The organism is Tepidicella baoligensis, assembly GCF_013432195.1.
Lineage (GTDB): Bacteria > Pseudomonadota > Gammaproteobacteria > Burkholderiales > Burkholderiaceae_C > Tepidicella > Tepidicella baoligensis.
Map to the genome: position 1 here is coordinate 1 of NZ_JACCDB010000006.1, position 54945 is coordinate 54945.

Here is a 54945-nt window from a genome sequence, read left to right on the forward strand (position 1 = left end):
GACGAGGCCACCATTTCTTGATCGTTCAGAGCAAGTACCAGGCCAGCAATCGCTGGCCTTTTTTCCTACTACCTTTACAACAACCAAAGAGGATGAACCCATGAGCTTCAGCCGACGTGAATTCCTACAGGTCCTGGCGGTGGCCAGCGCCTCCGGCATGGCCATCGGCCACCGGGACGTTCTGGCCGGCCACCACGGTGCTGCCCAGCGCCTCTATGACCTGCCCAAGTTTGGCAACGTCAGCTTCATGCATTTCACCGACTGCCACGCGCAGTTGATGCCGATCTACTTCCGGGAGCCCAACGTCAACCTGGGGGTCGGGGAAGCCGTGGGGCGACCGCCTCACATCGTGGGCGAAAACCTGCTCAAATTCTTCGGTATCCCGCCCGGTACCCCTGAGGCCCACGCCTTTACCTACCTCGACTTCGACCGGGCCGCCCGGACCTATGGCAAGGTGGGGGGATTCGCGCACCTGGCCACACTGGTCAAGCGCATCAAGGCTGAACGCCCGCATGCACTGCTGCTCGACGGGGGCGACACCTGGCAGGGCTCGGCCACCTCGCTCTGGACCCATGCCCAGGACATGGTCGATGCCTGCAAGTTGCTGGGCGTCAACATCATGACCCCGCACTGGGAATTCACCTTTGGCGCCCAGCGGGTGAAGGAGATCATCGAGAAAGACTTCAAAGGCCAGATCGACTTCGTGGCCCACAACGTCAAGACCACCGACTTTGAAGACCTTGTCTTCGAGCCCTACACCTTCAAGGAACAAAACGGCGTCAAGATCGCCGTCATCGGCCAGGCCTTTCCCTACACCCCCATCGCCAACCCACGCCACTTCGTGCCCGACTGGACCTTCGGCATCCAGGAAGACCACATGCAGAAGATGGTGGACGAGTGCCGCGCCAAGGGCGCACAGGTGGTGGTGGTGCTGTCGCACAATGGCATGGACGTGGACATCAAGATGGCCTCGCGCGTGCGCGGTATCGACGCCATTCTGGGCGGACACACCCATGACGGTATGCCGGCTCCGGTGGTGGTCCGCAATGCCGGTGGGCAGACGCTGGTCACCAACGCCGGCTCCAACGGCAAGTTCCTGGCCGTGCTGGACTTCGATGTGCGCGGTGGCAAGATCCAGGACTACCGCTACAAACTCATGCCGGTGTTCTCCAACTTCCTGCCCGCCGACCGCGAGATGCAGGCACTGATCGACAAGGTGCGTGCCCCCTACAAGGACAAACTGGAGGAAAAGCTGGCTGTCACCGAAGGCACGCTGTACCGTCGAGGCAATTTCAACGGTTCCTGGGACCAGTTGATCTGCGATGCGTTGATGGAGGTGCGTGGCGCCGAGATCGCCTTCTCCCCCGGCGTGCGCTGGGGCACCAGCCTGCTGGCCGGTGACACCATCACCTACGAGCGCATGATGGACCAGATGGCCTTGACCTACCCGGCCACCACGCTCAACGAGTTCACCGGCGCCGAGATCAAGACCATTCTGGAAGACGTGGCCGACAACATCTTCAACCCCGACCCCTACTTCCAGCAGGGTGGGGACATGGTCCGTGTCGGCGGCCTGGAGTACACCTGTTCACCGAAAGCCCCCATGGGTCAGCGCATCAACAACATGATGCTCAAGGGCAAGCCCATCGAGGCGGACAAGAAGTACAAGGTGGCCGGCTGGGCCTCGGTCCAGGAAGGGGTACAAGGCACGCCCATTTGGGATGTGGTCAGCGGCTACCTGCGCGACAAAAAGGTGATCAAGCCCTTGAAGATCAACACGCCCAAGCTCATCGACATGGCAGGGGATCCGGGCATCTCGATTTGACCCGTCCGCCCAGGGTTCAGGCCGTCGGGAAGGTGCCCGGCAGCAGAATGCTGCGGTCCACCCTGTTGATGTCGGTGTGCCCGGTGAAGGCCATGGTGATGTCCAACTCCTTGTGGATGATCTCCAGGGCCTTGGTCACACCGGCTTCGCCCATGGCACCGAGGCCGTACAAAAAAGCCCGGCCGATGTAGGTGCCCTGGGCGCCGAGCGCCCGGGCCTTGAGCACGTCTTGCCCGGAACGGATGCCTCCGTCCATGTGGATTTCGATCTTGCCGCCGACCTCGGCGACGATCTTGGGCAGCGCGCGAATGCTGCTTTCGGCTCCATCGAGCTGGCGTCCCCCGTGGTTGCTCACGATCAGCGCGTCCGCGCCGGATTCGACCGCCAGCCGGGCATCCACCTCGTCCTGGATGCCTTTGAGGATCAACTTGCCGCCCCAGCGTTTTTTGATCCATTCCACATCGCCCCAGTTCAGGCGCGGATCGAACTGCTGCGCCGTCCAGGCCGAGAGGCTGCCCATGTTGTCCACGCCCTTGACGTGTCCGACGATGTTGCCGAACTGTCGGCGCGGCGTGCCCAGCATGCCCAGCGCCCAGCGCGGTTTGGTGGCGATGTCGATCAGGTTGGCCAGCGTGAGCTTGGGCGGGGCCGAGAGGCCGTTTTTCAAATCCTTGTGGCGTTGGCCGAGGATTTGCAGGTCCAGCGTCAGCACCAGGGCCGAGCAGTGTGCCGCCTTGGCGCGGTCGATCAGCCGCTCGATGAAGTCGCGATCCCGCATCACGTAGAGCTGGAACCAGAAACCTTCGCCGGCGTGCTGGGCCACGTCTTCGATGGAGCAGATGCTCATCGTGGACAGGGTGAAGGGAATGCCGAACTTCCTGGCTGCGCGGGCGGCGAGGATTTCTCCGTCGGCGTGCTGCATCCCGGTCAGGCCGGTGGGTGCGATGGCCACCGGCATGGCGACCTCCTGCCCGACCATGGTGGTGCGCGTGGTGCGGCCTTCCATGTTCACCGCCACGCGCTGGCGCAGTTTGATGCACTGGAAGTCGGCCTCATTGGCACGGTAGGTGCTTTCCGTCCACGAGCCGCTGTCAACATAGTCGTAGAACATGCGCGGCACGCGCTTGCGCGCCAGTTGTCGCAGGTCTTCGATGTGGGTGATCACGGGCATGCGTCTTTTCTCCTCGGGACAGATCGACCGTGATCGTAGCTTCCAACCTCCCGGCCTGTCATGTGAAAGCGTGACAGGCCGGTGTGAAATAAATTGGGAGCAACCTCAGCTGCAGGTGACGCTGCCGCATCCGCTCATGCTGGCCGGGCGTACCCGTGAGGGGTCGGGTAGGGTTTCGGTGCGGGTGTCGAATCCCAGCGATCGCATGTGTTGCGCCAGGCCGGCGTCCATGCTGCGGGCGTGCATGGGGAACCATTCGGCCAGCGCATCTGCCATGCGGCCGATGATCTCGGTGTCACCTTGCAGGTAGTGTGCCTCGACGGCCTTCAGCGTATCGAGGATGCTTCGGTGTTGTAAGGTGTGGCAGTTGTCGGCGGTAAAGCCCGTGGCCAGCATCCAGCGGTCCTCTTGCTCGAAGTGCTCGACGGTGTGTGCGGTCAGTTCGCGAAACAGCGGCAGTTGATCTTCGGGGGGGAGGGCGCGCAGTTCAGCCAACATCTGCACGAATGCTTCATGCGTGGCATCCATGCGAGCATCGCCGGTCTGCAGGTCGGCCGTCCATACCAAGTCGGGGACGGGAGGGTATTCGGTAGTGGCTTCAGGCATGGCAGGCAGGATAAGGTCTTGTCGCCCGATGGGGTTTGACCTGTGTCAAACCCCATGGACCATGAACGATGGCCGGTTCGCGATCAGGCCTCGAAGGGCAGTTTCATGGTGCGCAGGTCACGACGGGTTTCCACCAGCACCAGTGGGCCGTCATCCAGCACGGGCACCGGCTTGGGTTCGCGCGGCACCCGGATGGGAGGCGGTTCTGCCGCCATCGCCGCCTGGGTTTGCGCCACCTTGCCGGCATCGGATTGGACCCACTGAAGGCCGGCCGCCTGAGCCACCTGTGTCAATCCTTCGACGTCCAGCACATAGGGAGCGGGTGGCTGCACCGGGGTGATGGCGCGCTCGCCAGTGGCCGCTGGCTGTATGGGCGCTTCCACGGCAGGGGCTGGTGGCGGGGGCGCGTCAGTTGCTTCGGCGGGATGAACCACAGTCAAGGCCGGCGTCACCGCAGGCTCGTCCTGGGGCATGGCCACCGGCATGGTGAAGTAGGAACGCACCGGCGCTTCATCGGTCGCGGTTGGCACCTGCGTCGCTGGCTCGGCGGGCGCGATCTCCATGGTGGCTTCGCTGGCGGTTGCGGTTTCTTCGCTGCGCTGACGGCGGTCGCGGCCATAGCGGTCGCGGCTGCGGCGGCCATGGCGGCTTGGGGTGGTCTCGTCGGTGGCCGAGGTCTCGCTTGCCGGTTCGTCCAAGGGCATGGACGGGGTGTCGAGCGTGGTGTTGGCCAGTGCGGAGGTGGTGTCGGCCGCCTCTTCCAGTGCTCGCCGGTTCTCGCCACGACCCCGGCGGCGGCCTTCACCTCGCTCGCGCCGTGGTGGCTCGGCCGCCACGGCGTCGGTGCCGGTGGCTTCGGTCACAGCGGTGGCTTCCACCGCAGCGCCTTCGCGGGCGGCCTCTTTGCGGCTGTCACGCTCAGACCGCTGACCACGCCGCTGCTCGGGGCGCTCCTGACGGGCTTCGCCACCCGTCTGGCGCTCCTCACGGGCCGCGCGCTCACCACGACGCGCCTCCCCATTGCGGGCCGGTTCGGTGGTTTCGCTGCGCAGGCCCTGCCGTTCGCTGCCACGGCCACGGCCGCCACGGCCTGAAGCGCTTCGCGTGTCGGTGCGAGCGGGTGCAGCGGCAGGGGAGGCGCTGGCCGGTGCAGGGGGTGTGGAGGGCGTGGGTGTGGCAGCGGGTGTCATGCCGAACAGCCGTTTGAGCCAAGCCATGAAGCCGGTTTCGACGGCGGTTTCGACGGCGGTCGTGGCGGAGGGCTGAGGCGTGGCCGCCACCGTGGCGACAGGTGTCGTGTCCGGCTTGGGGGCCGCCACCGGTGCTGGGCTGTCGGGCAGCACGCCTTTGATCACCGGCTCCTGCTTGTTCGCTCGTTCCTGGTTGCGGCGGGTGAAGGTGGCGACATCGTCCACTTCTTCAGCCAGTTTGTAGCTGGCGTCCAGGTTGTCCAGGCGCGGGTCGTCGTGCTTGATGCGCTCCAGCTTGTAGTGTGGCGTCTCCAGTGACTTGTTGGGCACCAGCAGCACGTTGATGCGCTGCTTGAGCTCGATCTTGGTGATCTCGGTGCGCTTCTCGTTCAGCAGGAAGCTGGCCACTTCCACCGGCACCTGCACGAACACGGCGGCGGTGCTGTCCTTTAGCGACTCTTCCTGGATCACGCGCAGGATCTGCAGAGCCGACGATTCGGTGTCGCGGATATGCCCGGAGCCACCACAGCGCGGGCAGGGGATGGAGGCCCCTTCGGCGAGTGTGGGGCGCAGGCGCTGGCGACTCATCTCCAGCAGGCCGAACTTGCTGATCGAGCTGAATTGCACGCGGGCGCGGTCCTGGCGCAAGGCGTCGCGCAGGCGGTTCTCCACCTCGCGGCGGTTCTTGCTCTCCTCCATGTCGATGAAGTCGATCACGATCAGGCCGCCCAGATCGCGCAGGCGCGCCTGGCGCGCCACCTCGTCGGCGGCTTCCAGGTTGGTGCGCAAGGCGGTTTCCTCGATGTCCCCGCCCTTGATGGCGCGTGCCGAGTTCACGTCCACCGCCACCAGTGCCTCGGTCTGGTCGATCACGATGGCGCCGCCGCTGGGCAGTTGCACGGTGCGGCTGTAGGCGGTCTCGATCTGGTGCTCGATCTGGAAGCGGCTGAACAGCGGCGCGTCGTCGCGGTAGCGCTTGACGCGCTGCCGGTGTTCGGGCATCACGTGGCTCATGAACTGATGCGCCTGCTCATAGATGTCATCGGTGTCGATGAGGATCTCGCCGATGTCGCTGTTGAAGTAGTCGCGGATGGCCCGGATGACGAGGCTGGACTCCTGGTAGATCAGGAAGGCCCCTTTGCCTGCCTTGGCGGCCCCGTCGATCGCGTTCCAGAGCTTGAGCAGGTAGTTCAAGTCCCACTGCAGTTCTGCCGCATCACGGCCGATGCCGGCAGTCCGCGCGATGATGCTCATGCCGTTGGGGTATTCGAGCTGGTCCAGCGTCGCCTTCAGCTCCGCGCGGTCTTCTCCCTCGATGCGGCGGCTCACGCCACCGCCACGCGGGTTGTTGGGCATCAGCACCACATAGCGCCCCGCCAGGCTGACGAAGGTGGTGAGCGCTGCGCCCTTGTTGCCGCGCTCCTCTTTCTCGACCTGAACCAGCAGCTCCTGGCCTTCCTTGATGACGTCCTGGATGCGTGCTTGCGACGGCGACACATTGCCCTGGAAGTACTGACGCGAGATTTCCTTGAACGGCAGGAAGCCGTGGCGTTCCTCGCCATAGTCCACAAAGCAGGCCTCCAGCGACGGCTCCACGCGGGTGACCACGGCCTTGTAGATGTTGCCCTTGCGCTGTTCGCGCCCCTCGATTTCGATTTCGTAGTCGAGCAGTTTCTGCCCGTCCACGATGGCCAGGCGGCGCTCTTCGGCTTGCGTGGCATTGATCAACATGCGCTTCATGTCTTGGTTTTCCTCATCACGATCACAACGGCCCGTCATCGGGCATACAGCCACGAACCGCCGTGGAGGTTGCGAACGAGGAGGAATTGCCGGAGAGTCCTGGGCGTTTGAGGGCTGCGGTGCGCGAAGCGCAACCGTGCAGGCTCAGGCCCGCCTGGACATAGGCGCGCGGAGTCGGGTGATCAAAGGGGGCAAGTCGGTGTCGGACACGGCGTTTGCCTGGGCTTCTTTGAGTTCACTTGAGTCCACGCCCAGCCCCGCCTGCTTCTGGCCGGCGGCTGGGCGTAAGGGGTATTCCGTATCGGGTTCGCTGAACGACAACGTCGGTATGACCCCGGCGCCACCCGTGCCGATCCATCGGCACACAAAGGCGGCTGCCAGGGCGGGCTACCAGATCCAGGCCGACTGTCACTCGTGCGTGCCTTAAACTTGAAGGCCAATCAAACACTTGCCAATCGCGACTGGATGCCCTCATTATAGGGTTTCGGCGGGGCAGACGTCATTTTCTTTTCACACCACAAACCGTGTTCGCACCGGTTTCAACTGTTCGCATGGCAACCCACGCGCCTGTTTCCCCCCCTGCTGTCCAGCATCTGACGGTGGATTCCGACTCCGATGGTCAGCGGCTGGACAATTTCCTGTTGCGCGAGCTCAAGGGGGTGCCCAAGACGCATGTGTACCGCATCATTCGCTCTGGTGAGGTGCGCCTCAACAAAGGGCGGGCGCAGGCGGATGCCCGGGTGCGCGCTGGAGATGTGCTGCGCATTCCGCCGCTGCGCCTGCCGCAGCGATCTGCCACCGTGGCCCCGCCGGTGCCCGCCCGGGAATTTCCGGTTTTGTTTGAAGATGCGGCACTGCTGGCGGTGGACAAGCCGGCGGGCGTGGCGGTGCACGGCGGCAGCGGGGTGTCGTTTGGGGTGATCGAGCAGTTGCGCCAGGCTCGCCCGCAGGTCCAAACGCTCGAATTGGTGCATCGTCTGGACCGGGAAACCAGCGGTATTTTGTTGGTGGCCAAGAAAAAAAGCGCGCTGCGCGACTTGCAAAACCAGTTTCGCGAGCGTTCCACCGGGAAAACCTATCTCGCGCTGGTCAAGGGCCACTGGCCGGTCAGCCGCAAGGTGGTGGATATGCCATTGCACAAATACCTGCTGCCCGATGGCGAACGCCGGGTTCGGGTCACTGCCCCGGACGATCCAGAGGGCATGCGCTCAATCAGTCTGGTCAAGGTGTTGAGCAGGGTGAACCCACCTCCCGGTTGGCCTTCCGACGCCGAACAGCGGTTCACCCTGCTGGCGGTGACGATCAAGACGGGGCGCACGCATCAGATTCGAGTGCATCTGGCCCATGGCGGACACCCGATTGCGGGGGATGACAAATACGGCGACTTCGAACTGAACCGGCAGTTGCAGCGGTCTGGTCTGAAACGCATGTTCCTCCATGCATGGCAATTGGGCTTCCGCCATCCCGTGGAAGGCACACAGATCCAATTGCAGGCCGAGCTGCCGCCGGAATTGCGCAGCTGGGGCAATGTGGCGGATTTTTGGGATCAGCGAGATTGATCAATGCCCGTGCGCCACGGCCTCGCCGGCCTTGAGCCGGTACACCGTGCCGCAATACGGGCAGCGGGCCTCCCCGGTCTTGGCCACGTCCAGGTACACCTTGGGATGGCTGTTCCAGAGTTTCATGTGGGCCAGCGGGCTGGGGCAAAACACGCCGCCGTGGGCGTTGAGGTCCTTGGCGGTCACTTCAATGGTGGCGGGAGCTTGGCTCATGGCAATCAAACCTGGGTCAGCCAGTGGGCATACTTGGGGTTGCGGCCGTTGACGATGTCAAAGAACGCCGCCTGTATTTTTGCGGTGATCGGGCCGCGGCTGCCAGCGCCGATCTCGATGCGATCCAGTTCGCGGATGGGCGTGACTTCAGCCGCCGTGCCGGTGAAGAACGCCTCGTCGGCAATGTACACCTCGTCGCGGGTGATGCGCTTCTGCACGATGTCCAGGCCCAGATCCTTGGCGATATGGAACACCGTGTTGCGAGTGATGCCGTTGAGCGCGCCCGCCGACAGGTCGGGGGTGTAGATCACGCCGTTTTTGATCAGGAAGATGTTTTCGCCTGCACCCTCGGAAACAAAGCCCGCCGCATCCAGCAGCAGCGCCTCGTCGTAGCCTTCCTCGGTGGCTTCCATGTTGGCCAGGATGGAGTTGGTGTAGTTGCTCACCGCTTTTGCCTGCGTCATGGTGATGTTGACGTGGTGGCGGGTATAGCTGCTGGTCTTGACGCGGATGCCGCGCTTGAGACCTTCTTCACCGAGGTAGGCGCCCCAGGCCCAGGCCGCCACCATCAGGTGAACGGTGTTGCCTTTGGGGCTGACGCCCAGTTTTTTGTCGCCGATCCAGGTCAGCGGGCGGATGTAGCCGCTGTCCAGCCCGTTTTCGCGAATCACGGATTTCTGTGCTTCATTCACCTCTTCCTGGGTGAACGGGATCTTCATGCGCAAAATTTTGGCGCTGTTGAACAGGCGCTCGGTGTGTTCCTGCAGGCGAAAGATGGCCGGTCCGTTGACGGTGTTGTAGGCACGCAGCCCTTCGAACGCCCCGCAGCCATAGTGGAGGGTGTGGGTCAGCACGTGGATCTTGGCGTCGCGCCAGTCCACCAACTGGCCATCCATCCAGATTTTGCCGTCGCGGTCGGACATGGAAGGGGTCACGGTCATGGTTTGCCTCGGGGAAAAAACGGGTGAAAAGAGATAGAAGTCGGGCGCTGTTCGCCGTGCCAAGATTTTACGGCTTGGCGTAAGGTAAAAAATTTTTCTCGATTTCCTAAAGTTGGGTACAGAATGGCCGATAAGGAGAGAAAAGCGGGAATCCCGTCTGCAGGTTGCTCTGCTGAGGAGTTTGTCATGTTGACCATTTCATCTGTGGCTGTTTCGCCGGTGCCGCCTCAGGCGCCGACGGTTTCGCGTGTGCAGCCCGCCACGCCTGCCAAAGCCAGCGACCTTGTGACTCCTGAGAACCAGGGGGTGGTGGCTCCGGTGGCACCGGCAGGCGAAGGTTCGCGCGCCCAGGTGGTGTATGCCCCGTCGTCCTTGCCGCCGGTCAACCCGACCGGCGAGGCCCTGCGCGTCAACAACTTCAACAATGCCGCCGCACCAGAGCGCACCGGCGACATACCTCAGGGCAGCGCGGCGTCGGTCCGTGGCCGAGACGACGCCACCGAAGCTCGCGAGCCCTCCACGGCACAGGAGCCCACAGCCCGGCCTCCTGCCGATACCGAACAGCCAGACGCAGCGCAGCGGGCGGGACCAGGCCCGCAATTCCAGCAGCAGGTACCAGAAGCGCAGCGGCAGCGCGAGGAACAGGCGCAACAGGCCCGCGAGGCCAACAATCCGGCGCTGGAGGCCATGGACACCCAGATCAAGGAACTGCTGCCGAACATGTGGAAAGCCAGCCGCGCCGCGGTGGACATGCTGATTGGCGAAGAGGCTCGTGCAGCAGCGGCGGCTCGCGCTGACATGCTGTTTCCGCCCAGGCCGGCCCTCCTGTCTGAACGGGCGGCCGAAGCCACCGAAAACTACACGCGAACCTCTGCGGTATCCGAAAAAGGCACGCAAGGCGTCAATCTCGACCGGCTGGTCTGATGGCTTTTCCCGCCCAGCGTTTCAGATGCGATGGCGCACGCCTCCCGCGCTGTTGACGCGCTCCATCAAGGCCTTGGCGATGCTCTTAAGGGGTAACACTTCATGCACCGCCCCGGCTTGGATCGCCATTTTGGGCATGCCAAACACGACGCAGCTGGCTTCGTCCTGAGCATAGTTGTAGCTGCCGGCGTCGCGCATTTCTTTCATGGCGGTGGCGCCATCGGCTCCCATGCCGGTCAGCATCACACCGATCGCGTTGGGGCCCAGCACCCGGGCGCAGGATTTGAACAGCACCTCTACCGATGGCTTGTGCCGGTTAACTGGCGGCGAGTCATCGACCGCCGCCACATAGTTGGCGCCGCTGCGTTCAATATGGAACTGTCGGCCGCCCGGGGCAATGTAGGCGTGGCCGGGCAGGATGCGCTGTCCGTCCACCGCTTCGGACACGCGGATCTTGCACAGAGAATCCAGCCGTGCCGCGAAACTGGTGGTGAACCCGGCGGGCATGTGTTGGGTAATCACGATGGCGGGTGAGTCGGCCGGCAACTCGGTCAGGATTTCCTTGATCGCCTCGGTACCCCCGGTGGAAGCGCCGATGCAGATGACCTTTTCGGTGGACAGCAGGCGCGTCGTACCCAACGGCCTGGATACCGAAGCCCCCTCTTCACGGGGAATGGTCGGTGGCGCCGGTGGCGCCACATGCCTCGATACCCGGGCTTTGCTGGCAATGCGGATTTTCTCGACGATCTCGTCGCCCAGCGCCGACAAGCCGCTGGCCACCCCGATACGGGGCTTCGCCACAAAGTCCACCGCCCCCATCTCGAGCGCGCGCAGGGTTGTGTCCGCCCCTTGTTCGGTCAGGGTGGACACCATGACGACCGGCATCGGCCGCAGGCGCATCAGCCGAGACAGGAACTCCAGCCCATCCATCTTGGGCATTTCGACGTCGAGCGTGATCACGTCCGGGTTCAGTTCACGGATCATCTCTCGGGCCTGCAGCGGGTCGTTGGCGGCACCGATGCACACCATGTCGGGCTGCTTGTTGATGATCTCGGTCAACAGGCTGCGCACCAGCGCCGAGTCGTCAACCACCACCACCTTGATTTTTTGCATGGGTTATGGGTCAGATTCAGAACAGATCGATGGAGCCGCCAGCGGTGGACTGCACCACACGGGTGGCCACGCCCTGGCGTTCCTGGGATTCGAGGGTTTCCGGGTGGGCGTGGGCGAGTCGTTTGACCATGGCCTTGCCCGTCACCGGGAAGAACACCACCTTGCGCGGGTAGATGTCGAGCACGTCCTTGGAGACGACCGGAATCCGCTCCGTGGCCAGGTAGTCCATGACGAATTTGGTGTTGCGCTCCCCCACATTCATGCTGGTGAAACCGGAGATGACCGCCCCGCCCCCGAACACTTTGGCCTGCATGTACTCCCTGGAAGAGCCCATTTTGATGAGTTCATTGATCAGCAGTTCCATGGCGTAGGAGCCGTAGCGCCCGGAGGTGTCGGCCCCGCCGTCCGGCAGCATGAAGTGGTTCATGCCGCCGATGCGCAGCCGGGAGTCCCAGATGCAGGCGGCAATGCAGGAGCCCAACACGGTCATGATGATGACGTCCTCGCTGGCGACGAAGTATTCTCCGGGCAGGACTTTGGCGGCGTTGTACTTGAAATGCTGGTCGTGAAAGAAAAAGGACGCCTCACCCGGCTTGCGGGGCCGGGACTTGAGCTGGTGCAGGTATTCGATGCTTCGGTGCATGGGGCTCAGACTTTTTCGTAAACGGTCTTGCCACGCAGGGCAAACAGGTTGCGGGCATCGCTGAAGTTTTCAGCGTGCCCGACGAACAGGGTGCCCTTGGGCTTCATCAGTCGGTGGATGCGCGCCAGTACCTGCCGTTGGGTGGGGTTGTCGAAATAGATCATGACGTTGCGACAGAAGACCACGTCGAACGTCTCTTTCAGGCTCCAATGGTCCTCGATCAGGTTGAGGGTGAAGAACTGGATGTGTTTTTGCAACTCGGGCCGCACCCGGGCCAGCCCGGTGTTGGCGCCCTTGCCCTTGAGGAAGTATTTCTGGAGTTGAGCGTTGCTGAGGTTTTTCAGGCCCTCGAGCTTGTAGATGCCGCGCGAAGCGGTGGCCAGCACCTTGGTGTCGATGTCACTGGCCCAGATCTGGAAACGGCCGTTGAGGCCGAGCGCATCGGCCATGGTGATGGCAATGGAGTAGGGTTCCTCACCGGTCGAGGCGGCACAGCACCAGATCTTCCAGTCGTGGCTCGGGTCGGCTCGGACCAGTCGGTCCAATTCGATGAAGTGGTGGTTTTCGCGGAAAAAGGACGTGAGGTTGGTGGTGAGGGCGTTCACGAACTCCTGCCACTCGTCCCCTTCTCCCTGGCGTTCCAGCCAGTCGAGGTACTCCCGGAAGCTCTGGTGGCCCGTCTCGCGCAGACGCCGGGCGATGCGGCTGTACACCATGGCCTGTTTGCCCTCATGCAGGCTGATGCCCGCATGCCGGTAGATCAGCTCCTTGATGCGATGAAAGTCAGCCGCGGTCCAGGCGAACTCCCGATTCTGCAGCGCGATCTCGTCAGACATGATCGTGAAATCGCCACCTTCAGAGGCGAGCGCGCCGAACCAGGGCAGAGGTGTCGAGGATCAGCGAGACACTGCCATCACCCAGGATGGTGGCACCGGAGACGTTGGGAACCTTCTTGTAGTTGGATTCGAGATTCTTGATCACCACCTGCTGCTGTCCGAGCAGTTCGTCCACCATGAGGGCGACCCGTGAGCCGTCGGATTCGATGACGACCATGATGCTGTTGGCTGAAGGGTCGTCCGCGGGGCGCGGCACATCGAAAGTTTTGTCGATTTCGATCACCGGCATGTACTCGTCGCGGACCTTCACCAACTGGGCATTCTGCGCCACGGTGTTGATGGAGGTGGCCTCCACCTGGAAGGACTCGACCACCGATGACAGGGGCAGGATATAGACCTCGTTGCCGACGCGCACCGTCATGCCGTCCATGATGGCCAGTGTCAGCGGCAGCCGCACCTTCACGCTCATACCGAAGCCTTCGGAGGAGTCGATTTCCACCGTTCCACCCAGCGAGGCGATGTTTTTCTTCACCACGTCCATGCCCACGCCTCGGCCGGAGACGTCGGTGACGACCTCGGCCGTGGAAAAGCCCGGTGCAAAGATGAGCTGCCACACCTCCTGGTCAGGCATGTCATCAGAGACGTCCATGCCTTTGGAGCGGGCCTTGTCGATCAGTTTTTGCCGGTTCAGGCCCTTGCCGTCGTCGCGCACCTCGATGAGGATGGAGCCGCCTTGATGGGCTGCCGACAAGGTGATCGTGCCGACTTCCGGCTTGCCGTTGGCGATGCGCACATCGGGCAGTTCGATGCCGTGGTCGCAGCTGTTGCGAATCAGGTGGGTGAGGGGGTCGGTGATCTTTTCGATCAGCCCCTTGTCCAGCTCGGTGGCCTCGCCGTGGGTGATCAGCTCCACCTTTTTGCCCAGTTTGCCAGCCAGGTCGCGCAGCATGCGCGGGAAGCGGCTGAACACCACCGACATCGGGATCATGCGTATCGACATGACCGATTCCTGGAGGTCCCGCGTGTTGCGCTCCAGATCGGCAAGGCCCGCCAGCAGTTGCTGGTTGAGCGTGGCATCCAGGGTGCGGCTGTACTGGGCCAGCATGGCCTGGGTGATTACCAGTTCGCCCACCTGGTTGATGAGCTGGTCGATTTTGCTGACCGACACCCGCAGGGTGGTGGTTTCCATCTGCGCCGTGGAAGCGGTACGGGATGCTTTGGCGGCTTCGCGGGCCTTGGTCTCGGCCGGCGCGGTGGCCGCGCTCGTGCCGGTTGCTGCCAGCGACTGCGATTCGGCCAGCAGGCTTTCGGCGTGTTCGCGTGGCGTCAGCGGGTTGCCCGGCGCGCCAGGGAAGAGCCCGTAGCCCTGAACCCAATCCTGGGCCGGGACGGTGGCGCCGCTTTGGGACGTGACGGTGGAGGCGACCGGGCTGCCGGGTGCTCCGGCGAACAGGCCATAGCCTTGTTCGATGATGTCGTGGCTGTGTTCGGCGCCCGTGTCTGCGGCGGGTGCAGCGGCCACGGGGGGGGTGCTCGCGCCCGCCGGCAACAGCTGGATTTTTTCCTTGGCCACGTGGAAGGCAAACAGGTCGAGCAGCTCGTCGTCGGAGCTCTGGGTGGTGATCTCGTACACCCGGCAACCGTTGTCGGTTCGCTCGCCGGTGATGGTGCCCAGCCCGGCGATGTCGCGGAACAATTCCCGGATCGGATCGGCCAGGCTGAGGTCGTCGAGCGGACCGATCACCGCCAGCAACTGGCGGGTGGCACCGGGCAGTGCGGCGGCGGGCATGCCACCTACAGTCGGAGCCGATGCAGGCGCAGGGGGCGCTGGTGGAGGTGGAGCTGGAGGGGGTTGGACGGCGGGTGCCGAAGGCGCGCCTGCGCTGGCGAGCACGCGGATGCGCTGCACCAAGCCCGAGGTCTCAGGGGGCTCGCCGCCAAGGCCTTGGTGGCGAGCCAGCAGACCCTTGAGGGCGTCGGTCGATTCGAGCAGCACGTCCACCATGGGCATGGTGGGCGTGAGCTCATGGCGCCTGAGCTTGTCGAGCAACGACTCCATCTGGTGGGTCAGTTCGGCCACGTCCTCAAAACCGAAGGTGGCTGCGCCGCCCTTGATGGAGTGGGCACAACGGAAGATCGCATTGAGCTCTTCGTCATCGACCGTCTCGAGATCCAGATTGAGCAGTTGCTGTTCCATCTGCTCCAGGTTCTCACCAGCCTCCTCGAAGAAGATCTGGTAGAACTGGGTCAGGTCGAATCCGTCGTTCTTGTCGTCTGCCATGGGCGGTTCTCGGTTGTGGTTATGGGCGTGTCCTGGGGCTCAGCGGATGACCTTGTGGATCACTTCGATCAGACGGTTGGGGTCGAAGGGTTTGACCAGCCAACCCGTTGCCCCGGCGGCACGGCCGGCCTGTTTCATGTGGTCACTGGATTCCGTGGTCAGGATCAGAATAGGGGTGGTTTTGAACTTGGGGTGTTCGCGCAGCTTGCGTGTGAGCCCGATGCCATCGAGCCGTGGCATGTTCTGGTCGGTCAGCACCAGGTCGAAGTGCTGTTTCTCCGCTTTTTCGAAGGCGTCCACGCCATCCACGGCTTCCACCACCTTGAAGCCGGCGCCGACGAGGGTGAAGGACACCATCTTGCGCATGGAGGCCGAGTCGTCAACGGCGAGTATCGAGTGCATGTGATTACCTTGTTTCTTGGGAACGGTTGATGTCGGTGGCTCAGAACAGCTCAATCGAGCCGGCGTCCATTTCGCTTTGGGTGACCGGGTTGGGGTTCTTGGGCAGGTGCGTGACCACCACGCCCACTTCTTCCTCGTCCGGCTCCATGGCCTGATCGGCCAGAATATACGCGCAGCCCTTGAGCACTTTGCCTATGTGTACCAGCAGCTGGGTGGCCATGTCGTGGAACTGCAACTCCGTGACCGCCAGCTGCAAAGCCTCGCGCAACTCGTTGAAGCGCGGATCGTCCGGCAGCTCTCCGGTGACCTGGATGGCGCGGTTGAAACGGTCCAGCAGGTTGCTGGTGGCGTGGTCGAGCAGACCTTCCAGCCGTTTGAGGTCGTTCATCGCGACGAGCAGCGAGTCCTGGAGATCGGCGACCACCGATACTTCCATTTCCACGGCCGGCTCATCAGAGCGCTGGGCAATGGGCTCCACGGTGGTGTATTCCTCGCGTGGCCAGCGGCGTTTGGAGTTCGGTGGATCGATGGATTCTGGCATGGGCGGCGCGCGGAGGTCCGGTCAACATTGACACATGTGTAAATATAAGGCCGAGCCGAAGTCTAGACTAGGCTGCGCGCATGACATCGCTCAGAATAACGACAATTTTCGGTCAGAGCTCGCGCAGATCAGGCCAGGGCGGCACCCGTCTATTCATCAGAGGATAGTTTGACAGATTTGCACATCCTTCATCTCGAGGACAATCCCGCAGACCACGAGTTGGTGCTGCGAACGCTCGACCGCAGCGATCTGGCTTGCGTGGTGACGCTGGTCGATCGGCTCGAGGACTTTCAGGATTGCGTCCGGCAAGGCGGCGTGGACGCCGTGCTTGCCGACTATCATCTGGCGGGTTTTTCGGGAATGGACGCCTGGGAGTGGCTGCGCGCGACGAAGCAGGAGATGCCATTCATCATCGTATCCGGCGCCATCGGCGAGGCCACGGTGGCCGATGCCATGGTGCGCGGTGTCAGCGACTATGTGGACAAGAACCGGCTGGCCCGCTTGCCTGCGGTGTTGCAGCGTGCGCTGGATTTCCATGCCTCGCGGCTGGCGCAAGCCGTGGCCCAGGCGGAACTGGCCGAGTCGCGGCGCCGGCTGGTGGACCTCACCGAGCACCTGCAGGCCAGTATCGACCGCGAGCGCGCCGACATCGCCCGGGAGATCCACGACGACATCGGCGGTTCGCTCGCCGCCGCGAAGCTGGACTTGTCCTGGCTGGCGCGGCACATCAGCGATCCGAAAGCGCAGGGGCACATACGCGCCGCCCTGGAAATGACGGAACATGCCTTGGGAGCGAGCCAGCGCATCATGCGCAACCTGCGCCCGGCCGTCTTGGACCAGGGCCTGATGCCAGCGTTGCAATGGCTCACCCACACCTTTGCCGAGCGGACCGGGCTGCGGGTGAGGCTCAAGGGTCAGTTGCGGGCGGAGGTGGCGCCCGCGGTGGCCATGGTGGTGTACCGCACGGCGCAGGAAGCGTTGACCAACGTGCTCAAGCACGCCCACGCCACCGAAGTGACGCTGGAACTGAGCGACTTGGAGGCGGTCCTCACGCTCGAAATTACCGACAATGGATGCGGTGCAGCGGCGCAGGAACTGGCGAAACAGCAGTCGTTTGGCCTGCTCGGCCTGCAGGAGCGGGCGCGCAGCGTGGGGGGGTGGCTGGACGTGGTCACTGCGCCCGGGCAGGGCATGACGCTGATTCTGTCCTTGCCGCTCCACGGCGACCCCCCGAAAGATTGGGAGAACAACGAATGATCAAGGTGGTGTTGTGCGACGACCATGCGGTGGTGCGTCGCGGGGTGCGCGACACGCTGATGGAGGCCACCGACATCCAGGTGGTGGCCGAAGCCGATGGTTACTCCAGCCTGCGCGAGGCACTGCGCCAGAATCGGCCCGACGTGCTCTTGCTCGACGTGGACTTGCCCGGGCGCAGCGGGCTCGAAATCCTCTCGGTGCTGCAGGAAGAAGGCTCGCCCGTGCGCACGGTCATGGTCTCCATGTACCCCGAGGACCAGTACGCGATCCGCTGCCTCAAGGCCGGTGCCATGGGCTATCTGAACAAAGGGGGGAACCCGGCCGATCTGCTGCTGGCGGTGCGCACCGTGGCCCAAGGGCGCAAGTACATCACGGCGCAAATAGCGGAGCTGCTGGCCAACCACCTCCAGGCGCCGGAAAGCGCCGAGCTGCACGACAGCCTTTCCGAGCGCGAATTGCAGACGCTGCGCAAGATCGCTTCCGGCAAGAAACTGTCTCAGATCGCCGAGGAACTGATGATCAGCCCCAAAACGGTGAGCGTCTATCGGGCGCGGGTGCTGGAAAAACTGGGCCTGAGCAACAATGCCGAACTCACGGTGTACGCCATTCGCAACAAATTGGTGTGAGCGGCGGGGCCTGTTGCGGGCTTCTCAGCCGCCGATGAACAGGTCGGCCAGCACGCGCATGAGCTGCATCACCGGCCGGTCGAGCATGGGCAGGGTGAAGGCGATGCCGAGCAGCCCCACCGACAGCGTCAGGGGAAAGCCGATGGCGAAGACGTTCATCTGCGGTGCGATGCGCGAGACGATGCCCATCACCACGTTGACGAACAGCAGCATCCCGATCATTGGCAGGGCAATCCACAGGCCGTAATAGAAGATCACAGCGCCGAGCTCATGCAGCCGCATCGTGCGCACCGCCTCCAGCATGCCGTCGCCCACGGGGAAGGTCTGAAAGCTGGAGGCAACCGCCATGATCATCAGCAGGTGCCCGTTCATCACGATGAACAGCAGCATGGAGGTGTTGCCGAAGAAGCGTCCGACCGTGCTCGCCTGTGAGTTGGTGGTCGGATCGAAGAAGCCGGCGAAGTTCAGCCCCATTTGCAGGCCGATGATCTCGCCTGCCATTTCCATGGCGGCGAACACGATGCGAGCCGCCAGCCCGATGGCCACTCCGATGGAGATCTGCTGGATCACCGCACCCAGCGCCTGCGGGCTGGTGAGGGAGATCATGGGGGGCTGCGGCAGCGCCGGCTGAATGCAGACGGCGATCACGAAGGCCAGGCCGATCTTGGTGCGCATCGGGACCGAGCGGGCCGAAAAAATCGGAGCGCTGGCAAACAGCGCCAGCACGCGCAGGAACGGCCAGAAGATGGGCGCTACCCACGCCATGATCTGCGCTTCGGTGAAGCTGATCATCGGGCCGTCCATCGCGGGCGGCCCTTCAGACGGCGTAGCTCGGAATCGACTGGAACAGGCGCCGGATGAAGTCCACCAGCGTGACCAGCATCCACGGGCCGGCGATGGCAAACACCGCCACCGCCGCCACCAGTTTGGGCACGAAGGACAGGGTGGCTTCGTTGATTTGCGTCAGTGCCTGGAACAGGCTGATCACCAAGCCGACCAGCAGCACCGTGCCGAGCACCGGGGCCGCCACCGCCAGCAGGGTGAAGAGGGCGTTCTGCCCGATGGTGAGTACCGCTTGTGCGTCCATATGCGTGGGCTGTGAGGGGGTCAGGTGCTGAAGCTGGCGGCGAGCGAACCCACCAGCAGGTTCCAGCCATCGGCCAGTACGAACAGCATGAGCTTGAAGGGCAGCGCCACCAGCACGGGTGAGAGCATCATCATGCCGAGCGACATGAGCACGCTGGCCACGATCATGTCGATCACCAGAAAGGGGATGAAGATCATGAAGCCAATCTGGAACGCCGTTTTCAGCTCACTGATGACGAAGGCCGGCACGAGCACGCGCAGCGGCGCGTTCTCGACGGTGACTTCGGGGCCGAGCTGGCCCAGCCGGGCGAACAGCTCGAAGTCGGATTGGCGTGTCTGGCGCATCATGAACTCGCGCATGGGCGCTTCACCCCGGGCCAGCGCCTCCTCGAAGCTGATCGTGTTGTCGGTGTAGGGCTTGTAAGCGTTCTCGTACACGCGGTCCAGCGTGGGGCCCATGACGAACAGCGTGAGAAACAGCGACAAGCCCACGATCACCTGGTTGGGCGGAGCCGACTGGGTGCCGAGCGCCTGCCGCATCAGGGACAGCACGATGACGATTCGGGTGAAGGACGTCATCATCAGCAGCACCGCGGGCAGGAACGACAGGGCGGTGAAGAACAGCAGCGTCTGGATGGGCACCGAATAGCTGGTCCCCCCCGGTCCTTGCCCCACCAGCAGCGGCAGGGTACCTTGCGGGGCTCCCTGGGCCCAGGCCAGGCCTGTCCAGGCCAGCAGCAGGCTGCCTGCGAGCCAACGCCAGGCACAACCGGTGCCGCGCCGGCTCATGGGCGTGACTCCCCATGCCGGTGCCCGGTCTCCAGGGCTTGGGCCACCTGCCGGTAGCTCGTTCCCACGGGCACGCTCTGCGTGTGCAGGGTGTTGACGGTCTGGGGTGTCACGCCCAGTGTGAGTTGTACCGGGCCCTCCGGGCCGTCCAGTTCCACCACCACGACACGCTGCTGCGGGCCTACCATGAGCTGGGAGACCACGCGCAGCTGTGCTCCCTGGCCCGTGCCCACGGGGGCGGTGCGCTTCTTGATCCATTGCACGCCCCAGGCCAGCAGCCCCATCAGGAGCAGCAGGCCCAGTGCGGGCGCAAATGCGGTGAACGATGGGGTCATCAGTGGCGGCTCAGGCGGCGCAGGCGTTCGGAAGGTGTGACGATGTCGGTCAGGCGTATGCCGAATTTCTCGTTGACCACGACCACCTCGCCCTGGGCGATGAGGTAGCCGTTGACCAACACGTCCATGGGTTCACCGGCCAGCGCGTCGAGTTCCACGATCGACCCCTGCGCGAGCTGCAGGATGTACTTGATCGGCACCTTGGTGCGTCCGAGCTCGACCGAGAGCTGGACCGGGATGTCCAGCACCATGCTGATGTCGTTGTTCCCCGTCGGGGCCGGAGTCTCTCCGTCGAAATGCGGGGCTCCTTTGGCGAAGTCGTCGCCCCCGCCGCTGGAGGTCTGTTCCTGCAGCGCCTGTGCCCAGTCGTCGGCCAGGGCCTCGTCGTCCACCGTCTCGCTGGGCTTGTCGTTTTCATTTGTCATGCTGTTCTCCGTGCCACACCGCGTCTCGCTCCCGCAGCAGGCGTTGAACTTTCAGGGCGTATTTGCCGTTGTGGGTGCCGTATTCGGCTTCGATCACCGGTACCCCGTCCACCCTGGCCTGTATCAGCCGCTCGCGTTCGAGCTCGATGAAGTCGCCCACCTTCATGGCAAGCAACTGCTCGATGGTGGCGCTGGTGGTGGCCAGTTCAGCCGTGAGCTCGACCTCGGCGGACTGGATTTCGTGACTGAGCAATCGGACCCAGCGCCGGTCCACCTCCATGGAGTCGCCTTGGGAGGTGGAGTACAGCACATCACGGATCGGCTCCAGCGTGGAGTAGGGGATGCACAGGTGCAAGGAGCCGGTCAGATCGCCGATTTCGAGGGTGAAGCTGGTACTGACCACGATTTCGCTGGGGGTGGCGATGTTGGCGAACTGTGGCTGCATCTCGGAGCGCTGGTACACCAGTTCCAGCGGATAGACGCCTTTCCAGGCTTTTTTGTACTCTTCCGACACCACATCGACCAAGCGGTTGATGACGCGCTGTTCGGTGGGGGAGAAGTCGCGCCCCTCGATCCGGGTGGGGAATTTGCCGTTGCCGCCGAACAGGCTGTCGATCACGCCGAACAACAGGGTCGGCTCGCAGACGATCAGGCCGCTGCCGCGCAGCGGGCGCACGGCCATGATGTTGAAGTTGGTGGGAACCACGAGTTCGCGCAGGAACATGCTGTACTTCTGTACCTGTACCGTGCCCACCGAGATTTCGGGGCTGCGGCGGATGAAGTTGAACAGCCCGACCCGCAGGTTGCGCGCGAAACGCTCGTTGATCACCTCCATGGTGGGCATACGCCCACGCACGATCCGCTCTTGGCTCGACAGGTCGTAAGACCGGATGCCGCCTGAATCGAACTCTTCCTTGGCGAGTTTTTGGCTTTCCCCTGTGACGCCCTCGAGCAGGGCATCGATCTCGTCCTGGGAGAGAAAGGCTTCGCTCATGGTCGTGTCTCGCAGCAGGGTTTGAGTTACTGCACGATCAGGCTGGAGAACAGTACCGCCTGAACAGGGCTCTCGCCCCGGACCGGGGCCAGGCCGGTTTCCTCGCGCACCAAATCCAGGATGTCCTGGGCCAACTGGTCCTTGCCTTCCGGGCGCAACAGCTCTTCAGCGGTGCGCCGCGAGATCTGGCGCAGGATGCCGTTGCGCACGGTGGGCAGATAGGCCTTGATCCGATCGGCCGTTGCCGCACTGTCCACCTGCAGGGTGATGCCCACCTGGGCATAGCGAATGGCACCGGGGTCTGCCAGGTTGATCACCACCGGGTCTAGAGCCATGTACTGTGGGGGTGTGCGGGGGCGGCTGTCGCGCACCGGCTGGGTGGTGGCCTCGGGGTCGTCGATATCGTCGCCGCTGCCGCTCTTGAGCAGCAGGAATGCGGCAGCACCCAGACCCAGGAGCAACACCAGCACCACCACCAGGATGATGACGAGCAGCTTCTTGCTCTTGGGTTTGGCTTCGGCGTCAGCGGCGGGTTTGTCGGCCATCGGATTTGCCTTCCAGTTCAAAAATACGCGAGACCGGGCCCGGAGGCCCTTCACTGGCATATTGTGTCATGCCGATTATGCGGGCCGCTGTTGACGCCTTGAGCCCGAAAAAACCGGTCAACACCCGGCAATTGATGGCATCGCCGGCGGCCAGGGGTGAGGATTGGTTTCAGGCGTAAACACTCAGCCCCGCGCCGGTGATGCGGCCCAGTGGCACTGCTGCAGGCGTGGCCGGACTTTCGGGGTCGGGATTCGAGTTACGGGGGGAGCGGTCCCCGGTGCCTGGTTGTTGGGCATGGTCCCGGTCCTGGCTGCCGACCGACAGCCCCTCCAGCGCGATGCCGGTACGAGCCAACATCTGGGCCAGCACCTCCTGAGCCTGTGCTCTGAGGGCATCGCGGACCTGGGCGTCATCGGTCCGGAAGGCGAGGTGGGCCTTGTCGCCCTGCAGGCTCACCTCCACATCCAGGGCCTCGCGCAAGCCGGCTTCGAGCCGCAGACTGGCCTTTTTGGCGTTGCCGGCGGCCCACAGGCTGACCTGTGTGCCGAGTTGTTCGAAGGCGTCGTCCATGGCGTGGCCCAGCGTTTGGCCGAGCACCGCCGCAAAGCTGCGGCCTGCTGGCGCGTCCTGAGCGTGCCGGGAAGCACCGGGTGCGTCCAGGATGACGCGGCCCGCCTCACCCCGTTGGCCCTGGTTGGGTTCGCGCTGCTCGCCGGAGCGCTCGGCCGCGCTGGAAGCTCCCCCTGTGGCAAGCTCCAGCTCTTCCGGGCTGCCCCATGTGTCGGTCGGCAGGCTGCCAGCCTGAGCGGCCTTGTGCATGTGCCAAGTGCTGAGGTCGGTCTGTGGCGGGTTCTGCCCCGCGGCCTCGGCGCTGGCTGGCGTCGGTTGCGTCAGCAGTGGCTGGGGCGGTGTCTTGGGGCGCGCTTTGGCCACGGTAGATACCCATTGCCCGACCGGCTGGGCGTCGTGCCCCGAAGAGGCATGTCGATGGGCCGTTGCCGCCACGGCCGTCTCATCGGAGGGCGGCTCGGCACCCACCCCAAGGGCGGCCAGCTCGTTCCAGACCGGGTCGGCATCCGAGGGAGGTTCTGCGGGCAAGGAGGAGGTGGCCAGCCAGGCGGCGGTATCCAATGTCTGGCGCGGGTCGGCCTCCGCTTCATCCAGGGGGGGCGGCGACCCGGCCAACCCCTGGTCGGCGGTGAACAGCAGGGTGGCGAACAGGTCTGCCGGTGTGTCGTCCGGCTTGGTGCCTTGAGCGCGCTGCGGGTGTGCATGCTCGGGGGGGCGGGCGGGGGAAACGGCTTCGGGTTTCATGGGGTCGGCCTCCATGGGCTGTGTTGGCTGTGTTGGCGGTGCTGAGTGGCGGCCATTTCGTCGTTGGCCTTCTGTTCCTGGCGCTGCTGCTGGCGCTGCCAGGCTTCGTGGCGCCGCTGTTGGTATTTTTTGAGGCTGGCGAGCTTGCGTTCGCTTTCCAGTACGGCGTGCTCATGCCGCTGCACGCTTTGAGCCAGTCGTTGCAGCACACCCTGCTGAAACTGCACGGCATGTTCCAGCTTGCTCATGAGGTTTTGCTGAGCGTGCAGCAAAGCCACCGAGACGCCCGAGCCGGCCCGGGCACTCCAGCGTTGCTGCGATTCGGCGGTGTAGCCCTGCAACTGGCTCATCTGGAGCAGCGCCTGGTGTTGTTCATGCCGGGCTTGGGCCAGTGCCCGCAGGGCTTCGTCGCGCTCGCGGGTGGCGACCTCGATCACCGTGTGCAGGGTGTGGGGCGCGCTCATGCCTCGGTGCTCCTGCGGCCTTCGCCAATGGCTTGTGCCAGTTGCTGGACGCTGTCGTCGAACTGTGCTTGTTCGTTCATGTCTTGGGCAATGAAGCTCTGCATGGCGGGAAACAACTGAATCGCACGGTCGGTTTCGGGATCGCTGCCGGGTACGTAGGCGCCGAGCTGGATCAGGTCGCGGCTCTTCTGGTAGCGGGAATACAACTGGCGGAAACGGCGCGCCTGCTCCTGGTGCTCGGGCGTGACCACGTTGTGCATGACCCGGGAGGCAGAGGCCTCCACATCGATGGCCGGATAAATGCCCGACTCGGCCATGCCGCGCGACAACACGATGTGGCCGTCCAGTATGGCCCGGGCGGCGTCGGCAATCGGGTCCTGCTGGTCGTCGCCTTCGGAAAGTACGGTGTAGAAGGCCGTGATGGAGCCCTTGCCCTGCGGGCCGTTGCCGCTGCGTTCCACCAGTTGCGGCAGTTTGGCAAAACAGCTTGGGGGGTAGCCCTTGGTCGCGGGGGGTTCACCAATGGCGAGGGCGATCTCGCGTTGGGCCATGGCATACCGGGTCAGCGAGTCCATGAGCAGCAGCACATGGAGGCCGTCGTCGCGGAACCGTTCGGCAATGGCCGTGGCGTAGTGTGCCCCCTGCATGCGCAGCAAGGGCGGGGAGTCGGCCGGAGCAGCGACGACGACCGAGCGCTCCAGGCCGTCCTGGCCCAGGATGTCCTCGATGAACTCCTTGACCTCCCGCCCGCGCTCGCCGATCAGACCGACCACGATCACATCGGCCTGGGTATAGCGTGCCATCATGCCGAGCAGCACGCTTTTGCCGACCCCCGAACCGGCAAACAGGCCCAGGCGTTGCCCTCGTCCCACGGTGAGCAGACCGTTGATGGCGCGCACCCCGGTGTCGAGCGGCTCACGCACCGGGGCGCGATCCATGGAGTTGATCGGCGCACGTTCCAGCGGCTCGACTTCGACGTTCTGCAACGGGCCACGGTGGTCCAGCGGGTGGCCATGTGCATCCACCACGCGCCCCAGCAGTCCCTTGCCCAAAGGCAGGCGCAGCACGCCGCGGTCATTGGCGGCCAGTGGTTTGGGTTCTTGGCCCAGCCGGGGCCGGGGCCGGTAGGGCGCCAGCGGGCGCACGCGCGCGCCGCTGGACAAGCCTTGCACGTCACCCGCCGGCATGAGGTAAGCGCGCTCTGCGCTGAAGCCCACCACCTCGGCCAGCACGGCGGTGTCGGGGTCGTCGTGCATGTCGATCACGCACTGCGAACCCACGGGTGCTTTCACGCCCTCGGCTTCCAGCACCAGCCCAGCCAGGCGGATCAGCTTGCCACTGGTCTCCAAGGGCGTGTGCTGGCTGGCTGCCTGCCGGGCCACGGTCAGGAACTGCTGCCAGCGCTGGCTGCTCAGGGTGTCAGACATCGGCCTCCTCCCCGGGCTGCCAAGGCGTTTCCAACCCCAGGTTGGCCACTGCGCGTGCCCACCGTTTTTCGATGCGGGCGTCCACCGTGGCGTGGGCGCTCTCCACCACACAACCCCCCCGGCTGATATGGGGGTCCGGCTGCACCTGAATCCGCAGCGGCGTTTGCAGCTCCGTGTCGGCGGATTGCATCAGGGCGGCGTCGTCGGGGTGCAGGCGCAGGGTGACCGGGCGGCCGTCGTCCACTGCGAGCGAGAGCGCTTCCTGCACCACCGCCCGCAGCGGCTCCATGGGCTGAGCGAGTTCTCGCCGCACCACCTGACGAGCGATGTCGCAGGCCAGTTCGAGCAATTGGTCGGCCAGTTCGTGTTCCAGCCGGTCGAACCCGGCTTGCGCCTGCTGGATCACATGGGCCACCCGGTTTGCCTGCTCGCGTGTCTGGCGCTGCAGCTGTTTTTCCAGGGCATCGCGGGTTTCCTGGGCGCCGGCCAGCCGACCCTGCTCGAACCCTTCGGCGTGGGCCTGTTGGCGGATCTCCTCCACCGCTTCGGCTGACAGGCTGGGGGTGGCTTCCTCTGGCGTCGTGCTGGTGGCCTCGGGCTCGCTGCCATCCACCGGCTTGAACACCCAGGCCTCCACCTCTTGCACCTCCTCGCTGGGGATGAAGCGGTGGTAGTGCGTGGAGCGGCTAGACGAAGGCATCGTCTCCACCTCCGCCCAGAACGATCTGGCCCTCGTCGGCCAGTCGGCGCACCACCTTCAGAATGTCTTTCTGCTGGTTTTCCACCTCCGACAGGCGCACCGGCCCACGGGATTCCAGGTCCTCGCGTAAGGCCTCTGCGGCCCGGCTCGACATATTGCCCAGGATTTTTTCCTTCAGCTCGGTGCTGGCACCCTTGAGCGCGATGACCAGCGCGTCCGACGCCACTTCCTTGAGCACCATCTGGATCGCCTTGTTGTCCAGCTTGAGCAGATCCTCGAAAGTGAACATCTTGTCCATGATTTTTTGGGCCAGGTCCGGGTCGTTTTCGCGGATCCAGTCCACCACCGTGGCCTCCAGGCTGCTGCCCAGCAGGTTGATGATTTCGGCCGCCGTCTTGACGCCACCCAGGGAACTCTTGCGGATCTTGTCGCCGCCGGCCAGTACCTGATAGAGCGCCTCGTTGAGGTCCTTGAGGGCCGTGGGCTGAATGCCTTCCAAGGTGGCGATGCGCAGCATCACCTCGTTGCGGGTGCGTTCGGTGAAGTGTTTCAGAATATTGGCGGCGTGGTCCTGGTCCAGGTGCACGAGAATGGCCGCCAGAATTTGTGGGTGTTCGTTGCGCAGCAGCTCGGCCACCGAAATCGGGTCCATCCATTTCAGGCTCTCGATGCCCGATACGTCGCCCCCTTGCAGGATGCGGTCGATCAGCAAGCTGGCCTTGTCGTCGCCCAGGGCGCGCTTGAGCACCGCGCGGACGTAGTTGTCGGTGTCGGAAACCAGCAGACTCTGGGAAGCCGCCTCGCGGGTGAACTTGTCGATGACTTCGTCCACCTTTTCTTTCGAGACGGTCCGCATGCGGGCGATCGTCTCGCCCAGGCGCTGGACCTCCTTGGGCGAGAAGTGCTTGAACACCTCGGCCGCTTCCTCCTCGCCCAGCGACATGAGGAAAATCGCTGCGTTCTGCAGTCCGTCGTCTGTGTCAGCCATGTGCGTTCACCTCCGGGCGCCCGTGAGCCTAGGCGGTTTCGCCCGACATCCAGCCCCGCACGATGTTGGCTACGGCCACGGGGTTTTCCTTGGCCAGGCGCTTGGCGTCTTCGAGCCGCAACATTTCCGCCGTGACCTCATTCGGTGCCGGTGCCGGCAGGCCTGGGCGCTGGGTTTCATTATCCACCACCGTGTCGAGTTGCAGCCCAGTGGTGCGTGTGGCTTCTTCACCTTGGGCGCCTGGGCGTTCCGCCGGGGCGGACATCATCTTCAGCGCCGGCCGCACCATGCCCAGGAACAGGATCAGCCCCAGCACCAGCATGCCCAACGGCCAAGCCATGCTGCGTGCCAGCTCCACCGTGTCGGGCTGTTTCCACCAGGCGGTATCGAACGCTTCTGGCTCGGTGCGGGTGAAGGCGGCGTTGAGCACGTTCACCGAATCGCCGCGCTGCGGGTTGAAGCCGATGGCCTCACGCACCAGGGCATTGATTTGCTCGATTTGCTCCGGTGGCAGCGGGGCGGAACTGGCCTGGCCGCGGCGGTCGGTCGTCTCGACGTGGTTGAGCACCACCGCAGCGCTCAGCCGCCGGATGTTGCCGGTGGAGCCCCGCGTCACCGACACGGTGCGGTCCACCTCGTAGTTGATCACCTGTTCACGGCGGCGGCTGGCCTCGGTGGTGCCGGCTGCGACGTTGTTGCCGGGCACGATGCCCAGGGGAGCCGCGTCGGCGTTGATGGGTGCGCCCGGCGCGCCAGGCGGCAGGTTGGTCACGGCTCCGGGCACGCCCGGCACCGGCTGGTCGCTCTGAATGCCGGCTTCGATGAGCTGGGTGCTGCGCACCGCCGCCTCGTTGTTGCCCTGGTTGGGGCGGTGTTGTTCGCTGGTCTGCTCCGTGAGCGAAAAGTCCACATCCGCCGTGACCTGCGCGCGCACGTTCTGGCGGCCCACCACGGGTTCGAGCAAATCCAGAATGCGCTGGGTGTACATTTGTTCCAGCATGCGGATGTACTCCAGTTGCTTGGAGTCCACCGCGTCGTTCTGTGGGTTGGTGGTCTGGGAAAGCAGGTTGCCGTGCTGGTCCACCACGCTCACGGCCGACGGTTGCATTTCCGGTACGCTGCTGGCCACCAGGTGGACGATGCCGGCGATCTGGGTGCGATCCAGTGAGCGGCCCGGGAACAGCGTCACCAGCACACTGGCCGAAGGCTTTTGCTGCTCCCGGAAAAAGCCGTTCTGGTTCGGCAGGGCCAGGTGCACGCGCGCCTCGGCCACCGAGTTGAGCGATGAAATGGTACGGGTCAGCTCGCCCTCCAGGCCGCGCTGGAAGGTCAGGCGTTCCTGGAACTGCGTCATGCCCAGGCGGGTGTTGTCCATCAGCTCGAAGCCGGTCACGGCGCCGCGTGGCAGCCCTTGCGAAGCCAGCCGCAGCCGTGTGTCGTGCACGCGGTTGGCCGGTACCAAGATGGCGTTGCCGCCATCCGCGTGGCGGTAGGGAATGTTCATCTGCGAGAGCTGAGCCAGCACCGCGCCGCCGTCCTTGTCGGACAGGTTGGCGTACAGCACGCGGTAGTCCGGCCGGTTCGCCATATAGAAAGCGGTGGCCAGCACCGCCACCATGGCCAGCACGCCCAGGCCCAGCATGATTTTCCGGCTGGTGTCCAGACGCGAAAAACCCTGAACCAGCGGGTGGGGCGCTTTCTCGGGTGGCGAGGGGGCGTCGATCTCGGCAACGGCAGTGTTCATGGGGCTTCAGCGAGGGCTTGAGCGGAGTCGTTCGCCGATTATGGGTGCCCGATGGCCAAACTAAAGCGGGAAAAGGTGGTTCCCCACCCATTTATTCGCGGTTAAGTTTGGCCGCAAGCCGCCTTAGCATCCGTCCATCGAATCCAACGCTTCAAGGTTACTGCCATGGACCTGCGCCTGACTCCCTTGACCTCCGTCAACGCCACAGGGCTGAAGCCGGCGGCCAATGCCGCTGCCAAGCTCGGGGGGGCAGGCCTGGCCGCGCCTGGCGGCCGTGTGGCGGGTGCCGGGTTCGGCGAGGCGTTCAAAACCGCGCTGCAAAACGTGAGCGCCGCCCAGAACCAGGCCAACCAGCTCCAGACCGAATTCCAGATGGGCAACCCCAACGTGAGCCTGGAGCAGACCATGGTGTCCATGCAGAAGGCCCAGATCGGCTTTCAGGCCGCGCTGCATGTGCGCAACCGCATGATGCAGGCCTATACCGACGTGATGAACATGCAGGTGTGATCAGTGCAACTGCACCGGCTTGACCGGGTGTTGCAACTCCCCCAGCTCGTCGATCCAGGGCTCGACCAACTCGCGGATCTGCGCATCGTGGCGCAGGATGGTCATCATGATGCGGTGCTTTTCGGCGCGTTCCTCGGCTGAGAGGTCACGCCCGGCCGACTGCTCACGCAACTGCTCGATGAGCACGGCGCAGGCCCCCTCCAGGCGAACCACCTCGTCCCAGTCTTCCATGCGTGCGGCCACCACCATCAGCTCGCTGGTGGTCTCGATGGCCTTGTAGTAATCGATGAGGGGAATCGTCATGATGCTGAAGCCTCAGTGCTTACCCTGAGTATCGGCCAAGTATGCGCCTACTTGACCGCTGCGTGAAGGGGTGAGCCACGCTTCCATCAGCGCCCAGCCGGGTTCCGCCAGGCGGCGTACCTGGGCGTCCAGCCGCAGCAAGGCCTTGAGCGCGTTCAGCCGGGCCTCGCGCTCGTGCGGGGTGGTGGGAGGCTGCGTGCCTGCCCGGCGCAGCGCCTCCACCTGCTTCAGGGCCACGCCTTCCAGGCGCGTCACCTCTGCCCAGTGGCCCTGCTGCGCGGCGGCCACCATGTGCTGGCCAGTGCGTTCCAGGGCTTGGTAGTGGGGCAGGGGGGAAGGGGTCATGGTTCGTGCGTCTGTTCGCGGCTATGTAGGCTTTATCGGCCGGCGCGGCCGGGACTTGACCTGGGCAACGCCCGAAACAGATGCCCCAGGCGGGGGGTGTTGGCGCTTTAGGGGGCGGGGAAGGCCACGTCCTCATAGACGGTGGCCATGGGCAGCGTCAGGCCCACGCTTGCCAGTTCCACATCGGCCTGGCGGCCAAAAGGGTGCAACACCCACTGGCCGGCTGGGTTGCGGCGAAACACCTCCACACTGGCCCGTTCGGTGTCGATCAGGGCATATTCCTGCAGGCTGGGCAGGGTGCGGTAATACTCGAACTTCAGCCCCCGGTCGTAGGCCGCCGTAGAAGGGGAAAGCACTTCCACCACCAGGGTGGGTTCTTCTTTGGCTTCGTTGCGGGCGGCGTCGGCAGGGGAGCAGGTCACGAACACGTCCGGGTAGAAAAAGGCGTCCACCGCCTGGACATGCACCTTCATGTCGGCAATGTAGGTGCGGCAGGGCGTGCCGCGCAGGTGTTGTTTGAGCGCGGCAAAAACATTTCCACTGATGGTCACATGCGCATCACCTGCGCCGGCCATGGCAAAGGTTTCGCCCTGCACGTATTCGTGCTTGGTGGGCTGCTGGCGTTCCCAGTCCAGAAAGTCCTGGGCGGTGAAGGGGAGCTTTTCGGCGGCGGTCATGCAAGCATTGTGCGGCAAACCGCTTGCCCGATCAAACGTCGATCAAACGCCGGTCAGCGCCATGCCCTGGCCGTACAGGCTGCTCATGCGGCGGGCACCAGGCGGTAGCTGGCGGGGTGCCGCAGCTTCAGCCAGGGTGGCCTTGGATGGCGCCGATTCTGGCCCCTGAGGGCCGGATCGCATTTGCCGCCAGGCTTCTGCGACGGGTTTGAGCAAGGCAACCACCTCGTCCAGGGCTTCCACACTAGCCGTGGCGTTGGCTTGGGTGAGCCGCAGCACACAGTAATCGTACAGGTTGGCCAGGTTGGCTGCGAGTTCGCCGCCGTTGTCCAGGTCCAGGCTGGTGCGCAGCCCTTCCTGGAGAATGCGCACGGCACGCACGATCTCGGCCACTTTGGTATCCACATCCCCACCGAGAATGGCCCCTTTGGCCCTCACAATGCTCTCCAGGACGCCGTCGTACATCATGCCCACCAACTCGTGCTGGTCTTTCGACGCATTGCGAGTGTTGATGTCCACATCCCGGTAGGCCGACATACCTTGAAATTGGTTGCGTTTCATGACTTCTTCCTGTCTCAGCGCTTTCACCATCTATCGGCATCGTAAGCCACAACTTGACGGAGTGGAAAACAAAAATCCCCGGCCATGCCGGGGATTGGGATCCAGAGAGCCCGCAGCATCAACGCTGCAGCAACTGCAACACGCCTTGTGGAACCTGGTTTGCCTGCGCCACCATGGCCGTTCCGGCCTGCTGCAGAATCTGAGCCCGGCTCAGAGCCGCCGTCTCCGCAGCGAAATCCGCATCCATGATGCGGCTGCGTGAGGCAGTCAGGTTTTCTGCGGTAATGGACAAATTGTCTATCGTCGACAAAAATCGGTTCTGAATTGCCCCCAACTCGGCTCGGGCTGAGTTGATGGTCGCCAGTGCAGTGTCCATGATGGAGATGGCCATCTGCGCGCCCAAAAAGGTCGAAATGTCAACGTTTTCCACAAACATGGCATCGGCTTCAGTCAAAGGCGCTGAAGTGATTGTCAAGCCGGAAAACAAGTCACCGAGGGCGTCTCCTACTTCGCCCGAGGTCAGCGAGGTGAAAGTGACTTCGCCTGTGGTCGAGTTCACTTCTGCCACCACGCCTGTCTCGGCAGATTTGGCGTTGACTGCGGATGCCAGGGCTGTCCCCGCTGCAATGGCGCCCCGGGTTTCGGCTTGTGTTTCAGTACCTGAAGCAGTGCTTTCCGCTGGGATGACGATGGGCGGAAAATCGACCCCATTGATCGAAAAACCGTCGGGCGGATTCCCGATCGTTATTGCATTGTAAGCATAGTTTCCGGCGTCCTCGCTTGCCGTTACCGTTGCGGTGAAGGTGCCCGTCGCAAACAGTGTCTTGCCCAGGACGGAGGTTCGTGCATCGGCCGTGCTTTGGACCGTGATCAGTTGCCCGGCATTCGCGCCCACCTGGAAGGATTGCCCCGCAAAGCTGCCATCCAGGAGCTTCGTGCCGTTGAACTCGGTCTGGTTGGCCACGCGGTTGACTTCTGAAATCAGTTGCGCCACTTCGGCTTGCAGGGCTTGCCGATCCGTCAGCGAATTGGTGGCATTCGATGATTGAACCGACAATTCACGGATGCGCTGGAGGTTGTTGGTGACACTGGCCATCGCGCCCTCGGCCGTCTGCGCCAGCGAGATCCCGTCGTTGGCGTTCCTGACGGCCTGATTCAGGCCGCGAATCTGTGTCGTGAACCGCTCGGAGATGGCCAGGCCGGCGGCGTCGTCCTTGGCACTGTTGATGCGCAAGCCGGAAGACAGGCGCTGCACCGCAGTGGCAAGCGCGTTCTGCGTGGCGTTCAAATTGCGCTGCGCATTCAGGGACATTACGTTGGTGTTGATCACTTGCGCCATTTTTCAGACTCCTAACAAACCACCCGAACCGAATGCGCGTTGGTCACACCCGGGCTCTTGTAGGTGAAATGGTAGGGGCAGGGCTGGACAGCCGATGGGGCAATAAACGATCGAAAAACCCGTCATTTCTCAGGATGCCCAGAAACAAAAAGACCCGCCTGCGCAAGCGGCGGGTCTGGCATGGGCTGAACGGAGATGAGGGCGGTCGATGTCAGCGGTTGGTCTGGTTATTCCAAAGCACGACCTGTTGCGACACGAAATTGCTCAGCGCTGTGAGCTGAGCCAATTGCGTATCCAGCCTGGAGTACTGAGCCAAGAGGCGCTCCTCTGTCCGGCTCACGCGCTCGGCCAGCCGCTCTTGCTCGCGCGTGTTTCGATCGATGCTGCTTTTGATGGATTGCTCTTTGGTCGTCAACACACCGCTGGCGGACAACATGCCTTCGGTGAAGCTCTGCAGCCTCACGGCCAGGCCTGTGGCACCGTCGGTGGCTGCGAAATATCGCTGGACGTCATCCAGGTCGGTGAGCGCGGCGTCCAGCCGAGCGTTGTCGACACGCAGCGTGCCATCTGCCTGGAATGAAATACCCAGATCCGACAGGTAGTTGAAACTGGAGCCCGCAGACTCCTTGCCGCCAAGAAGGCGGCGCAAGGCCGTTTGTATGCCCACGGCGGTGGCATCCCCCTGCAAGGTGCCGGCGGTTTGGTCGGCAGGGTTGTAGCGCGTCATCTCGGCCAAGGCATCGTTGAGGGCGTTGTACGACTGCACAAAATTGTTGATGGCCGTGCGCACAGCCGCTTTGTCTTGCGCAACGGTGATGAGCACCGGCGAATCCGCTGGCGTGACTTCTGATACCGTGAGGCTGATGCCCGGCACGATGTCGTCGAATGTGTTGTTTGCCGATGAGATGCTGACCCCGTTGATGGTGGCGGCCGTGTTCAAGCCGGCCTGGGCCAGTGTGGTGGTGGTGGGAGGGCCAAATGGGTCGTAGGCCAGATCACTCAACCCGGTGCTTCCGGTGGCCGTGATGCGAAACCCGTTGTCTTCCCCGGTATCGGCCGATCGCACCAGCAGGCGCTGGCCTTGGGCGTCGTTCAACACGGTGGCGGTCACGCCTGCATTGGCTTCGTTGATCTTGCGAGCCACGTCAGAGAGGGTGTCGGTTTCCAGGATTTCCACGCTGACCGCTGGCCCGAAGCTGTCCGCGTCGCTGGTGTTGCCGATGCTGATGTTCAGCGTGCCGGACAAGTCCGAGCCTGCGGCCACCGGCGCAGAGACGGTTGACTGTGCCTGCGCCAGCTGGCTCACGCCCACCGTGAACTGGGTAGGTGTGGCCTGGGACGTGCTCGTGATGCGGCCGTTCACCGCAGACGATTTGCCCGATGTGAGGGTGAGGCCAGTGAACGTGCTCGGGTCCGCCAGCCGTGCGGCCTGATCGTTCAGGTTGGCAATCTGCGACTTCAATTGACCAAACGCCGAAAGCCGGGCTTGGTAGTTGGCTGCATCTGTCTGGAGTTTCGCCAAGGGGCGCTGTTCCAGTTTCACCAACTGGGACACGATGCCCTGAATGTCCAGGCCACTGCCGATACCGGGTGACGAAAGCGCCATGCTGATCTCCTTGCCTTTGCGCCTGTTTCTGCGCCTATTGTGTCAGCGTTGCCAGCGAATGAAAAGCAGAAAAAGCGGCACCCCACTGGGTTGGACGCCCAGGCTGGGTGCCGCTTCATTGCCGAAGTGGCCCGAAAGCCACTGGCCGTCCTGTCCGTTACCGCAACAGCGCCAGCACACCCTGAGGCAACTGGTTGGCCTGCGCCACCATGGCGGTACCAGCCTGTTGCAGGATCTGTGCGCGGCTGAGGGCGGCGGTTTCGGCGGCGAAGTCCGCATCCAGAATCCGGCTGCGCGAGGCGGAGAGGTTCTCGGCGTTGATTTGCAGGTTCTGCACCACGGAGCTGAAGCGGTTCTGGATGGCACCGAGGTCGGCACGCGCGGTGTTCACCGTCGTCAAGGCAGTGTCCATGATGGCGATCGCGCGTTGGGCTCCAGCAAAAGAAGAAACATTAACACTGCTAACAAATGTCTCAGCTGTTGGCGCAGCGAAACTTGCTGTTGCGCCAGTGATAAGAACGTCTAACGCAGCATCTCCAGCAACAAAGCTTGAGACGTCAACAACTCCCGGAGTAGTGCTTGCGGAAGCAACGACGCCAAGTTCAGCTGCCCGTTCATTGATGGCGGACACCAGTGCGTTGACAGCTGCAGTCTGGGTCGCAGCCGCTGTGGTACCGGAAGCCGGCACACTAATGTCATCAAGATCAACTCCCCCAATTTTGATTCCAGTTAAGTTGATTGCTGTATTTGCGTCAGCTGGTTCAGCGATTGTGATTGTGCCGCCGGCAAACAAAGTTCCACCCAGAGAGCTGGTCTGCGCATTGGCGATGCTGCTCACGCTGATGAGCTGACCGGCGTTGGCGCCGACCTGGAAGGCCTGGCCGGTGAAGGAGCCGTCGAGCAGCTTGGTGCCGTTGAACTCGGTCTGCGTGGCCACGCGCTGAATTTCGGAGATCAGCTGGTCGACTTCTTTTTGCAGGGCTTCACGGTCAGTGGAGGAGTTGGTGGCGTTGGAAGACTGAACCGCCAATTCGCGGATGCGCTGCAAGTTGTTGCCGATGCTGGAGAGCGCGCCTTCGGCGGTCTGTGCGAGGGAGATGCCATCGTTGGCGTTGCGCACGGCCACATTGAGGCCACGGATCTGGGTGCTGAAGCGCTCGGAGATGGCCAGGCCGGCGGCATCGTCCTTGGCGCTGTTGATGCGCAAGCCCGAAGACAGGCGCTGGATGGAAGTGGCCAGTGCCCCCTGGGTGGACTGCAGATTGCGCTGTGCGTTGATCGACAGCAGGTTGGTGTTGATGGTGGTCATGGGAACGGCTCCTTAGAGACGGAAATGGAAAAGTGGTCACAATCGCGGTACCAACACTTTGCTGGTCTGCCAACGAGACTCCTCCGAGTCCGTTGTTGGAAATATCGGGCTTTTTTTGCCAAGCTTTAGCTTTCATGCCCCCCAAAATCCCCCAGTCGGTGCTCGTCGTCATCTACACCCCGGTTCTGGAGGTGTTGCTGATCGAGCGGGCCGACGCGCCGGGGTTCTGGCAGTCCGTCACTGGGTCGAAGGACACCCCGGACGAGCCCTGGCTGGCCGCCGCTGCCCGGGAGGTGGGGGAGGAAACCGGCATAGATGCGCACGCCCCCGGCTGCGCGCTCAGCGACTGGGCGTTGGAAAACGTGTATGAAATCTACCCCCAGTGGCGCCACCGCTACGCGCCGGGCGTGACGCACAACACCGAACGGGTGTTGGGTTTGCAGGTGCCTGCGGGCACAGAGGTGCGGCTGAACCCGCGCGAACACACGGCCTACCAATGGCTGCCCTGGCGCGAGGCGGCAGACCGGTGTTTCTCCCCGTCCAACGCGGAGGCCATTCTGTGGTTGCCGAGAATGAAGGGGAGGTGATGGGTCAGACGGCCTGCGGTTGAAACACCCGGATGCGCGAGGCGATGGTGTCGCGCACCGTTCGAGCGGCCACACGCATGTCGTACTCGGTCTGAAGGTTCATCCAGAAACGAGGGTCCATATTGAAAAACAGGCCCAGGCGCAAGGCGGTATCCGCTGTGATGGGGCGCTTGCCGTGTACCAGTTCGCTTATCCGGCTGGGGGGTACGTCAATGTCGGCCGACAGTTGGCGGGCGGTAATGCCCATGGGTTTCATGAAATCTTCCAACAAGATTTCTCCCGGGTGAATTTCGTCTAGTGGTTGAGCCATGTTTCACTCCTAGTGGTAGTCCACAATTTCAACTTGATCGGCGCCGTTATCGTGCCAGGCGAAGCAGATTCGCCATTGATCGTTGATGCGTATGCTGTACTGCCCGACACGATCGCCTCTGAGTGCCTCAAGCTGGTTACCAGGTGGTACCCGTAAGCTGTTCAGTTCGGTGGCTGCATGAAGCTGCAACAGTTTTCGCCTCGCTACGCGTTCAATGTTTTTGAATCGGGGAACGATTTCACTCTGGAAAAGCCGTTGGGTATCAGGGCAGCAGAACGATCTGATCATCTCCCATGTTATTCTGTGAAACAGAATCTGTCAAATGAGGTGCGCCTATGCAATCTGCCCTCAGTGGCGCCACCGCAGTGCTTCGGGCGTGATACACCGCAACCAGTCCAACGCTGGTGTTTCCCGCCGCTCGGCGATAATGGTTCGTTGTTTGGTTTCAACCACCCCGCCGAGGCGTTCACACCCATGCCTGCTTACCGTTCGAAAACCTCCACCGCCGGCCGCAACATGGCCGGTGCCCGTGCCCTGTGGCGTGCCACCGGCATGAAGGACGATGACTTCTCCAAGCCCATCATCGCCATTGCCAACAGCTTTACCCAGTTCGTGCCGGGCCATGTGCACCTGAAGGACCTGGGCCAACTGGTGGCCCGAGAGATCGAAGCCGCTGGCGGCGTGGCCAAGGAGTTCAACACCATTGCCGTGGACGACGGCATTGCCATGGGCCACGACGGCATGCTGTATTCGCTGCCCAGCCGCGAGCTGATCGCCGACAGCGTGGAGTACATGGTCAACGCCCACTGTGCCGACGCGCTGGTGTGCATTTCCAATTGCGACAAAATCACCCCCGGCATGCTGATGGCCGCCATGCGGCTGAACATTCCGGTGGTGTTCGTCTCCGGCGGCCCCATGGAAGCGGGCAAGGTCAGGCTGGCCGTGCCGGGCGAGCAGACCATCCAGATCAAGAAGCTGGACCTGGTGGACGCCATGGTCATGGCCGCCGACAGCCAGGTGAGCGACGCCGAGGTGGCGCAGGTCGAACGCTCGGCCTGCCCGACCTGCGGGTCCTGCTCGGGCATGTTCACCGCCAATTCCATGAACTGCCTCACCGAGGCGCTGGGCCTGAGCCTGCCGGGCAACGGTACCGTGGTGGCCACCCACGCCGATCGCGAGCAACTGTTCCGCCGCGCCGGCCGTCTGGTGGTAGGGCTGTGCAAGCGCTATTACGAGCAGGGTGACGCCTCCGTGCTGCCGCGCTCCATCGCCACCTTCGAGGCGTTCGAAAACGTGGTGTCGCTGGACATTGCCATGGGCGGCTCCACCAACACCGTGCTGCACCTGCTGGCCACCGCCCGCGAGGCGGAGGTGGACTTCACCATGGCCGACATCGACCGCCTCTCGCGCCGCGTGCCCACGCTGTGCAAGGTGGCGCCCAACACCAACAAGTACCACATCGAAGACGTGCACCGTGCCGGTGGGGTGATGGCGATTCTGGGTGAGCTGGACCGGGGCGGACTGTTGCACACCCACGTGTCCACCGTACACAGCCCCACGCTGAAAGACGCCCTCGACCAGTGGGACGTGGCCCGCCAGCCCAGCGACGCGGTGAAAACCTTCTACATGGCCGGCCCGGGCGGCATCCCGACGCAGGTGGCGTTCAGCCAGAACAGCCGCTGGCCTTCGCTGGACCTGGACCGCCAAAACGGTTGTATCCGCAGTGTGGAGCACGCCTATTCGCGCGACGGCGGCCTGGCCGTGCTGTACGGCAATCTGGCCGTGGACGGCTGCATCGTGAAAACCGCGGGCATCGACGAGAGCATGTTCGAGGTGGAAGAGCTGCGCTACACGACCAGCGTGCCCACTTCGACGCTGCGCGTCTTCGAAGGCCCGGCCCGGGTGTTCGAAAGCCAGGATTCGGCGGTCGAAGCCATTCTGTCCGACCAGATCCGGCCCGGTGACGTGGTGGTGATCCGCTACGAAGGCCCGCGCGGCGGCCCGGGCATGCAGGAAATGCTGTACCCGACTTCTTACCTGAAGTCCAAAGGTCTGGGCAAGCACTGTGCCTTGCTCACCGATGGCCGGTTCTCGGGCGGCACCTCGGGCCTGTCCATCGGCCACGTGTCGCCCGAAGCGGCGGCAGGAGGCACCATCGGCCTTGTGCGCGAAGGCGACCTCATCCGCATCGACGTGACGAAGCGATCCATCGAACTGGTGGTGGACGCGGCCGAACTGGAACGCCGCCGCGCCGAGCAGGACGCCAAAGGCTGGAAGCCAGCCCAGCCGCGCCAGCGCAAGGTCTCGGCCGCTTTGAAGGCTTACGCCATGCTGGCCATGAGTGCCGACAAGGGCGCGGTGCGCGACCTCTCCCTGCTCGGCGACTGACGCGCCGCCATGCTGCAACACCCGCAGATCGACCCGGTGGCCCTGCAGATCGGGCCGCTGGCGATACATTGGTACGGGCTGACCTACCTCGCCGCTTTTGGCCTGTTCCTGTGGCTCGGCCGGTTGCGGCTGGCCCATGCGCCCTACAGCCAAGGCGGCTGGCACAAGCGCGACGTGGAGGACATCCTCTTTCTGGGCGTGCTGGGGGTGATCGTGGGCGGGCGGCTGGGCTACGTGCTGTTCTACAAGCCGCTGCACTACCTGGCCAACCCGTTGGAGGTGTTCGCCATCTGGCAAGGCGGCATGAGCTTCCACGGCGGCCTGGTCGGGGTGCTGCTGGCCATGTTGTGGTTCGCACGCACCCGACAGCGCCCTTGGCTGCAGGTCATGGACTTCGTGGCCCCCTGCGTACCGACCGGGCTCGCCTTGGGCCGTATCGGCAACTTCATCAACGGCGAGCTGTGGGGCCGGGTGGCCGACCCGTCGCTGCCCTGGGGCATGGTGTTTCCCGGCGCAGGCGATCTGCCGCGCCACCCTTCGCAGCTGTACCAGGCGTTGCTGGAAGGGCTGTTGCTGTTCGTGCTGCTGTGGCTGTACGCACGCCGGCCCCGCCGCCTGGGTGAGGTCTCGGCGGCGTTTCTGGTGGGCTATGGCAGCCTGCGGTTCATCGCCGAATTTTTCCGCGAGCCCGACGCCCATCTGGGCCTGCTGGGGCTGGGCCTGAGCATGGGGCAGTGGTTGAGCCTGCCCATGGTGCTGGCCGGTGCGGCCCTGTGGGTGTGGGCGGCGCGGCGTTCCGTTTGAGCATCCGATGAAACCTCCTGCCGTCGATCATCACAACGTCTGGTCCCACCTGCGCGCCGCATTCCCGGCCGATCTGGACCGTTGGGCCGTCGAGACGGACACCGGCTTGATCTATACCTGGCGCGACCTGGACCGCGCCAGCGCCATGATGGCCAACCTGCTGGCCTCGCTCGGCCTGCCCGAAGGGGCGCGGGTGGCGGTGCAGGTGAACAAATCCGTCGAGGCCATGGCGCTGTACCTGGCCACCCTGCGTGCCGGGCTGGTGTTCCTGCCGCTGAACACGGCCTACCAGAAGGCCGAAATCGAATACTTCATCGGCGACGCGGAGCCGGCGGTGGTGGTGTGTACCGGAGCGAATTTTGGCTGGGTCAGCAAGATCGCCTTCAAGGCCGGTACGGCTTATGTGTTCACCCTGAACGACGACCGCACCGGCAGCCTGCTGGAGCGTGCCGTGCATCACAGCGATGTGCATGCACCCGTGCCCCGGCAGGCCGACGACCTCGCCGCCATCCTCTACACCAGTGGCACCACCGGCCGCAGCAAAGGCGCCATGCTCACGCATGGCAACCTGTTGAGCAACGCGCTCGTGTTGCGCGATTACTGGGGCTGGCAGCCCGACGACGTGCTCATCCACGCTTTGCCCATTTTCCATGTGCACGGGCTGTTCGTGGCCTTGCACGGCGCGCTCATCAACGGCAGCCCGATGCTCTGGATGTCGAAGTTCGACCCCCAAACCGCCATCGGCTGGTTTTCCCGTGCCACGGTGTTCATGGGGGTGCCCACGCTCTATGTGCGCATGCTGGCCGAGCCCGGCCTCACGCCCGAGGCGGCCCGGCACATGCGCCTGTTCATTTCGGGTTCGGCACCGCTGTTGATCGACACCTTCGAGGCGTGGCGGCAGCGCACCGGCCACACCATTCTGGAACGCTATGGCATGAGCGAAACCCTGATGCTCACCTCCAACCCCTACCGGGCGGATGCGCGCTACGGTGGGCAGAGCGAGCGGCGCGGCGGCACGGTGGGTTTCCCGCTGCCGGGGGTGGAGGTCCGTGTGGCGGGGGAGGGGGACCGGCCCTTGCCAGCCTCAGAGATCGGCGGCATTCAGGTGCGCGGGCCCAATGTGTTCAAGGGCTACTGGCGCATGCCCGACAAAACCCGCGAGGAGTTCACCGCCGACGGCTGGTTCCGAACGGGTGACCTGGGTTTTCAGGACGAGCGCGGCTACATCACCATCGTGGGCCGCAGCAAGGACCTCATCATCAGCGGCGGCTACAACGTGTACCCGGCCGAGGTGGAGGGGGCCATCAACGAACTGCCCGGCGTGGCCGAAAGCGCGGTGGTGGGGGTGCCCCACCCCGATTTCGGCGAGGTGGGCGTGGCCTTGGTGATCGCCCAGCCCGGCCAGGCGGTGGACCCGGAGCAGGTGATCGCGGCCCTCAAGGGGCGTTTGGCCCACTTCAAGGTGCCCAAGCGCTGCTACGTGGTGGCCGAACTGCCGCGCAACACCATGGGCAAGGTGCAAAAAAACCTGTTGCGCGAGCAGTACCGCGGGCTGTTCGCCTGACCCCGCTCAGCGCAGCACCAGCACCGGGATGTGCGAGTGCGTCAGCACCTGTTGCGTCTCGCTGCCCAGCAGCAGGCGCTTGAGGCCCCGGCGCCCGTGTGACGCCATCACGATCAGGTCGGCCTTGTGCTTCTTGGCCGCCGCGATGATGGCCTCGGCGATCAGGTCGGACTTCACCGTGATCGGTTTGACCTTGACTTGCAGCTTCTGACCTTCGGCCTTGACCGCGTTGACCACCTCCATCGCCTCGGCCTGCCATTCCTTTTCGATGCGCTTGATCTCTTCGGCCGCCAGCGCCACGCCGCCCTCGAAATAGGTTTGCGGGTAGCGCGGCACCACCTTCAGGGCCACCACTTCGGCGCCGGTGATGTCGGCCAGCTTCAGCGCGTGCTGCACCGCCTGGTTCGAGAGCTTGGTGCCGTCGGTGGCTACGAGGATGCGCTTGTACATGGGGCTGTTCTCCTGGTTGTAGAGGGTGTGACCTGCATTCTGCCCTGTTCGGGCAGGGTTTTCCAAGTCTGGCGTCTGCCGCGCCGAAGGTGTTGATTTACGTCAAATCGCGACCGGGTTTGCGCTGCTATGCTTACGCGATGTCGGATTCCACCGTGGCTCAGCAACCGGGCGCTGCCGTGCCTACCCTGCCAGAGGGGCATCGTGGCCCGCTGACGGTCGATGACGACTTCCTCGTGCTCGACGATCCGGTCGAGCAGGCCGATTTCACCCGCCCCTGCCCAGGGCAAGGCCGCGACCTGACCGAGGCCGTCCTGATGGTGCAAGGCATGTACTGCGCGGCTTGTGCCAACACCGTCGAAGACGTGCTGGCCGCCATGCCGGGTGTGGAGGCGGCCCAGGTGCATGCCGCCACCCGCCGCCTGACCGTGCGCTGGGACCCCCGGCAAGTGCGCTTGTCGGCGCTGGCGCGAGCCGTGGGGCGCGCCGGCTACCGCTTGCTGCCCATGCAGCAGGCGCTCGGGGTGGAAGAGCGCCTGGCCGAAACCCGCAAAGCCCTGTGGCGCCTGTTCGTGGCAGGCTTTTGCATGATGCAGGTCATGATGTACGCGTGGCCTTCGTACGTCACCGAACCGGGCGAAATCCCGGCCGACATCGACCAGCTCCTGCGCTGGGCCAGTTTCGTGCTCAGCATTCCGGTGGTGGTGTTTTCCAGCGGACCCTTTTTTCAGAGTGCCTGGCGCGACCTCAAGCACGGGCGCATCGGCATGGACACGCCGGTGTCCATCGGCATCCTGGCCTGTTTCTTCGTCAGCGTCGCGGCCACCTACGACCCCTCCGGGCCCTGGGGCGAGGACGTCTGGTACGACTCGCTCACCATGTTCGTGTTCTTCCTGTTGGGCGGGCGCTACCTGGAATTCCGCCTGCGCGACCGCACCGCCGGGGCGCTGGACGCGCTCATGAACCGGCTGCCCGAGCTGTGCGAACGGCAATTGCCCGACGGCGGTTTCGAGTCCGTCTCGATCAAACGGCTGGCCGTGGGCGACGTGGTGCGCGTGCAGGCCGGGCAGGCCTTCCCGGGTGACGCCACCGTGCTGAGCGAAGGCGCCACGGTGGACGAGGCCTTGCTCACGGGGGAATCCCAGCCCCTGACGCGCCGTCGAGGCGAAAGCGTGGTGGCCGGCAGCTACAACCTGGCCGGCACCGCCCTGGTCCGCATCGACAAGCTGGGGCGGGACACCCGGTTTGCCCAGATCGTCTCGCTCATGGAGCAGGCGTCCACCGAAAAACCCCGGCTGGTCCGGCTGGTGGACCGGATCGCGGCGCCCTTCCTCGTGCTGGTGATGCTGTCGGCGGCCACGGCAGGCTACTACTGGTGGCAGATCGACCCTGGCAAGGCCCTGGCCGTCGCCGTGGCCGTGCTGATCGTGACCTGCCCGTGCGCCTTGTCGCTGGCCACGCCGTCGGCCCTGCTGGCTTCGGCTGGCGCTCTGGCCGGGCGCGGCATTCTGGTGCGCCGATTGCAGGCCTTTGAAACGCTGGCCCGTGTGGACACCTTTGTGTTCGACAAAACCGGGACCCTGACGCAGGACCGGGTGGTGCTGCGCGAGGTGATTGCCCGCCCAGGGCTGAGCCGTGCTGATGCTTTGGCCTTGGCTTACCGGTTGAGTGCGGCGTCGCTGCATCCGGTGTCGCGGGCGATTGCACAGGCTGCCCGCGAAGAGGTGTCTGACCTGCCCAGCCTGCCCGGCGATCAGGAGGTGCGCGACATCCCGGGCGCCGGCTTGGTGTTGTCGAACGGGGCAGGGCAAGCATACCGGTTGGGTTCGGCACGTCATGGCGGGCTGGACGAAAGCGCGTTGCTGGCCGAAGGGCACACCGTGCCGGACGCGCCCTGCGCCTATTTGACCGATGCCGACGGCTGGCTGGCCACCTTTGTGATGGACGAGGGCGTGCGCGCCGATGCAGCGGAAGCCATCGCGGCGCTGCGCCGTCAAGGTCTGCATGTGCGTCTGCTCTCGGGCGACCGCCTGGCTGCGGCGCTGCGCGTGGCCAGGCAGGTGGGGGTGGACGACGTCGTGGCAGAGGCCAGCCCCGAACGCAAGCTGCAAGAGGTGGTGGCGCTGCAGCAGCAGGGGGCGACCATCGCCATGGTGGGCGACGGTCTCAACGACGGCCCGGTCCTGGCTCGCGCCGATGTCTCCTTCGCGCTGGGCCATGGGGCGCCGCTCACCCAGTCCCAGTCGGACTTCGTGGTGCAAAGCGGCCGGCTCTCGGAGGTGGTGCAGACCGTGCTGCAGGCCCGCCGCACGCTGCAGATCGTCAAGCAGAACCTGTGGTGGGCGGGCGCCTACAACGCGGTGTCCGTGCCCATGGCCGTGGTGGGCTGGATGCCCCCCTGGGCCGCGGGCCTGGGCATGGCGCTGAGCTCTTTTCTCGTCATCGGCAACGCCATGCGTCTCGGGCGTATTCCCGTCGTCGCCTCGGAGCCGATTCCCACTCTTCAACCCGAACCGCTCGTGAGGTGACTGCCCATGGACATTCTCTACCTGCTCATTCCCCTGTCCGTGCTGCTGGTGCTCGTCATCATCGGCGTGTTCTGGTGGGCCCTGCAAGCCGGCCAGTTCGACAACATCGAACGCGAGGGCGAGCGGATTCTTCGGGGCGATTGATCTATGTCAACCGGATCGGCCCTGCCTGCTGCGATACTGCGACGCGGTGAAATTCAAGAGGAGTTTGTATGACCGTGACAACAGCGGATGCCCAGTCGGGTGTCTATAACGACAAGGTCGTCAGGCAGTTTGCCATCATGTCCGTGGTTTGGGGCGTGGTCGGCATGCTGGTTGGCGTGATCATCGCGGCCCAGTTGACCTGGCCGGAGCTCAACCTCGGCATCGAATGGCTGACCTATGGCCGCCTGCGACCGCTGCACACCAATGCGGTGATCTTCGCCTTCGGTGGCTGTGCCTTGTTTGCCACCAGCTATTACGTGGTGCAACGCACCTGTCACACCCGGCTCTTCCTCGGTCCGCTGGCAACCTTCACCTTCTGGGGTTGGCAGCTGGTCATCGTGCTGGCTGCGATCACCCTGCCGCTGGGCCTCACCCAGGGCAAGGAATACGCCGAGCTGATCTGGCCGATCGACGTGCTCATCGCTGTGGTCTGGGTGGCTTATGCCATCGTGTTCTTCGGCACCATCGGCACCCGCAAGGTCAAGCACATTTACGTGGCCAACTGGTTCTTCGGCGCCTTCATCCTGGCCGTGGCCCTGCTGCACATCGTCAACAGCGCCGCCGTGCCCACCAGCCTGCTGCATTCCTACTCCGCCTACGCCGGTGTGCAGGACGCCATGGTCCAGTGGTGGTATGGTCACAATGCCGTCGGTTTCTTCCTCACCGCCGGTTTCCTGGGCATGATGTACTACTTCATCCCCAAGCAGGCCGAACGCCCGGTCTATTCCTACCGCCTCTCCATCGTCCACTTCTGGGCGCTGATTTTCACCTACATGTGGGCCGGCCCCCACCACCTGCACTACACCGCGCTGCCGGACTGGGCGCAGTCGCTGGGTATGGTGTTCTCGCTCATTCTGCTGGCGCCCAGCTGGGGCGGCATGATCAACGGCATCATGACGCTGTCGGGTGCCTGGCACAAGCTGCGTGACGACCCCATCCTGCGCTTCCTGATCGTGTCCCTGTCGTTCTACGGCATGTCCACCTTCGAAGGGCCGATGATGTCTATCAAGACCGTCAACGCGCTGTCGCACTACACCGACTGGACCGTGGGCCATGTGCACTCCGGCGCGCTGGGCTGGGTGGGTCTGGTGTCCATGGGTTCGCTGTACTATCTGGTGCCGCGCCTGTTTGGCCAGAAGAAGATGTACTCCATCCCCGCGATCGAGCTGCACTTCTGGATCGCCACGATCGGTATCGTGCTGTACATCGCCGCGATGTGGATCGCCGGTGTGATGCAGGGCCTGATGTGGCGTTCCATCAACCCCGACGGTACCCTGACCTACACCTTCGTGGAGTCCGTCAAGGCGAGCTATCCCTTCTACGTGATTCGCCTGGTGGGTGGCCTGATGTATCTGGGTGGCATGTGCATCATGGCCTGGAACGTCTGGATGACCGCACGCGAAGGCCTCAAGGCCGGTGCCGTGCCCGAAGTCAAGATCCCTGCCGTTGTCCACGCCTGAGGAGTCCCACAACATGGCCAACCCAAACGAATCTCCCAAGGGTTTCACCCACGAGCGTATCGAAACCAACAACTTCCTGATGATCGTGCTGATCGTGCTGGTCATCGCGGTCGGGGGGCTGGTGGAAATCGTGCCGCTCTTTTTCCAGAAGTCCACCACGCAGCCGGTCGAGGGCCTCAAGCCCTACACCGCGCTGCAGTTGGCCGGGCGTGATGTCTATGTCAAGGAAGGCTGCTACGGCTGCCATTCCCAGATGATCCGCCCCTTCCACGCCGAAACCATGCGCTATGGCCACTACTCGCTGGCTGGTGAATTCGTGTACGACCGCCCATTCCAGTGGGGCTCCAAGCGCACCGGGCCGGATCTGGCGCGCGTGGGCGGCCGTTATTCAGACGAATGGCACCGCATCCACCTGATCAACCCGCGCGATCTGGTGCCCGAGTCGAACATGCCGGCCTATCCCTGGTTGGAGCGCAAGCAGGTGAACGCCGAAGCCATGCCAGCGCGCATGCGGGCCCTGCGCCTGCTGGGGGCGCCTTACACCGACGAGGAAATCGCCAACTCGGTCGAAGAGGTTCGTGGCAAGACGGAGATGGACGCGATCATCGCCTACCTCCAGAGCCTCGGGACCGCGGTTCGTTAAACGGAACAGGGGATGGAAATGGATGTCAACGACCTGCGCAGCATCGTCACCGTGATCAGTCTGGTGATCTTCCTCGGCATCGTCTGGTGGGCGTGGTCGAAGCGCAACCAGGCCCGCTTCGACGAGGCGTCACGGATACCGTTGAACGACGAATGAGAAGTCCCCCACCCACAAGAGAATCATCATGAGCGACTTCACAAGTGAATTCTGGCACCTCTACGTGGCCGGGCTGACCCTGATCAGCATCATTGCCTGCCTGGTCCTGCTGTGGGTCAGTGGCACGACCAAGGTCAAGGCCCACGGCGACAACACCACCGGGCATGTGTGGGACGAAGATTTGCGCGAGATGAACAACCCCCTGCCAAAGTGGTGGGTCTATCTGTTCATCATCACCGTGGTGTTCGGCCTGATCTATGGGGCGCTCTACCCCATGTTCGGCAGCATTCCGGGCAAGCTGGGCTGGTCGTCCACCGGTCAGTACGAGGCTGAGAAACAGCGCAACCTGGAAGCCATTGCGCCGATCTATGCCGCTTTCAGCGAGATGGAGCCCGAAAAGCTGGCCGGCGATCCCGCCGCCATGGCGATTGGCGAGCGCCTGTTCATGAACTACTGCGCCCAGTGCCATGGTTCGGACGCCCGAGGCAGCCGCGGTTTTCCCAATCTGACCGACAACGACTGGCTCTGGGGGGGCGATCCGGAGTCCATCCGAACCACCATCACCCACGGCCGCATGGGTGTGATGCCGCCCATGGCGGCTGCCGTCGGCACGGCCGAAGATGTGACCAACCTGGCCCACTACGTGTTGAGCCTGTCGGGCAGCCCGCACGACAGCGTGCGCGCCACCCTCGGCAAGCCCAAGTACGCAGCCTGTGCCGCTTGCCACGGTCCCGAGGGCCTGGGCAACACCGCACTTGGCGCTCCGAACCTGACCGACAACATCTGGTTGCATGGATGGGGGGTGGATGCGATCGTGCGCGCGGTCAACGAGGGGATCACCAACGTGATGCCGGCACAAAACATGTTGCTGACCGAGCAGCAGATCCATGTGCTGACTGCCTACGTGTGGGGCCTGTCCAACCAGCCCAAACAGTAACCTGAAACCACTGTTGCCTCGTGAGCACCAACACCCAGAAGGCTGGCCAGCCGGCCGGTGATGAAGAGATCGAGATTTCGCTTTACGCGGCTCGGCAGAAGATCTATCCCCGCTCGGTCAGCGGCTTGTTCAGCAGGTGGCGCTGGGGGTTGGTGTGGCTCACGCAGCTGGTGTTTTACGGGCTGCCCTGGCTGGAATGGAACGGACGCCAGGCCGTGCTGTTCGACCTGGAGGCCCGGCGCTTTTACCTGTTCCAGCTCGTTCTGTATCCGCAGGATTTCATCTATCTCACAGGGCTGCTCGTCATATCGGCGCTGGCCCTGTTCCTGTTCACGGCCGTGGCCGGACGCCTGTGGTGTGGCTATGCCTGTCCACAAACCGTCTATACCGAAATCTACCTCTGGATCGAACGCCAGGTCGAGGGCGACCGTTCGGCCCGCATGCGGCTGGACCAATCGCCGCTGTCATTGCGGAAGTTCGGCAAGAAATGGCTCAAGCACGCCATCTGGGTGGCGTTCGGGCTCTGGACGGGCTTTACCTTCGTGGGCTATTTCACGCCCATCCATGAACTCGGGGCCGCCGTGATCCGGTGGGATCTGGGCCCGTGGCAAACGTTCTGGATTTTCTTCTACGGCTTCGCCACCTACGGGAATGCGGGTTTCCTGCGCGAGCAGGTGTGCAAGTACATGTGCCCGTATGCGCGTTTCCAGAGCGCCATGTTCGACAAGGACACCATGATCGTCACCTACGATCAGGCCCGGGGCGAACCCCGCGGGCCCCGCTCCCGCAAGGCCGATCCGTCGGCCCTGGGTTTGGGGGATTGTGTCGACTGCACGCTGTGCGTACAAGTGTGTCCCACCGGAATCGATATTCGCAACGGCCTGCAATACGAATGCATCGGTTGCGGTGCTTGTATCGACGTCTGTGACGAAGTCATGGACAAGGTCGGCTATCCGCGCGGCCTCATCAAGTACTCCACGCAAAACGGGATGACCCAGGGGTGGAGCGCGGCGCAGATGATCCGGCGGGTGTTCCGGCCTCGGGTGCTGGTCTACAGCGGGATCCTGTTGGCCATTACCGTCGCGGTGTTCACGAGCTTGTGGTTGCGCACGCCCTTGAAAGTGGATGTGATCCGTGACCGCGGGGCCTTGGCCCGTATGGTCGAGATGGGCCGCATCGAAAACGTGTACCGTCTGCAGATCATGAACGCCACCGAGAGGGAGCAGGTCTATGACCTCACCGTGGCGGGCTTGCCTGGCATCGAGATCGTCTCCGACGCCGTGGTGCATGTCAGGCCTACCGAGGTTCGGTCGGTGGCGGTCACCGTCCAGGTGCCCCCGGATGCGGCACCTTCGGGCTCTCACCCCATCGAGTTCCAGATCGCATCCCGCCAGGACGCCTCGATCCGCGTGTCGGAAAAGTCCGTTTTCATCATTCCCCGCTGATCCCCGGGCCATCACCAGAAAGGAATCCCACCATGAACACCGTGACGCAGCGACTGGCCTCCCCGCCGTCTCCGGCCAAATCGGCTCCTTGGTATCGCGAACCCTATATGTGGCTGGTGCTCGGGCTGCCTCTCGCCGCAGTGATGGGCAGCATCACGGCCGCGGTGATTTCCGTGCACGCCATGGCCAACGATCCGCTGCTGGACCGCACACCCCCACCGGTCATCCAACCGGACCCTGCGGTGATTGAAAAGCTCACGCCCGAACAGCGCGCGGCCCTCGAAATGAGCCTGGCGCCAGCCAACAAGGCGCGCAACCACGTGGTGAGCCCGGAAGTCCCCAAGGACTGAGTCGCCGCTTGCCGGCACCCATGACAGCGGAGGTCATATGGCACAGCGATGGATGTGGATAGCTTGGCCCGCCTTTTTGATGGCGGCGGTTCTGGAAATGGTGGTGTTCGCCTTCGTGGACCCCAGTGAGCTGCATTGGCGCGGCCAGCCGCTGGAGATGTCGGCCCTGGGTGTCTATACCATCGCCTTCTTCCTGTTCTGGGCGATCACGATGGTGTCGAGCTTTCTGACCACCATGCTGGCGATGTCGCCGTTCGAGGTCAACCGTTGCCCCGTTCCACCCGATCAGCGTCCAGCGGAGTGTGCGTCCCGCTGCCCACCCAAGGCCTAGTTCTCGGGCTGTGGGGGCAGCGGCTCAGGGATGTTGGGCCACCGGCTCCCCCGATTGGGGGCTGACGAGCATTTGCAGCGCTTGCGTGTTCTTGATGTGCACGTAGCGTTGCTTGACTTCGATGATGCCTTCGTCCATGAAGCGGGAAAACGTGCGGCTGACGGTTTCCAGCTTCATGCCCAGGTAGCTGCCGATTTCTTCACGTGTCATGCGCAGGATCAGTTCCGATTGCGAAAAGCCGCGCGCGTGCAGCCGCTGCACCAGGTTGAGCAGGAAGGCGGCGAGCCGTTCCTCGGCCCGCATGCTGCCCAGCAGCAGCATGACGCCGTGGTCGCGCACGATTTCCCGGCTCATGATTTTGTGGACATGGTGCTGCAAGGTGCTGAATTCGCGTGAGAGCTGCTCCAGCCGGTCGAAGGGCAGCACGCACACCTCGGCGTCTTCGAGCGCGATGGCGGCGCAGGCGTGCTTGTCATGCACGATACCGTCCAGGCCAATGATTTCTCCGGCCATCTGGAAGCCCGTGACCTGATCCCGGCCATCGGCGGTGGTGACGCTGGTTTTGAAAAATCCCGAGCGGACGGCGTAGAGTGAGGTGAATGGATCGCCTGCATTGAACAAGGCGCTGCCCCGCTTCACCCGGCGGCGGGACGAGACGACATGGTCCAACTGCTGCATTTCGTCCGCGTTGAGGCCCAGCGGCAGGCACAGCTCGCGCAGGTTGCAACTGGAACAGGCGACTTTGATGCTTTCGATATCCATGACGGTGATAACCCAGTGGGCCACCCATGGCCCACGCGCCAATCATAAACCCGCAACGTGACGGATGGCGCCGTTGTTTGACTCATGTCAATGGGATGCGAGGCAAATTGAGGCACATTCACGGAAAATTGGAGAACGGTTCGTGAAACATGTGATCGATGAAGGGTTGCTGCAGCGGTTCGACGTGCCGGGGCCGCGCTATACGTCCTACCCGACGGCGGATCGCTTCGTGGAGGCGTTTGGAGAGCGCGACTATATCCAGGCACTGGAGCAGCGTCGGGCGGGCTCGCTGGCACTGCCGTTGTCGGTCTATGTGCACATCCCTTTCTGTGCATCACTGTGTTACTACTGCGCCTGCAACAAGGTCATCACCAAGCACCACGGCAAGGCCGCGGAATACCTGCGCTATCTCGCGCACGAGCTGGAGCTGCAGGTTCAGTACGGTGGCCGAGGGCATCATGTGTCTCAAATGCACTTGGGCGGGGGCACCCCTACGTTTCTGAGCGACGCCGAACTGGAAGATCTGGTGTCCATGCTGCGCCGCCAGTTCACGCTGGTGCCGGGGGGAGAGTATTCCATCGAGGTCGATCCGCGCACCGTGACCGAAGAGCGGTTGCAGCACCTGCACAGGCTGGGCTTCAACCGCCTGAGCTTTGGCGTCCAGGATTTCGATCCGACGGTACAGAAGGCTGTTCACCGCATTCAGCCCGCCAAACAGGTGTTCCGTTTGGTGGAGGCTTCGCGTCACATCGGCTTCGAGTCGGTGAACGTAGACCTGATCTATGGCTTGCCGCAGCAAACGCCCGAATCGTTTCGCCACACGCTGGATCAGGTCAAGACGCTGCGCCCCGACCGCATCGCCTTGTATGCCTACGCCCACCTGCCGGCGCGGTTCAAGCCGCAGCGCCGCATCGTTTCGGCGGAACTGCCCAGCCCCGCCGACAAACTGGCCATGTTGTCCGCGTCGCTCGACACCTTCAGCGAGGCGGGCTATGTGTACGTGGGCATGGACCATTTCGCTCTGCCCAACGACGCCCTGGCCGTGGCCAAGCGTCAGGGGCGGTTGCACCGCAATTTCCAGGGTTACAGCACCCAGCCCGACTGCGACCTGATTGCCCTGGGGGTGTCGGCCATCGGCCGCATCGGTGCCACTTACAGCCAGAACGCCAAAACGCTGGAGGAATATTACGACGCCCTCGACCAGGGGCGCCTGCCCATCGTGCGCGGGCTGGCCCTGAGCCGGGACGATGTGCTGCGCCGTTCGGTGATCATGGCCATCATGTGCCAAGGCGTGGTGGATTTCGAATCCGTGGGGCTGGCGCACCTGATCGACTTCAAGAGCTACTTCGCCCGCGAACTGGAGCACTTGCACGACTTCGAAACCCTGGGCCTGCTGCGCATCACCGATACCTGCATCGAGGTCACGCCCGCCGGGTGGTATTTGGTGCGCGCCATTGCCATGGTGTTTGACAAATACCTGCAGCTCGACCAGGACCGGGCGCGTTTTTCCAAGATCATCTGATCGGCCTCGCGCCTGATACAGTCCCTCCATGCTGGAATCCATGATGGTCTCGGCCCTGCTGATGGGGCTGGTCGGTGGCCCCCATTGCGTGGCGATGTGCGGGGCCGCCTGCGCCGGCATTGCCCGTGGGGCGGCTCCCCACAGCACCCGCGCGTTGTGGGTGTTTCAGTTCAGCCGTTTGGCGGGCTACAGCCTGCTGGGCGCGCTGGCTGGCGGCACCGTGCAGGGGCTGGCCTGGATGGGCCAACAGACGGCCGTCATTCGCCCGCTGTGGACGCTGATGCATGTGGCGGCCCTGGTGCTGGGCTTGGCCTTGCTCTGGCAGGCCCGCCAGCCGGCCTTCATCGATGCATGGGCACAAGGACTCTGGCGCAAGGCGCGGCCGGTCATGGCTGCGCTCGGGCCACGGGCGCCGCTGGTGCTGGGGGCGGGTTGGGCGCTGATGCCCTGTGGTTTGCTGTATTCCGCGCTGCTCGTGGCCTCGCTGTCGGCCAGCGCGCTCAACGGCGCCGCGATCATGGCGGCGTTCGCTGCCGGCACCATGGTGTCGCTGACGGCAGCCCCCTGGTTGTTGCTCAAGCTCAAGGATGTCCGCTCCGGTGGTTGGGGTATCCGCCTGGCGGGACTGGCGCTGGTGCTCCTGTCGGGCTGGGCGTTGTGGATGGGCATCACCCACCCAACCGGTTTGTGGTGCGCCTGAGGCGGGGCGCCGTTGCCACCACCAGACCCGCCAGCGCGAGCCCGAAAGCGAGCCATTGGGTAGGCGTGAGCCGTTCGCCCAGGAACAGCACGCCGATGGCGGTGGCGCTCAGGGGCAGCATCACCGTGAACACGCCAGCCTGGCTGGCCGGTACTTTCTTCAGGCCGGCCATCCATAGCCACACGGTCCACACGCTGGCTGCCAGCGCATAGAAGACGAGCAATCCCCACAGCTCCAGGTGCAGTGTCGAAAAATCGAAACTCCGGGCGGCCCACAGGCCGAATGGGGTCATCAGCGCCAGTCCCCAGAGGTTGATCAGTGCCGAAATGCGCCGGGGACTCATGCAACCAGCCAGCCGTTTGCCCATCACCACATAGGATGCCTCACACACCACGGCCGCCAACACCAGGGCATTGCCGATGAGCGGCAGCGGGATGCCCCACCAGGTGTGGCCCGGTCCGGGGGCGGGCGCTCCCGCTTTATCCAGGGAAAACAGGCCGATGCCGAGGAACGCGAGTCCGATCGCCAGCCACAGCCGCGCCGAGATCGATTCGCGCAGAAATACCCAGCTCAGCAACGCGACCACGGCCGGAATGGACGACAGAATCACCCCCGCCGCACTGGCCGTGGTGAGGCTGACGCCCCAGAGCATGCAGATCGAAAACAGGAAATTACCGAAAAAGGATTCGGCGAACAGCAGCATGCGCGTGCGAACATCCAACGGCCCTTCTTCAGCAGGCTTGCGCAGCCAGTGCGCCATGGCAGCCGCACCGATTCCGAACCGCAGCCAAGCCAACAAAAAGACCGGCATGGCCGCCACGAGTGGTTTGGACAGGGCCACGTAGCTGCCCACCAGCGCCATGCTGAGGGCGAGCGCGCCGTAAGCAGTCCAAGGTGTCGGGGACGGATTCATGCAGAGGGCTCCGTGCAGGTTCGATCATGCCAAAAAACCAGCGTCAGCCTTGTCCAACCACCCAGTGCTGGGCCCAGCCTCATTTCATATTGCAGAAATAAAATTTCTTAATGTGGAAAATAAAATGCTGCAATGCAAAAAAATTTTTCATCACGAAAGAAAAATTTCTACTATGCGGGATATACTTTGTAAGTCATTGATATTCAAAGAATAAAAAAATGTCTTCTATAAGACATAAGATTGTTTTTTGGTCTTATAGAAGACTAAACTCAGTTCCAACGGCACCGGGATTGCATGCTGAACCAACGCACCGGGCCGCACCGGTTTGTTTTCAACCTTCAGGAGAGCGTCATGTCATCCGCCATCAACCCGCAACTGAGCCGCCAGCAGCAGATCGAAGCGCTGGAAAAAGACTGGGCCAACAACCCCCGCTGGAAAGGCGTCAAGCGCGGCTACACCGCTGCCGACGTGGTGCGTCTGCGCGGCAGTGTGCAGCCCGAGTACACCTACGCCCAGAACGGTGCCCGTAAATTGTGGGAGAAGATCAACGGCGGCGCCAAGAAGGGCTATGTGAATGCCTTCGGCGCCATCACCGCTGGCCAGGCCATGCAGCAGGCCAAGGCGGGCCTGGAGGCCGTGTATCTGTCGGGCTGGCAAGTGGCCGCCGACGGCAACACCTCCGAAACCATGTATCCGGACCAGTCGCTGTATGCCTATGACTCGGTGCCGACCATGGTGCGCCGCATCAACAACACCTTCAAGCGTGCCGACGAAATCCAGTGGAGCCGCGGCATCGGCCCGGGCGATGAGGGCTACATCGACTACTTCCTGCCGATCGTGGCCGATGCCGAAGCCGGTTTCGGCGGCGTGCTGAACGCCTTCGAGCTGATGAAGAACATGATCGCCGCCGGCGCCGCAGGTGTGCACTTCGAAGACCAGCTGGCTGCCGTCAAGAAGTGCGGCCACATGGGTGGCAAGGTGCTGGTGCCGACCCAGGAAGCCATCGAGAAGCTGATCGCCGCTCGCTTCGCCGCCGACGTGATGGGCGTGCCCACCCTGATCCTGGCCCGTACCGACGCCGAAGCCGCCAACCTGCTCACCTCCGACCACGACAGCCGCGACAAGCCCTTCCTCACGGGTGAGCGCACTCAGGAAGGCTTCTATCGCGTCAAGAACGGTCTGGAGCAGGCCATCAGCCGCGGCGTTTCCTACGCCCCGTATGCGGACCTGGTGTGGTGCGAAACCGGTACGCCGGACCTGGGCTTTGCCCGCGAATTCGCTCAGGCCGTGCATGCCGCCTGCCCCGGCAAGCTGCTGTCCTACAACTGCTCGCCGTCCTTCAACTGGAAGAAGAACCTGGACGATGTCACCATCGCCAAGTTCCAGGACGAGCTCTCTGCGCTGGGCTACAAGTACCAGTTCATCACCCTGGCCGGCATCCACGTCAACTGGTTCAACACCTTCAAGTTCGCTCACGCTTACGCCCGCGGCGAAGGCATGAAGCACTATGTGGAAATGGTGCAGGAGCCAGAATTCAAGGCACGTGAACTGGGTTACACCTTCG

The 54945-nt window shown here is 63.7% G+C and carries 58 protein-coding genes (1 of these 58 only partly in view); 22 read left to right on the forward strand and 36 right to left on the reverse strand.

Features of this window, described 5'->3' with window-relative positions:
- The first annotated feature begins 100 nt into the window (after positions 1–100).
- Positions 101–1825, forward strand: coding sequence for a thiosulfohydrolase SoxB (gene soxB, locus HZS63_RS07945; protein ID WP_180683521.1), 1725 nt, complete (start codon positions 101–103; stop codon positions 1823–1825).
- 16 nt (positions 1826–1841) lie between these two features.
- On the opposite strand, the gene HZS63_RS07950 is transcribed toward soxB, so the two are convergent.
- From HZS63_RS07950 to HZS63_RS07960, 3 genes are all read right to left on the reverse strand, one after another.
- A complete protein-coding gene (locus HZS63_RS07950; protein WP_180683522.1) occupies positions 1842–2996 on the reverse strand; it encodes an alpha-hydroxy acid oxidase in 1155 nt (384 codons plus the stop codon).
- Between the two features lie 105 nt (positions 2997–3101).
- Positions 3102–3602: a bacteriohemerythrin gene (locus HZS63_RS07955; RefSeq protein ID WP_180683523.1), complete on the reverse strand. Its 501-nt coding sequence runs from the start codon at positions 3600–3602 to the stop codon at positions 3102–3104.
- A gap of 83 nt (positions 3603–3685) precedes the next feature.
- The gene (locus tag HZS63_RS07960) at positions 3686–6532 is read right to left on the reverse strand and encodes an Rne/Rng family ribonuclease (protein WP_180683524.1); all 2847 of its coding nucleotides are present in this window, start codon (positions 6530–6532) and stop codon (positions 3686–3688) included.
- Between the two features lie 551 nt (positions 6533–7083).
- Between HZS63_RS07960 and HZS63_RS07965 the strand changes: the two genes are divergently transcribed.
- Positions 7084–8091, forward strand: coding sequence for an RluA family pseudouridine synthase (locus tag HZS63_RS07965; protein WP_180683525.1), 1008 nt, complete (start codon positions 7084–7086; stop codon positions 8089–8091).
- On the opposite strand, the gene HZS63_RS07970 is transcribed toward HZS63_RS07965, so the two are convergent.
- Together HZS63_RS07970 and HZS63_RS07975 are read right to left on the reverse strand one after the other, a co-directional pair.
- Positions 8092–8304, reverse strand: a complete 213-nt coding sequence (locus HZS63_RS07970; protein ID WP_180683526.1) for a zinc-finger domain-containing protein — start codon at positions 8302–8304, stop codon at positions 8092–8094. It lies immediately after the preceding gene.
- A gap of 5 nt (positions 8305–8309) precedes the next feature.
- Positions 8310–9245 (reverse strand): branched-chain amino acid transaminase, encoded by a 936-nt coding sequence (locus HZS63_RS07975; RefSeq protein ID WP_246316251.1) that lies wholly within the window; start codon positions 9243–9245, stop codon positions 8310–8312.
- Positions 9246–9431: 186 nt separating this feature from the next.
- On the opposite strand from HZS63_RS07975, the gene HZS63_RS07980 reads away from it, so the two are divergent.
- Positions 9432–10169, forward strand: a complete 738-nt coding sequence (locus HZS63_RS07980; RefSeq protein WP_180683527.1) for a hypothetical protein — start codon at positions 9432–9434, stop codon at positions 10167–10169.
- Positions 10170–10190: 21 nt separating this feature from the next.
- Here the strand turns inward: HZS63_RS07980 and HZS63_RS07985 are convergent, their stop codons facing one another.
- The 6 genes from HZS63_RS07985 to HZS63_RS08010 are packed head-to-tail and all read right to left on the reverse strand — an operon-like array spanning position 10191 to position 15922.
- Positions 10191–11282 carry a protein-glutamate methylesterase/protein-glutamine glutaminase gene (locus HZS63_RS07985; protein ID WP_180683528.1) on the reverse strand — a complete coding sequence of 364 codons (1092 nt, stop codon included), beginning with the start codon at positions 11280–11282 and terminating at the stop codon, positions 10191–10193.
- A gap of 16 nt (positions 11283–11298) precedes the next feature.
- Positions 11299–11925, reverse strand: a complete 627-nt coding sequence (cheD, locus tag HZS63_RS07990) for a chemoreceptor glutamine deamidase CheD (protein WP_180683529.1) — start codon at positions 11923–11925, stop codon at positions 11299–11301.
- Between the two features lie 5 nt (positions 11926–11930).
- The gene (locus tag HZS63_RS07995) at positions 11931–12761 is read right to left on the reverse strand and encodes a CheR family methyltransferase (RefSeq protein WP_180683530.1); all 831 of its coding nucleotides are present in this window, start codon (positions 12759–12761) and stop codon (positions 11931–11933) included.
- Between the two features lie 19 nt (positions 12762–12780).
- Positions 12781–15042, reverse strand: a complete 2262-nt coding sequence (locus tag HZS63_RS08000) for a chemotaxis protein CheW (protein ID WP_180683531.1) — start codon at positions 15040–15042, stop codon at positions 12781–12783.
- A 39-nt stretch (positions 15043–15081) separates the two neighbouring features.
- The gene (locus HZS63_RS08005; protein ID WP_180683532.1) at positions 15082–15444 is read right to left on the reverse strand and encodes a response regulator; all 363 of its coding nucleotides are present in this window, start codon (positions 15442–15444) and stop codon (positions 15082–15084) included.
- Between the two features lie 40 nt (positions 15445–15484).
- Entirely contained in the window at positions 15485–15922 is a 438-nt protein-coding gene (locus HZS63_RS08010) for a hypothetical protein (protein ID WP_425505940.1), read from the reverse strand.
- A 240-nt stretch (positions 15923–16162) separates the two neighbouring features.
- Between HZS63_RS08010 and HZS63_RS08015 the strand changes: the two genes are divergently transcribed.
- Positions 16163–17242: an ATP-binding response regulator gene (locus tag HZS63_RS08015; protein ID WP_246316252.1), complete on the forward strand. Its 1080-nt coding sequence runs from the start codon at positions 16163–16165 to the stop codon at positions 17240–17242.
- Positions 17239–17868: a response regulator gene (locus HZS63_RS08020; protein WP_180683534.1), complete on the forward strand. Its 630-nt coding sequence runs from the start codon at positions 17239–17241 to the stop codon at positions 17866–17868. Before HZS63_RS08015 ends, HZS63_RS08020 begins: the two co-directional genes overlap by 4 nt.
- Before the next feature lie 24 nt (positions 17869–17892).
- Here HZS63_RS08020 and fliR read toward each other — a convergent pair whose 3' ends face one another.
- The 13 genes from fliR to fliF form a co-directional block, all read right to left on the reverse strand.
- Positions 17893–18660 carry a flagellar biosynthetic protein FliR gene (fliR, locus tag HZS63_RS08025; protein WP_180683630.1) on the reverse strand — a complete coding sequence of 256 codons (768 nt, stop codon included), beginning with the start codon at positions 18658–18660 and terminating at the stop codon, positions 17893–17895.
- Between the two features lie 25 nt (positions 18661–18685).
- A complete protein-coding gene (gene fliQ, locus HZS63_RS08030; protein WP_180683535.1) occupies positions 18686–18955 on the reverse strand; it encodes a flagellar biosynthesis protein FliQ in 270 nt (89 codons plus the stop codon).
- Between the two features lie 20 nt (positions 18956–18975).
- Positions 18976–19743 (reverse strand): flagellar type III secretion system pore protein FliP, encoded by a 768-nt coding sequence (fliP, locus tag HZS63_RS08035; RefSeq protein WP_180683536.1) that lies wholly within the window; start codon positions 19741–19743, stop codon positions 18976–18978.
- Complete coding sequence (locus HZS63_RS08040; protein WP_180683537.1) at positions 19740–20078, reverse strand: FliO/MopB family protein; 339 nt, start codon at positions 20076–20078, stop codon at positions 19740–19742. The genes fliP and HZS63_RS08040 overlap by 4 nt, the downstream gene beginning before the upstream one ends.
- Positions 20078–20503, reverse strand: a complete 426-nt coding sequence (gene fliN, locus HZS63_RS08045) for a flagellar motor switch protein FliN (protein WP_180683538.1) — start codon at positions 20501–20503, stop codon at positions 20078–20080. Before fliN ends, HZS63_RS08040 begins: the two co-directional genes overlap by 1 nt.
- On the reverse strand, positions 20493–21497 hold the full coding sequence (gene fliM / locus HZS63_RS08050; RefSeq protein WP_180683539.1) for a flagellar motor switch protein FliM: 1005 nt from the start codon (positions 21495–21497) through the stop codon (positions 20493–20495). Before fliM ends, fliN begins: the two co-directional genes overlap by 11 nt.
- Before the next feature lie 26 nt (positions 21498–21523).
- Positions 21524–22042 (reverse strand): flagellar basal body-associated FliL family protein, encoded by a 519-nt coding sequence (locus HZS63_RS08055; RefSeq protein ID WP_180683540.1) that lies wholly within the window; start codon positions 22040–22042, stop codon positions 21524–21526.
- 169 nt (positions 22043–22211) lie between these two features.
- On the reverse strand, positions 22212–23357 hold the full coding sequence (locus HZS63_RS08060; protein WP_180683541.1) for a flagellar hook-length control protein FliK: 1146 nt from the start codon (positions 23355–23357) through the stop codon (positions 22212–22214).
- On the reverse strand, positions 23354–23821 hold the full coding sequence (gene fliJ, locus HZS63_RS08065) for a flagellar export protein FliJ (protein ID WP_180683542.1): 468 nt from the start codon (positions 23819–23821) through the stop codon (positions 23354–23356). The genes HZS63_RS08060 and fliJ overlap by 4 nt, the downstream gene beginning before the upstream one ends.
- Entirely contained in the window at positions 23818–25248 is a 1431-nt protein-coding gene (gene fliI, locus HZS63_RS08070) for a flagellar protein export ATPase FliI (protein ID WP_180683543.1), read from the reverse strand. The genes fliJ and fliI overlap by 4 nt, the downstream gene beginning before the upstream one ends.
- Positions 25241–25948 (reverse strand): FliH/SctL family protein, encoded by a 708-nt coding sequence (locus HZS63_RS08075; protein WP_180683544.1) that lies wholly within the window; start codon positions 25946–25948, stop codon positions 25241–25243. Before HZS63_RS08075 ends, fliI begins: the two co-directional genes overlap by 8 nt.
- Entirely contained in the window at positions 25935–26936 is a 1002-nt protein-coding gene (fliG, locus tag HZS63_RS08080; RefSeq protein WP_180683545.1) for a flagellar motor switch protein FliG, read from the reverse strand. The genes HZS63_RS08075 and fliG overlap by 14 nt, the downstream gene beginning before the upstream one ends.
- Before the next feature lie 28 nt (positions 26937–26964).
- Positions 26965–28680, reverse strand: a complete 1716-nt coding sequence (gene fliF / locus HZS63_RS08085) for a flagellar basal-body MS-ring/collar protein FliF (RefSeq protein ID WP_180683546.1) — start codon at positions 28678–28680, stop codon at positions 26965–26967.
- A 165-nt stretch (positions 28681–28845) separates the two neighbouring features.
- On the opposite strand from fliF, the gene fliE reads away from it, so the two are divergent.
- Positions 28846–29187: a flagellar hook-basal body complex protein FliE gene (gene fliE / locus HZS63_RS08090; protein ID WP_180683547.1), complete on the forward strand. Its 342-nt coding sequence runs from the start codon at positions 28846–28848 to the stop codon at positions 29185–29187.
- On the opposite strand, the gene HZS63_RS08095 is transcribed toward fliE, so the two are convergent.
- The 7 genes from HZS63_RS08095 to HZS63_RS08125 form a co-directional block, all read right to left on the reverse strand.
- On the reverse strand, positions 29188–29490 hold the full coding sequence (locus HZS63_RS08095; RefSeq protein ID WP_180683548.1) for a flagellar protein FliT: 303 nt from the start codon (positions 29488–29490) through the stop codon (positions 29188–29190).
- Between the two features lie 12 nt (positions 29491–29502).
- Positions 29503–29835 carry a flagellar protein FliT gene (locus tag HZS63_RS08100; RefSeq protein ID WP_180683549.1) on the reverse strand — a complete coding sequence of 111 codons (333 nt, stop codon included), beginning with the start codon at positions 29833–29835 and terminating at the stop codon, positions 29503–29505.
- Positions 29836–29942: 107 nt separating this feature from the next.
- Positions 29943–30512 (reverse strand): Uma2 family endonuclease, encoded by a 570-nt coding sequence (locus HZS63_RS08105; RefSeq protein ID WP_180683550.1) that lies wholly within the window; start codon positions 30510–30512, stop codon positions 29943–29945.
- A gap of 42 nt (positions 30513–30554) precedes the next feature.
- On the reverse strand, positions 30555–31073 hold the full coding sequence (fliS, locus tag HZS63_RS08110; RefSeq protein WP_180683551.1) for a flagellar export chaperone FliS: 519 nt from the start codon (positions 31071–31073) through the stop codon (positions 30555–30557).
- Positions 31074–31191: 118 nt separating this feature from the next.
- Entirely contained in the window at positions 31192–32412 is a 1221-nt protein-coding gene (locus HZS63_RS08115; RefSeq protein ID WP_180683552.1) for a flagellin, read from the reverse strand.
- Positions 32413–32623: 211 nt separating this feature from the next.
- Positions 32624–34018, reverse strand: coding sequence for a flagellar filament capping protein FliD (gene fliD / locus HZS63_RS08120; protein ID WP_180683553.1), 1395 nt, complete (start codon positions 34016–34018; stop codon positions 32624–32626).
- Positions 34019–34175: 157 nt separating this feature from the next.
- Positions 34176–35327, reverse strand: a complete 1152-nt coding sequence (locus HZS63_RS08125; protein ID WP_180683554.1) for a flagellin — start codon at positions 35325–35327, stop codon at positions 34176–34178.
- Positions 35328–35461: 134 nt separating this feature from the next.
- Between HZS63_RS08125 and nudB the strand changes: the two genes are divergently transcribed.
- Entirely contained in the window at positions 35462–35914 is a 453-nt protein-coding gene (gene nudB / locus HZS63_RS08130; RefSeq protein WP_180683555.1) for a dihydroneopterin triphosphate diphosphatase, read from the forward strand.
- A gap of 4 nt (positions 35915–35918) precedes the next feature.
- Here the strand turns inward: nudB and HZS63_RS08135 are convergent, their stop codons facing one another.
- On the reverse strand, positions 35919–36224 hold the full coding sequence (locus tag HZS63_RS08135; RefSeq protein ID WP_180683556.1) for a HigA family addiction module antitoxin: 306 nt from the start codon (positions 36222–36224) through the stop codon (positions 35919–35921).
- Positions 36225–36233: 9 nt separating this feature from the next.
- On the reverse strand, positions 36234–36512 hold the full coding sequence (locus tag HZS63_RS08140) for a type II toxin-antitoxin system RelE/ParE family toxin (RefSeq protein WP_180683557.1): 279 nt from the start codon (positions 36510–36512) through the stop codon (positions 36234–36236).
- Positions 36513–36698: 186 nt separating this feature from the next.
- On the opposite strand from HZS63_RS08140, the gene ilvD reads away from it, so the two are divergent.
- Genes ilvD through HZS63_RS08155 form a run of 3 tightly spaced genes read left to right on the forward strand, consistent with a single transcriptional unit; the run spans position 36699 to position 40980 of the window.
- The gene (ilvD, locus tag HZS63_RS08145; protein ID WP_180683558.1) at positions 36699–38612 is read left to right on the forward strand and encodes a dihydroxy-acid dehydratase; all 1914 of its coding nucleotides are present in this window, start codon (positions 36699–36701) and stop codon (positions 38610–38612) included.
- Positions 38613–38621: 9 nt separating this feature from the next.
- Entirely contained in the window at positions 38622–39416 is a 795-nt protein-coding gene (gene lgt, locus HZS63_RS08150; protein ID WP_180683559.1) for a prolipoprotein diacylglyceryl transferase, read from the forward strand.
- Between the two features lie 7 nt (positions 39417–39423).
- Entirely contained in the window at positions 39424–40980 is a 1557-nt protein-coding gene (locus HZS63_RS08155; RefSeq protein WP_180683560.1) for a malonate--CoA ligase, read from the forward strand.
- A 6-nt stretch (positions 40981–40986) separates the two neighbouring features.
- On the opposite strand, the gene HZS63_RS08160 is transcribed toward HZS63_RS08155, so the two are convergent.
- Complete coding sequence (locus tag HZS63_RS08160; RefSeq protein WP_180683561.1) at positions 40987–41430, reverse strand: universal stress protein; 444 nt, start codon at positions 41428–41430, stop codon at positions 40987–40989.
- Positions 41431–41570: 140 nt separating this feature from the next.
- Here HZS63_RS08160 and HZS63_RS08165 point away from each other — a divergent pair, with 140 nt between their 5' ends.
- The 9 genes from HZS63_RS08165 (at position 41571) to HZS63_RS08205 (ending at position 49484) form a co-directional block, all read left to right on the forward strand.
- Complete coding sequence (locus HZS63_RS08165) at positions 41571–43958, forward strand: heavy metal translocating P-type ATPase (protein WP_180683562.1); 2388 nt, start codon at positions 41571–41573, stop codon at positions 43956–43958.
- A gap of 6 nt (positions 43959–43964) precedes the next feature.
- The gene (ccoS, locus tag HZS63_RS08170) at positions 43965–44102 is read left to right on the forward strand and encodes a cbb3-type cytochrome oxidase assembly protein CcoS (protein WP_180683563.1); all 138 of its coding nucleotides are present in this window, start codon (positions 43965–43967) and stop codon (positions 44100–44102) included.
- Positions 44103–44170: 68 nt separating this feature from the next.
- A complete protein-coding gene (gene ccoN, locus HZS63_RS08175; protein WP_180683564.1) occupies positions 44171–45622 on the forward strand; it encodes a cytochrome-c oxidase, cbb3-type subunit I in 1452 nt (483 codons plus the stop codon).
- A 13-nt stretch (positions 45623–45635) separates the two neighbouring features.
- On the forward strand, positions 45636–46265 hold the full coding sequence (gene ccoO / locus HZS63_RS08180) for a cytochrome-c oxidase, cbb3-type subunit II (protein ID WP_180683565.1): 630 nt from the start codon (positions 45636–45638) through the stop codon (positions 46263–46265).
- Between the two features lie 18 nt (positions 46266–46283).
- Complete coding sequence (locus HZS63_RS08185; protein ID WP_180683566.1) at positions 46284–46421, forward strand: cbb3-type cytochrome oxidase subunit 3; 138 nt, start codon at positions 46284–46286, stop codon at positions 46419–46421.
- Between the two features lie 28 nt (positions 46422–46449).
- A complete protein-coding gene (gene ccoP, locus HZS63_RS08190) occupies positions 46450–47358 on the forward strand; it encodes a cytochrome-c oxidase, cbb3-type subunit III (protein WP_180683567.1) in 909 nt (302 codons plus the stop codon).
- A 20-nt stretch (positions 47359–47378) separates the two neighbouring features.
- Complete coding sequence (gene ccoG / locus HZS63_RS08195) at positions 47379–48803, forward strand: cytochrome c oxidase accessory protein CcoG (protein WP_180683568.1); 1425 nt, start codon at positions 47379–47381, stop codon at positions 48801–48803.
- A 32-nt stretch (positions 48804–48835) separates the two neighbouring features.
- Positions 48836–49153, forward strand: a complete 318-nt coding sequence (locus HZS63_RS08200; RefSeq protein ID WP_180683569.1) for a hypothetical protein — start codon at positions 48836–48838, stop codon at positions 49151–49153.
- Positions 49154–49190: 37 nt separating this feature from the next.
- A complete protein-coding gene (locus HZS63_RS08205) occupies positions 49191–49484 on the forward strand; it encodes a hypothetical protein (RefSeq protein ID WP_180683570.1) in 294 nt (97 codons plus the stop codon).
- A 24-nt stretch (positions 49485–49508) separates the two neighbouring features.
- On the opposite strand, the gene fnr is transcribed toward HZS63_RS08205, so the two are convergent.
- Positions 49509–50246, reverse strand: a complete 738-nt coding sequence (gene fnr, locus HZS63_RS08210) for a fumarate/nitrate reduction transcriptional regulator Fnr (RefSeq protein ID WP_180683571.1) — start codon at positions 50244–50246, stop codon at positions 49509–49511.
- A 142-nt stretch (positions 50247–50388) separates the two neighbouring features.
- Between fnr and hemN the strand changes: the two genes are divergently transcribed.
- Together hemN and HZS63_RS08220 are read left to right on the forward strand one after the other, a co-directional pair.
- Positions 50389–51768 (forward strand): oxygen-independent coproporphyrinogen III oxidase, encoded by a 1380-nt coding sequence (hemN, locus tag HZS63_RS08215; RefSeq protein WP_343039970.1) that lies wholly within the window; start codon positions 50389–50391, stop codon positions 51766–51768.
- A gap of 28 nt (positions 51769–51796) precedes the next feature.
- A complete protein-coding gene (locus HZS63_RS08220; protein WP_180683573.1) occupies positions 51797–52468 on the forward strand; it encodes a sulfite exporter TauE/SafE family protein in 672 nt (223 codons plus the stop codon).
- On the opposite strand, the gene HZS63_RS08225 is transcribed toward HZS63_RS08220, so the two are convergent.
- Positions 52437–53381 carry a DMT family transporter gene (locus HZS63_RS08225; RefSeq protein WP_180683574.1) on the reverse strand — a complete coding sequence of 315 codons (945 nt, stop codon included), beginning with the start codon at positions 53379–53381 and terminating at the stop codon, positions 52437–52439. The two genes, HZS63_RS08220 and HZS63_RS08225, sit on opposite strands and share 32 nt — an antisense overlap.
- Positions 53382–53732: 351 nt before the next feature.
- Between HZS63_RS08225 and aceA the strand changes: the two genes are divergently transcribed.
- Positions 53733–54945 carry the 5' portion of an isocitrate lyase gene (aceA, locus tag HZS63_RS08230; protein ID WP_180683575.1) on the forward strand. The gene runs 119 nt beyond the window's last position, so the window shows 1213 of its 1332 coding nt (coding positions 1–1213); the start codon lies at positions 53733–53735; its stop codon lies off the right edge, out of view.

Coding starts and splice junctions, on each gene's coding strand:
- soxB (WP_180683521.1), top strand. CDS start 101: ATGAGCTTCAGCCGACGTGAATTCCTACAGGTCCTGGCGGTGGCCAGC.
- HZS63_RS07950 (WP_180683522.1), bottom strand. CDS start 2,996: ATGCCCGTGATCACCCACATCGAAGACCTGCGACAACTGGCGCGCAAG.
- HZS63_RS07955 (WP_180683523.1), bottom strand. CDS start 3,602: ATGCCTGAAGCCACTACCGAATACCCTCCCGTCCCCGACTTGGTATGG.
- HZS63_RS07960 (WP_180683524.1), bottom strand. CDS start 6,532: ATGAAGCGCATGTTGATCAATGCCACGCAAGCCGAAGAGCGCCGCCTG.
- HZS63_RS07965 (WP_180683525.1), top strand. CDS start 7,084: ATGGCAACCCACGCGCCTGTTTCCCCCCCTGCTGTCCAGCATCTGACG.
- HZS63_RS07970 (WP_180683526.1), bottom strand. CDS start 8,304: ATGAGCCAAGCTCCCGCCACCATTGAAGTGACCGCCAAGGACCTCAAC.
- HZS63_RS07975 (WP_246316251.1), bottom strand. CDS start 9,245: ATGACCGTGACCCCTTCCATGTCCGACCGCGACGGCAAAATCTGGATG.
- HZS63_RS07980 (WP_180683527.1), top strand. CDS start 9,432: ATGTTGACCATTTCATCTGTGGCTGTTTCGCCGGTGCCGCCTCAGGCG.
- HZS63_RS07985 (WP_180683528.1), bottom strand. CDS start 11,282: ATGCAAAAAATCAAGGTGGTGGTGGTTGACGACTCGGCGCTGGTGCGC.
- cheD (WP_180683529.1), bottom strand. CDS start 11,925: ATGCACCGAAGCATCGAATACCTGCACCAGCTCAAGTCCCGGCCCCGC.
- HZS63_RS07995 (WP_180683530.1), bottom strand. CDS start 12,761: ATGTCTGACGAGATCGCGCTGCAGAATCGGGAGTTCGCCTGGACCGCG.
- HZS63_RS08000 (WP_180683531.1), bottom strand. CDS start 15,042: ATGGCAGACGACAAGAACGACGGATTCGACCTGACCCAGTTCTACCAG.
- HZS63_RS08005 (WP_180683532.1), bottom strand. CDS start 15,444: ATGCACTCGATACTCGCCGTTGACGACTCGGCCTCCATGCGCAAGATG.
- HZS63_RS08020 (WP_180683534.1), top strand. CDS start 17,239: ATGATCAAGGTGGTGTTGTGCGACGACCATGCGGTGGTGCGTCGCGGG.
- fliR (WP_180683630.1), bottom strand. CDS start 18,660: ATGATCAGCTTCACCGAAGCGCAGATCATGGCGTGGGTAGCGCCCATC.
- fliQ (WP_180683535.1), bottom strand. CDS start 18,955: ATGGACGCACAAGCGGTACTCACCATCGGGCAGAACGCCCTCTTCACC.
- fliP (WP_180683536.1), bottom strand. CDS start 19,743: ATGAGCCGGCGCGGCACCGGTTGTGCCTGGCGTTGGCTCGCAGGCAGC.
- HZS63_RS08040 (WP_180683537.1), bottom strand. CDS start 20,078: ATGACCCCATCGTTCACCGCATTTGCGCCCGCACTGGGCCTGCTGCTC.
- fliN (WP_180683538.1), bottom strand. CDS start 20,503: ATGACAAATGAAAACGACAAGCCCAGCGAGACGGTGGACGACGAGGCC.
- fliM (WP_180683539.1), bottom strand. CDS start 21,497: ATGAGCGAAGCCTTTCTCTCCCAGGACGAGATCGATGCCCTGCTCGAG.
- HZS63_RS08055 (WP_180683540.1), bottom strand. CDS start 22,042: ATGGCCGACAAACCCGCCGCTGACGCCGAAGCCAAACCCAAGAGCAAG.
- HZS63_RS08060 (WP_180683541.1), bottom strand. CDS start 23,357: ATGAAACCCGAAGCCGTTTCCCCCGCCCGCCCCCCCGAGCATGCACAC.
- fliJ (WP_180683542.1), bottom strand. CDS start 23,821: ATGAGCGCGCCCCACACCCTGCACACGGTGATCGAGGTCGCCACCCGC.
- fliI (WP_180683543.1), bottom strand. CDS start 25,248: ATGTCTGACACCCTGAGCAGCCAGCGCTGGCAGCAGTTCCTGACCGTG.
- HZS63_RS08075 (WP_180683544.1), bottom strand. CDS start 25,948: ATGCCTTCGTCTAGCCGCTCCACGCACTACCACCGCTTCATCCCCAGC.
- fliG (WP_180683545.1), bottom strand. CDS start 26,936: ATGGCTGACACAGACGACGGACTGCAGAACGCAGCGATTTTCCTCATG.
- fliF (WP_180683546.1), bottom strand. CDS start 28,680: ATGAACACTGCCGTTGCCGAGATCGACGCCCCCTCGCCACCCGAGAAA.
- fliE (WP_180683547.1), top strand. CDS start 28,846: ATGGACCTGCGCCTGACTCCCTTGACCTCCGTCAACGCCACAGGGCTG.
- HZS63_RS08095 (WP_180683548.1), bottom strand. CDS start 29,490: ATGACGATTCCCCTCATCGATTACTACAAGGCCATCGAGACCACCAGC.
- HZS63_RS08100 (WP_180683549.1), bottom strand. CDS start 29,835: ATGACCCCTTCCCCCCTGCCCCACTACCAAGCCCTGGAACGCACTGGC.
- HZS63_RS08105 (WP_180683550.1), bottom strand. CDS start 30,512: ATGACCGCCGCCGAAAAGCTCCCCTTCACCGCCCAGGACTTTCTGGAC.
- fliS (WP_180683551.1), bottom strand. CDS start 31,073: ATGAAACGCAACCAATTTCAAGGTATGTCGGCCTACCGGGATGTGGAC.
- HZS63_RS08115 (WP_180683552.1), bottom strand. CDS start 32,412: ATGGCGCAAGTGATCAACACCAACGTAATGTCCCTGAATGCGCAGCGC.
- fliD (WP_180683553.1), bottom strand. CDS start 34,018: ATGGCGCTTTCGTCACCCGGTATCGGCAGTGGCCTGGACATTCAGGGC.
- HZS63_RS08125 (WP_180683554.1), bottom strand. CDS start 35,327: ATGACCACCATCAACACCAACCTGCTGTCGATCAACGCACAGCGCAAT.
- nudB (WP_180683555.1), top strand. CDS start 35,462: ATGCCCCCCAAAATCCCCCAGTCGGTGCTCGTCGTCATCTACACCCCG.
- HZS63_RS08135 (WP_180683556.1), bottom strand. CDS start 36,224: ATGGCTCAACCACTAGACGAAATTCACCCGGGAGAAATCTTGTTGGAA.
- HZS63_RS08140 (WP_180683557.1), bottom strand. CDS start 36,512: ATGATCAGATCGTTCTGCTGCCCTGATACCCAACGGCTTTTCCAGAGT.
- ilvD (WP_180683558.1), top strand. CDS start 36,699: ATGCCTGCTTACCGTTCGAAAACCTCCACCGCCGGCCGCAACATGGCC.
- lgt (WP_180683559.1), top strand. CDS start 38,622: ATGCTGCAACACCCGCAGATCGACCCGGTGGCCCTGCAGATCGGGCCG.
- HZS63_RS08155 (WP_180683560.1), top strand. CDS start 39,424: ATGAAACCTCCTGCCGTCGATCATCACAACGTCTGGTCCCACCTGCGC.
- HZS63_RS08160 (WP_180683561.1), bottom strand. CDS start 41,430: ATGTACAAGCGCATCCTCGTAGCCACCGACGGCACCAAGCTCTCGAAC.
- HZS63_RS08165 (WP_180683562.1), top strand. CDS start 41,571: ATGTCGGATTCCACCGTGGCTCAGCAACCGGGCGCTGCCGTGCCTACC.
- ccoS (WP_180683563.1), top strand. CDS start 43,965: ATGGACATTCTCTACCTGCTCATTCCCCTGTCCGTGCTGCTGGTGCTC.
- ccoN (WP_180683564.1), top strand. CDS start 44,171: ATGACCGTGACAACAGCGGATGCCCAGTCGGGTGTCTATAACGACAAG.
- ccoO (WP_180683565.1), top strand. CDS start 45,636: ATGGCCAACCCAAACGAATCTCCCAAGGGTTTCACCCACGAGCGTATC.
- HZS63_RS08185 (WP_180683566.1), top strand. CDS start 46,284: ATGGATGTCAACGACCTGCGCAGCATCGTCACCGTGATCAGTCTGGTG.
- ccoP (WP_180683567.1), top strand. CDS start 46,450: ATGAGCGACTTCACAAGTGAATTCTGGCACCTCTACGTGGCCGGGCTG.
- HZS63_RS08200 (WP_180683569.1), top strand. CDS start 48,836: ATGAACACCGTGACGCAGCGACTGGCCTCCCCGCCGTCTCCGGCCAAA.
- HZS63_RS08205 (WP_180683570.1), top strand. CDS start 49,191: ATGGCACAGCGATGGATGTGGATAGCTTGGCCCGCCTTTTTGATGGCG.
- fnr (WP_180683571.1), bottom strand. CDS start 50,246: ATGGATATCGAAAGCATCAAAGTCGCCTGTTCCAGTTGCAACCTGCGC.
- HZS63_RS08220 (WP_180683573.1), top strand. CDS start 51,797: ATGCTGGAATCCATGATGGTCTCGGCCCTGCTGATGGGGCTGGTCGGT.
- HZS63_RS08225 (WP_180683574.1), bottom strand. CDS start 53,381: ATGAATCCGTCCCCGACACCTTGGACTGCTTACGGCGCGCTCGCCCTC.